Raw genomic sequence first — 57671 nt, forward strand, 5'->3', positions numbered from 1 at the left:
TGTGCCGCCAGTAAGCATGATATTTTTTCTCTCCACCTTTTTCAACAGTTCCATGATCTTATTCGCCATCATTTTGCAAAGCCCGGCTGTCACCTTGGATTTTGGAACCCCCTGGTTGGTCGCATGGGTGCAATCTGATTTGCAGAACACGGAACATCGGCCGGACACATGATGCGGCGATTCTGTGGCGGCCCATTGGGCTGCCTCTTCCAATGACACATTCATCCTCCGCAATTGCTGAAGGAAGAACTCACCGGTTCCGGAAGCGCATTTATTGCCTGTCAGAACGTTGGATATCTGTCCCAGACGGTTCAGAACATATATCATGAACGTTTCTCCGCCTGCGGAGACAACAGCGGGACATGAAATATCCGGCGGTTTGACGAAACGATACGCATATTCCACTGCTTCAGGTTCCGGTATGGATGACAAATTAACGAAATTGCGGAATCTTCGGCCGGTCGCGGCGATTTTGTGAAATGAACTCAGATCAAGACGTTCAATCGCGGAAATCAGCGTTTGTCTGAGATTTCCCTCATGGGGGTGAAGCGAGTATTCAAGCACTTTTGGCTTTAGCGAATCTTTCTCCCCGTTCCTGCCGTCTTTGTTCCGCTCCAATCCTACCTGAACAACAGATATCGTGGATGCTCCGAGGCACAGCCCCAGTATTTTAAAGTGTTCAGGATCATCCCCGATCTGAATCGGGGGCAATTTTTCTTGTTCAATTTCTGGTTTCATAGGTATTTCCTAATCTGATAAAAAGAAAAGGTTTTTTTGGCATCCCTTATTTTCCGCTTAACAGCCTGAAGGAGTGCTGAAATAAAATTTCAGCATACAGTCCTCGGTTCCCGCGCTGAAATTCCATTTCAGCACTCCTTCGGAAACTGTGAACTGCTTTTCGGGTAAAATAAAGGACACTTTTACTGATATCCTTTTAATTGCTCTTTTGTAATGCGGACAGCCTGTTTTTAGCGATTTTGGCATATTCACTTTTAGGATGTTTCTTAATAAGCTCCTGATACAACTGCCTGGCATGTTCCGGGTTGTTCTGCAATTCTTCCAATTTTGCAGTATCATATAATTCTTTGGCGTTATTGCCTGAACAACCTGAAAAGGTCACAGCAGCAATAATTATTAAAATCAGAATGGTATATTTCATAGCCCTCCTTTGGGGGGTGTTAGGTGTTAGGTGTTGGGTGTTAAGTGTTAAGTGTTAGGTGTTAGGTGTTAAGTGTTAGGTGTTAGGTGTTAGGAAAGATAAAGCTGAAAATTTCGAGCATAATATCTGGGCATGTAGCACTTAACACTTAACACTTAACACCTAACACCTAACACCTAACATCTAACACCTGGGGTGATGAAAATGTCACAAACCGGGCTGACAATTGCGATCCCATTTTTATTCCGCAATTTTTTTATAACTTTAAAATCAGCCAGTTAAAAAATGCGGGGAACAAAAACGGGATCAGCTTTTTCAGAGCTTTGGAAACATTTTCATCACCCCACCTAACACCTAACACCTAACACTTAACACCTAACACCTAACACCTAACACCTAACACCTAACACCTAACACTTCTCACAGTTTTTCCAGCAAATCACAAAGCAGCCGGACACCGAAGCCTGTTCCGCCCGGGCCGCAGTATTTGTTTCCTTTTTTATGATATGCGGGTCCGGCAATATCAATATGCGCCCACCGGGTATCTCCGACAAATTCCGAAAGGAACAGCGCCGCGGTGATGGCTCCTGCTCCGCTTACATCGCCTTCGCTGATGTTATTGATATCGGCAATCTCGCTTTTAAGTGATTCCTTATAATCATCGGGCAGCGGGAGTCGCCAGCATCGCTCATGGGTGTTATTACCGGATTGCACAATCTTTTCAGCCAATTTGTCATCAAAAGAAAATGCTCCTGCAAATTTTTCGCCCAGCGCCACAATACAGGCACCGGTCAGCGTGGCAAGATCAATAATGGTCTGGGGCTTATATGTTTTAACAGCATAAGCCAGGGCATCACACAAGATGAGTCTGCCTTCCGCGTCGGTGTTGCCCACTTCAACTGTTTTCCCATGATATGTTTTAATGATATCCCCGGGACGGTAAGAAGTGCCTGAGAGCATATTTTCAACCAGCGGAACAATGCCGATAACATTCATAGCAGGCTTCAGCCTGGCAACGGTAATCAGTGTTGCTGCTACGGCCGCAGCTCCGGCCATGTCCATCTTCATCTCTCTTGATGATCCCCCGGGCTTTAAATTGATGCCGCCCGAATCAAAGGTAATTCCCTTGCCCACAAGAGCTACCGTTTTTTTGGCATTTTTCGCTTTATACTCCAGAACAGCCATGCAGGACTTGTTCGCACTGCCCGCCCCCACTGCGAGTATTGCGCCGAATCCTTTTTTTTTCAGTTCATTTTCCTTTAACACTGTGACGCTGAGTTCTTTTCCGGCAGCTTTTGTTATCACTTGGGCCAGCTGCTCAGGGGTTTTGTCATTGGATGGTATTGAAACCCATTCTCTGGCAAGGATTGTTCCCTCACATACGGCAGATACGGACGATGCTAATCTGCTGAACTTTTTAGCGGTTTCAGAAGTCATAAACAGACTGATATTTTTCAGCGGCTTCTGCTTTTTTTCAGTTTTATATTTGTCAAACAGGTGATTTCCAAGCAAAGCTCCTGATATGATGGCTTCAAGAATAACGGCCATGTCCTGTCCTGTCTTTTTTTCCGAGGGAACGGCAATCAGGACCTCGGCCGGGTCCTTTGCGATACATTTTTTCACACTCTTGCCTGCAAAGGTGCGAAGGACTTCGGCATCTGTTTTTTCGAATTTTCCAAGACCCAGAAAAATAATTCTTTCCGCATTAATCTGAGTTGAATCATGGAAAATGACTTCCTGATCTTTTTCGCCTTTGAATGCTCTGATTTTCTTTGCTTTTTTGACAACAGAAACAATGGTCTGGTTATCGTGTATTTCTTTGTCTTCACAAACAGGGATGACAAGTGTTTCTATTTTATCCTTTATCAGATTGACGGATTTTAATTCCAGCATATACCCCCTCTCCTTTCTGAATGTGTTATTTGTCAAAAGGCAATATCAATAACAAATTTCGTTAAGACCTCAAAGTCGCTGTCAGACGCAGCGGATTTATAAGTATTTCCAGTGCGGATACAATATTGGTAAAAACAATATCCGCGGCTGACAGGGTTTCCACAGCAACGCCCTCTTCCAGTATGACCGCAATACCAAGGGCTGATTCTTTAAGCATTAAACGGTCGTTGCGGCCATTTCCGACAGATATGGTGTGTTCGCACCCGAGATGTTTCACATACTCAAGTTTTCCGATTTCCTGATTTCCCGAGGGAAGAACATAAAGCTCGCAGGGAATATCTTCAAGCTGAGATCGGACACTTCCGAATGTGTCAGCCGTCAGCACATGAATTTGAATTGTATCAGCCAGAGATTTCAGACATTCTCTGACACCGGTAAGCAACTGTCCGTCATACGCAAGCGTGCCGTTGTAATCCAAAACAAGGTGTCTGAGCTGTATGGGCTTATTTTCTTTGTAACCGGGAATTTTTATCTCTATCATTGTATTTTCCTCTTATTTTTGAATATGTTATTAAATTCAAGACTGGAAAAGCTGACAAAATTCATACTTTATATTATATTAATAATATTCTGTAAATACCTTAATGAAATTCCAGACAGAGCGTGGAGAAAAAGGGGATAAACTTTCTATTTGCTGACATAAGCGCCTGGATAAAAATGACGGAAAATTTATGGACAGATACCTAATCAGTGTCTGTCCAAAAAAATTTGAACAATCTGATTTTATTATATTAAAGCTATATTTGTCAGAACGAAGATTTCAACCGCATTGAAATTATTCTGATTATAACGGATTCAGGGGAGGCTCCGATTTCGGGAGGCTGTGCGCGACCTTCCGTTTTCACAGGAAGCCGGACGGACATTCACGGAAAACGTCGGTTTCCGGGAAAACAAATATCCTGAATTTCCGGTTCCCGGAACCCCGTGACGGACAGATTTTCCATTCTGACATATAGTCATTTCAGGATGTTGTGCCCTCCCCTAAATCCGTTATAATCAGAAATTATTCGTACAGAGAATAAATCTCATTCAGCACAGTCAGTGTATTAAAAAACTGAGTATGAGAATTTGATAAAATCCTCGTTTTGAAATATGGCATTATATTGTTAAAATTCAAATAATTAATACTTTTCGGACAGACATTAATTATCCTTTGAGCTGTTTTTCGGAAGTCATAAGCAGAAAAATCCTGCCCGTAAACACTTTTTCCACCCCATTGATTTACGCGGCTGTTTTATGAACAATAGTTCGGACAGTTTTTATAACCTATTGTTTTTACAGAATTTATAAATTTCGAGGCGGAAAATTCAAATCCTTTAATTACAATATGTTACAGCTTTACACGCCTCTGATTTGTGAAAACTGTCCGAACTATTGATGAACTAATGAATACAAAAACAGTTATGTTCTGCCCTGACGTGTGAACCGCTTTTGGGACAAAATAAAATAAGTACAAAATAATATCAATAAGTTACAATCATACCTCCTATGTACCGCTACAAACTACATTGCCATTTGTCATCCGTCAACCGGAATTATGGCACTGTCAGATAATCATCTGGCCTTTTTGTTGGCAAATTAAGCAGTCTGTAAGGGGTTTGATTATACGGGTGTGTCCCGCCTTTTACACAAGGACAGGTTTTATGTGTGAAAGGCGGGATGCATCCGTTTTTTTGCCACGAAGGCGCAAAGGCACAAAGTCTCACGAAGTCTTCTTGCGGTTCCTTTGTGTCTCTGTGGCTGATTTTTTCGGATGTGTGAAAGGCGGGACGCATCCGTTTTTGCCACGAAGGCACAAAGTCTCACGAAGTCTCTTTGTGGTTCCTTTGTGTCTTTGTGTCTTTGCGGCTGATTTTTTCGGATGTGTAAAAGGTGGGACACACCCGATTATACATCGGTATAATGTCCCTTGAAATGGGCATGGTTAAACGCTATTCCCTCGGAGCTGAAAAACTGATACGTTGAAATACAAGACAAAGTCAGGCATTATTTGGAAATGTTTAAATGCACACTTGCGCTTAAAAATATCTCGACTATCAGTCTGTGAACTGATAAATATGTCTGAAAATGGGTGTGTCCCACTTTTTGCACAAAAGCTGTTCGAAATTAAAGATGCCGGGACAGCGATCAATGCTGATTTCATAATATTATCAAGAGGATATGTTCTGTCCCGCCTTTTGCACAAAGGCGGAAATCAGACGGCCGTCTGTCCGTGTGACGGAATTTCGGACAGTTCCGGATGGCAAACGGTTTTATAAATATTTTCAACATGATCTCATCGGTCTGACCGAAAGTGTTTTTATTCTGTCATGCGCCGACAAATGTTTTTGTGCAAAAAGTGGGACACACTCTAAAAAAAGGATTTAATCCTTTCTTATAAATCCTGTTTCTTATATGAAATCCTTGTAGCGAAAACGGCTGTTATGATTTTCTGCGCAAAGAACAAAAAACTTGAATACTGAGTTGCGGTATCCGATCATTTTAAAAAAAATAGCATGAAAAATTTGATAAAATTATTAATCTGTATTTGTTTCTTTTCAAACACCTTGTGGGCAGACAACACAATCAAAAGTCTGAAGACAAAATTGCAAGCGGTTTCGGGCAAAGAAAAAGTGAAAATTTTAAATGCACTGGCTGAGGCTCATTGGGAAATATCACCCAAAAAAAGTATAATATACGGTGAACAGGCTTTGAAATTAGTTAAAGATAAAAAAGAGAAGGCAAACGCCTTACACAATATCGGCGTTGCTTATAAAAATTTAAGTAATTATGACAACGCATTGCAATATCATCTGAACGCGCTGAAAATAAGAGAGGCCGCAGGGGATAAAAAAGCTATTGCCGATTCTTTGCATTATATCGGTGTTGTTTATGATTATTCGAACAACTTTGACAAGGCATTGGAATATCATTTTAGTGCGTTGAAAATAAGAAAAGAAATCGGTTACAGAAAAGGGATTGCCAATTCTCTGCACAATATCGGTGTGATCAATCACCGTTTAAACCATTATACAAAAGCATTGAAATACTATCTGAATGCATTGAAAATACGAGAAGAAATTGGGGATAAAAAGGCCATTGCCGGTTCTTTGAATAATATCGGCGTAATTTATAAGAACATCATTAATTACGTCAGATCGTTGGAATATTATCTGAAGGCATTAAAAATGTTTGAGGAACTGGATGATAAATATGAAACTGCAAATATCTCAAATAACATCGGTGAACTTTATTTAAAGCTGAAAGATTATGACAAGGCATTTTCATATCTTGAGAAGGCATTGAAAATAGCAAGGGAAATCGGAGCAAAAGAATTAATCAGAGAAAATTACGAATTTCATTCTGACCTGTGGGCGGCAAAAGGAAATTATCAGAAAGCCCTTGAATACTATATGCTGTCTTCAAAAGTAAAGGACACTATTTTTACGGAGGAAAGCAGTGCCAAAATTGCTGAAATGCAGACCATATATGAAACTGAAAAAAAGGAAAAAGAAATCGAGTTGTTAAAAAAAGATAATGCCATTAGTCAGTTGGAATTAGCCAGGCAAAAGCTGCTGAGAAATTCCTTTTTAGGCGGATTCGGGTTTGTTTTAATTTTAGCGTTTGTTGTGTATAACCGTTATCGTTTAAAGAAAAAGGCCCACGCGGAACTTGAGGCAGCGCATCATATTATCAAACTTGAAAAAGAAAAATCCGACAAATTGCTCTTAAACATTTTACCCCTGAGAGTTGCCAATGATTTAAAAGAAAAAGGTAAGACCGAGCCTGAGTCTTATGAAAATGTGACAGTTTATTTTTCAGATATTGTCGGTTTTACCAAAAAATCTGCCGAGCTGGACCCCAAATTTCTCATTGATGAGTTAAACGATATTTTTACGGCCTTTGACAATATCATAGAAAAAAATCATTGTGAACGCATTAAAACCATCGGAGATGCCTATCTTTGTGTCTGCGGGATGCCGGAAGAGAATTCGAACCATGCGAAAAATGTTGTGAGATCGGCAATCGAAATCATTGAATATTTGAAAAAACGAAATCATCATACAAAAGCGCAATGGGAGATCAGAGTCGGCATTCATACGGGAAAAGTTGTGGGCGGTGTCGTGGGTGTCAAAAAATATATTTATGATGTTTTCGGCGATACCATCAATACCGCTTCCAGAATGGAATCAAATTCCGAGCCTATGAAAATCAATATTTCAGAAGCAACTTATCATCTTGTAAAACATAAATTCAAGTTTGTTGAAAGGGAAACGATTGTGGTAAAAGGCAAAGGGGATATGAAAATGTATTTTATAGATAACGGATAATCCCGCTGTCACATTGTTGATTTAAAAAATTGTTCCAACCCGATAATTGTAGGGGGAGACGTCCGATTCTGACCGGAAGTGAGCCGCTTGGGCCTGGCAATAAAATCAGATCCAGCAAGATCAGATCCAGCAACGGCATCAGGCTTTCTCTTTACATACCAGGCCGGAACAGCCCTTTCTTTAAAGCATTCGGACCTGGCAAAAACAACGGTTTTCGGCACCTGAAAATCCATGACTGGCTTATTTATATGTATTTTTTTCATGAAACTGAGCCATATGGGAAGCGCGGCTTTTGAACCTGTTTCTTTGTTTCCGAGAGACTGTTCCATATCAAAGCCAACCCATGTTCCGGTAATATACTGAGGCGTATATCCGACAAACCAGGCATCATGAAGATTGCTTGATGTTCCGGTTTTTCCTGCCGCGGGTCTGCCCAGTGCCAGGGCCCTGCGTCCGGTGCCGCGTTTGACCACGCTTTCAAGAAGGTTCGTCATGATATAGGCTGTGCTCGCTTCAATGACCTTTTCAGTCCGCAAATTCGGTTCCTGAATCTCATTTCCGTCCCGGTCAATGATTTTTCTTATGAAAACAGGTGGAACAAGATCGCCGAGGTTTGTAAAAACTGAATAAGCTGTGACAAGTTCAAGCAGTGATACCCCTGAGGCCCCGAGCGCAAGGGAAAGCCCTTTGTTCAAATCAGATGTTATCCCCAGTTTTCTGGCATAGTTTCTGGCATAATCAATGCCCACGGCATTTAATAATTTTACAGCCGGTATGTTGCGGGACAGCGCGAGTGCTCTGCGAAGCCGGATAGGACCGTAATATTTTTTATCATAGTTGCTGGGCCGCCACGCTTTTTTTGTTTCCTTGTTCCAATAGGTGACATCGCTGTCATTTATCATACTGACAGGTGTATATCCCTTGTCAAGCGCGGCCGCATATATGATCGGCTTAAATGCTGACCCGGGTTGCCTTCTTGACTGAGCTACCCTGTTTAACTGGCTTTTTTTAAAATCCCGTCCCCCTGCCATGACTTTCACATGACCCGTTTCCGACTCAATACACACCAATGTGGCCTGGGGTTTTGTTTTCCCTGTATATCTCTGACGCTTCTCAAGTGATTTCAGACCGTTTTCAACTTCAGCCAGTGCCGCCTTTTGCATTTCAATATTCACTGTTGTGTAAATTTTAAGGCCCCCGGTGTATAAAATTTCCGGTCCGAATTTGTCCTCAATATAACGCCGTATGTGTTCAGAATAACAGGGAACTGTTTCCATGTACCAGTTGCGTCTCGGTTTTATATGGATATCTGTCTTCATGGCCTCCCCGGCCTGAGCATCCGTAATATAGCCTTTTATCACCATTTGTCTTAAAACATATCTCTGCCGGGCTTTTGCCTTTTCCATTTCTTTGAAAGGGGAATATTCGCTGGGAGCTTTGGGCAGACCTGCCAATATGGCACATTCTGCAAGATTCATGTCTTTCGCAGATTTTCCAAAATAATTCTCAGCAGCCGCTTCCACTCCATATGCCCCATATCCCAGGTAAATCTGATTCAGATATAAAAAAAGAATGTCTTCTTTGGTAAATGTTTTTTCAATGCGGTATGCAAGCAGGGCTTCTTTCAGCTTTCGTTTGTAACTTCTTCCTGACGCGGATAAAAACGGCTTGACAACTTGCTGGGTAATGGTGCTGCCCCCCTGAACAATTGTTCCTGCCTCGATATTTTTAAAAAATGCTCTGATAATGCCAAGATAGTCCACACCTCTGTGTGTGAAAAATCTTGAATCTTCTGCCGCGATAAATGCCTGAATCAGAATTTTCGGCATTTTGGACAGGGGAATAACAAACCGCCGTTCTTTATAAAATTCGGCAATTTTTCTGTTATCGTCCGAATAAACCATTGTAGCCAAAGGCGGGCGGTAGTCTTTCAGGGAAGACACTTTAGGCAGTTCTTCGCTGATATGAAGGTAAACACCGGTAGCGATAAGTCCGCCCGATATGATTGTCATCATAACAAAGGTCCCTGCAAACCATCGGATAATTTTTGCTGAATTCCACACTTGTTCACGCCTGGCACGATTTTTTAAAATTTTGTTGAAGTGTCCAATTAAAAAACAATATGCTAATTTGCTGTGTACAGGACAAAAAAATTGCGGTGAAGAGAAAAAAACCGGCTTTTTTCCCCGGATGAAGCGCTCTCCCTGCTGGAAAAAGCCGGGTTTTTTTGCTGCTCATCTTTTTTGTCCTGCACACAGGCTGACTTGACAAATACATTGTCAGTATTAATAATTTCAGGATATTATAAAAAATTACGACATATAAATTCTATTTATAATTCACTTTATATGCTTTGGCAATGTTTTTGAAGTTTCAAATCATTTTATTCATCATTCTTTTTAAAACTATAGGATTTTAAGCTTTTGAAAAGAAAAAGAATAAAAATAGATTACCGCTTTTTGTATTATTTTTTGACATTAAAGAATTAAACAGTTAATATTCAGTATTTTTCATTGTCACTTGTCCGTTGACAATTAATAATAAATGATCAGTGACTGATGATTACAAGGATGTGAGATTCTTCGATGGATGATTTTGACCAGACAAAAGATAATATTACTTTGACAAAACATAACGATAATTTGGTAAATGTTTCAACTCATCTGAAAAGGATGGCCGAGATACAGCCCTATAAAAGAGCTGTGATCTGTCCTGTGGGATGGGATGAAAAAGGCCGTGTCGCTTATACTCATCTGACGTTTCTGCAGTTGGACCAGGAATCCGACTACATTGCCCACGGTCTTGAAAATGTCGGTATAACACGTGGTACCAGGACAATTTTAATGGTAAGGCCCTGCCTGGAATTTTTTGCGCTGACATTTGCGCTATTCAAAATCGGAGCGATTCCGGTTGTTGTTGATCCCGGCATGGGAATACGCCGCATGGTCAGATGTCTCAGGGAAAGCAGACCCGAAGCATTTATTGGTATTCCCCTTGCCCATGTCATTCGGAAGATTTATCCTGGATTTTTTAAAACAATAAAGACGTGGGTAACTGTTGGGCGCCGCTGGTTCTGGGGAGGGTTTACGCTGGAAAATATCCGCCAGACCCTTTGGGAAACATATCCCGCGGCACCGACCCGTCAGGATGAGACAGCAGCGATTCTTTTCACGACCGGAAGCACCGGTCCGGCCAAAGGTGTTGTCTATACTCACGGAATGTTTGACACTCAGGTTCGCCGCCTGAAATCTCATTTTGGCATTGCCGAAGGTGAAATTGATCTTCCCACATTTCCGCTGTTTGCCCTTTTTGATCCTGCCCTGGGAATGACAGCCGTCATACCGGACATGGATCCCACAAAACCCGCTCAGGTCAATCCTGAAAAGATCATAGAAGCCATTTTAAACCAGGGGGTGACAAATATGTTTGCCTCACCGGCCCTGCTGAACCGGGTGGGCAGCTATGGCAAAGAAATGGGAATAAAACTTCCGTGTCTGAGACGGATTGTTTCCGCGGGCGCTCCGGTGTCTCCTGAAAATATTGAACAGTTTTCTTCCATGTTATCCGAAGGCACTGAAATTCACACACCTTACGGCGCTACGGAGGCCATGCCTATTATTTCCATCGGAAGCAATGAGATTCTGTCTTCAACCCGGAAATTCACTGACCAGGGATATGGTATGTGTGTGGGCCGTCCCCTTGAGGAGACAGAGGTTCGCATCATAAGGATCACTGATGATCCCATTGAGGAATGGTCCGATGATCTTGTTGTTGAAAGGGGGGATACCGGGGAAATCACTGTAAAGAGCGGTCTGGTAAGCAGACACTATTTTGACAGGCCCAAGGCAGATTCCCTCGCAAAAATCAGGGACGGGAATGATGTCTGGCACAGAATGGGCGATCTGGCCTGGGAGGATAACAAAGGGAGAATATGGTTCTGCGGCCGTAAAGGCCACCGTGTGGTTACGGAAAACGGAACCCTTTTTACCATCCCCTGTGAGGCTGTTTTTAACAATCATGACGCGGTGCTTCGCAGTGCCCTTGTGGGCGTGGGTGATCCTCCGGAACAAAAACCAATTATATGTATTGAACTGAAAAATGGCGGAAAAAATATTGATAAACACGCACTTAAAAAAGAGCTGCTTAATCTTGCAGCCCGTAATCCCATGACAGAAGAAATAAAAACCATATTGTTTCATAAGGGGTTCCCTGTGGATATTCGTCACAATTCAAAAATTTTCAGAGAAAAACTGGCAAAATGGGCGACGTGAGCGGAAACTTGAAACTTGAAATTTGAAACTTGAAACTTGAAACTTGAAACTTGAAACTTGAAACTTGAAATTTGAAACTTGAAATTTGAAATTTGAAACTTGAAACTTGAAACTTGAAACTGGAAAGCTGAAGCGTTGATGAAAAGATGAGCAAAATAAGACCTCGAAATACACAAAAAATTCTGGTGACCGGGGGCGGTGGTTTCCTGGGAGGGGCAATTGTCAGGCAGCTTGTGCAAAGGGGAGATGCTGTCCGAAGTTTGTCCCGGGGCTTCTATCCTGAGTTGGCATCTCTTGGCGTTCAACAGATTCAGGGGGATATCAGCGATAGAGAGATTGTGGCTCAGGCTTGTGAAGGTATTGATCTTGTTTTTCATGTAGCTGCAAAACCCGGGGTGTGGGGGCCGTATGCTGATTATTTCAGAACCAATGTCACGGGAACCCGAAATATTATTGCCGCCTGCCATAAACATGGGGTTTCAAGGCTTGTTTATACAAGTTCCCCCAGTGTCGTGTTTGACAGCAGCCATATGGAAGGGGTGAATGAATCTGTGCCTTATCCTGAAAAATTTCATGCCCATTATCCGAAAACAAAGGCGATGGCAGAACAGCATGTTCTCAGGGCTGCAACTGAGGGATTAAGGACAATTATATTACGACCGCATCTGATATGGGGGCCGGGAGATAATCATCTTGTTCCCAGGATTCTTGCAAAGGGAAAACGTCTGGTAAGAGTGGGCAATGGCAGGAATCTTGTGGATACCATTTATATAGATAATGCCGCGGATGCCCATATTCTGGCCGGGGATAAGCTAAAAGAAAGTCCTGATCTTTCGGGAAATATCTATTTTATCAGCCAGGGCGAGCCTGTTTCTTTATGGGATATGATCAATGCGATTCTGAAAGCAGGGGGACTTGACCCTGTGAGGCGATCCATGCCTCAGAAGATGGCGCGGATGATCGGCGCTGTGCTTGAGTTCGTTTATGAGATGTTTCATATAAAGAGTGAGCCGCCCATGACACGGTTTGTGGCTGAGGAACTTGCAACAAGTCACTGGTTTGATATTAGCGCTGCCAGGAGGGATTTGGGGTATGTGCCTGCTGTTTCTGCGGAAGAGGGGCTTCAAAGGCTTGAAGCATGGCTGAAAAAAATATAGAAGTGTCAGGTGTTAAGTGTTAAGTGTTAAGTGTTAGGTATTGGGAAAAAATGTAAAACATTTTTTTTATTCCGGTGATAAAAAGAAACTAAGTCTTTTTGAAAAAACTTAGTTTCTTAGAAAATATATTTTTTTAATCAAAAGCCTTTCCGGGCTTTATTCCCAATGGCTTGAGAATTTTAACCAGGGGGCAGAAACCGGTAAATGCGGATTGGAGCAGATTTGCCCCGACAAATGCTGTAAACCAGAGCCAGTTCTGACTGTGAACCACAGACAGCAATAAAGAGATCAGAATAAAGCTGCCTGCAACTGCCAATATCACGCGGTCAATTGTCATAGCAATCCTCCTTGTTCTTCTATTTTTCAATTATTTTTATCTGAATTCTCTGTTTTGCGGTGCTATCCATTTTTTTACCTCCTCTTTTTCCGAATCTGTCACAATAAGTCTCATGGGAAGTTCATGTATTACGGGTTCGCCGACAGGTTCGCTGAATATTTCATCATAAACAGTATCGGTTATCGCCAGATATATTCCCTGTTCCGGATCAGCTTTATTCAGAAGCAGACGATAAAGCACATACTGACCCACGGTCTGTTCCGGATCAAGATTTGTCCGGTGAAGAAACCCGGCTTTTTTTACCGGAACGATCCGCCGCACATGATGAAAAAAGCCGGGTTTCTCCGCTGTTCACGGAAAAAAAGATGTATAAAAAAGTGTATGCGGCGATGAGTTCTTTGGTGCTTCTTGGCAGTGCATGTGTTTCGATCATCAGGCGGTTGACATATTGAACGATTGTCTCCAACAGGTCAGGGCGAATGCTTTGCGCCACAAAGACCTTTGCTTGGTTTCATATTGCGCTGATCTGATAAATATGAACTTCTTTGTCAAGCCTGTTTTTCAGACGGTCTTCAGCTAATTCCAGATCGTATCGGGTCTGAAGGTTCAGCCAGAACTGGGGAGACATACCGAAAAAATTACCCAGCCGCAGGGCGGTATCGGCTGTCACCGATCTTTTGCAGTGTACGATCTCATTTATCCGTCTCGCCGGAACACTAATGTCTTTTGCTATACGATACTGACTGATACCCATCGGCTGAAGAAATTCCTCCGACAGTATCTTACCCGGGTGAACGGGAGGCATTTTTTTTTCCATGATTATACCAATTCACTATTGAAATCAAGCATTGAAAAAGTACAATTATCTGCAACAGAACAAAATAAAGCTTTTGTATAGTATGATTTCAAAACTCAAATGGTATCATACCAATAAAACCCTAACCAGTGATTATACGACTTTTTTTCCGGCCAACATGCAATTTGGGATATTAGCTTGACAGTTCGTAATTTACGAAAAAATTATAATAGGAGCAGAATAAAAAAACAAGAATTTTTCCAGGCATCCTTCATTTAGTAGTTTACACTTTCAGCTAAAATGAATTTTTTATGTTTTTTTTAATTCATGATAATTTTGATTATTTTTATAATATAAACAACCTATTACAAAAAAAACTACAAATTTTGTAGTTAATTTTAGCTAATCATGTTTGAAGTGTGTAAAAAACTACAAAATTTGTAGATTTTACAATATCTATTTGTAAATATTACTTTTATTTAGCTACAAAATTTGTAGATTGAAAAAAAATGGACTTTTTTTCAAATCACCAAAAGTGTAAAGTACTTTTGGGCAAATATGAAGGATGCCTTTTTCCACAATAAAAAAATGATGTGTTGCTATTCTGAAGTCACCATCTTCTTCTGGCAGTCTCAGAAGTTTTTCAGTCGCACCACCAATGAAAGCCCGGTCATTTTTGTTTGTTATTATTCCTGTCTCTTTCGGAGCCGGTTTTGGGGGGGTTGGGGTCGGTTTTTGAGGTTCAGTTTTTTGAGATGTTTTTTGAGGAAGCCATAACTATACTATTGTTATTTCAGAATAAAAATTATATGTTTCGACAGTCGCAAGTTCTCGTAACGTATTGAAATCATTCTCATCAATATTTCCTGAACCCAATTGGGGCAGTCAATGATTTCAAGATGTTGCAGATTTATTTTCAACTTTTTACTTTCAACTTTTCACTGTCGGGATATGTCTGAGCAGCTGAAATTTCTTTGTTTACTTTGAAAGCATTTTGCTATCATAAGCAGCCGCCAGAGGCAAATTCACCTGCTTTAACAGCCTCATCCGATGTGTTCTTAATATGCTGTCATCCGGTCTGGTGTCAATCAGACGGGAAAGATTGTCAATGGCATCATACCAGTATCCTTTTTCAGCATATACAGTATATAATTTATTTTTCGGCGTACTGCTCAGACGCTCTGATAATTCATCCGAAGGCGCAAGATATCTGATGGTGGCGCTTCCCAAGAAGTCAGCGGACCGTTCCTCCGGATCGGGGACAATGGCTAAAAACCATTCATACTCAACATCCGCTTTAAGTGTGATATTATAATCCGCAAGACTGATCTGATATACCCCCTCGTTGGTCGGTCCGTCAATATATGTTTCTAACACAGGCTCTTCAACTCTGGTTTCGTTCAGGGTAAATTCGATCTTGCCCGGCCAGGAATCAGAAATATACCATCGTAATGTCGGCTGACGATCAGATGTAAAACCAGTATGCTCAGATGCAAATGGGGACATTCGTGCTGGTATGGGAACCGATATTATCTCTGTTTCGGCTCCCCGGGTCAGTCCGCGACTCAGTCCGCGACTCAGTCCGCGGGTCAGTCCGCGACTCAGTCCGCGACTCAGTCCGCGGGTCAGTCCGCGACTCAGTCCGCGGGTCAGTCCGCGACTCAGTCCGCGACTCAGTCCGCGAGTCGTGCCACGACTTTCACCACCTTCTCTTCTTCTTATTTCCGCGTTTTTTGTCGGAAGCTTGTAAATCGGAGCATTCTCTACAGAAATACTTTGCCGTTCCTGTTGGTTCGTAGCAACTACCGAAGATGGCAGACAGATTGTAAATAAAAAACATGAAGCCAAAATCATTGTTACAAAGGTTACGCTACGGTTCTTTGAAAAAAAATTAAATTCCATAACCCCCTCCTTTTTTTAATAAGTTGGAATAAAAAGTCTGAGATATATCGCAAAAACTGCATTTATTTCATTACCTATTTTAACAAATTATATTATATTATATTTTATATATACACCTGATTTCTTAAAAACTTCCAAAATTATTGTTTGTAAACGTTCCGGAAGTCGTAATATCAATATAACATATTAAATAAAAAGAAAAAAATAAAAACAAAGAAGAATAAGCCTGTGGGGATTTGGTTGGCAAAGATCAGATCATTTTCGATAGGCCATTTATTGAAGTCGCTTATTTCAGACGGCAGGCAGAATATTTCCCAATATTTCCGAAAAACTTTGATTATGGCAGGATGACTTCAGGACTCTCAGTTTTTCTTCAGGAAAGCCTTAACAAGATGTATAATCTCATCCGCGGCATCCTCAAGAACATAATGGCCTGCGTCTGAGAATGTATGGACTTCCGCATGAGGAAACCGGCGCTGCCACTCTGCAAGATAGTCAGCGTCGAAAACAAAATCATGTTTTCCCCAGCATATGAGCATGGGAATGTTTGCGAGTTTATGCAGATTTTCATCCACAGACCTTACCAGCTTGTAACTCACATCCTTTTTATTTACGGGAATATCCTGAACAAATTTAAGCGTTGCAATCCTGTTTTTCCAAGAGTTGTAAGGCAATATCAGACCTGCTTTGACATCTCTGGGCAGTCCTTTGCAGGATGCCATAAACAATGCCCCATATGCAAAAAGATTAAACCCAAGCACCCCCAGTATTGCAAAAAGCTTCAAATTTCGGATAAGCCACAACCTTGCGGGAAGTCTTTTTCTCCCGGGCGGAAGAAAAGCGGCTGTGTTCATTATGATGATGCGGCTGATTCTTTCCGGATACCTCAGCGCATAAGCCATACCGATCATCCCCCCCCAGTCGTGGACAATCAGGTTGATTTTTTCTTTTAAATCAAGGTGGTCTAAAAGACTTTCAATATCATCCACACGGTTTTTCAGCTTGTAATCGTATTTTCCGACATCCGGCTTATCAGAAAAGCCGCATCCGATATGATCCGGTACAACAGTCCGAAATTGAGGTGAAAGTTTCTTTACCAGATTCCGAAAATAGAAAGACCATGTAGGATTCCCGTGAATCATCACCACCGGGTCTCCGGTGCCTTCATCCAGAAAATGATATTCAAAACCGTTTAAATCCATGAAATGGGATTTAAACGGATAAATACGGCGAAAAGCAAAAATATCCATTAGAAATCAGAAAAGTTTCGAGTTTCAAGTTTCAAGTTTCAAGTTTCAAGTTTCGAGTTTCAAGTTTCGAGTTTCAAGTTTCAAGTTTCAAGTTTCAAGTTTCGAGTTTCAAGTTTCAAGTTTCAAGTTTCGAGTTTCAAGTTTCAAATTTCAAGTTCCGAGTTTCAAGTTCCGAGTTTCAAGTTTCAAGTTTCGAGTTTCAAATTTCAAGTTCCGAGTTTCAAGTTTCAAGTTTCAAGTTCCGAGTTTCGAGTTTCAAGTTTCAAGTTCCGAGTTTCAAGTTTCAAGTTCCGAGTTTCAAGTTTCAAGTTTCGAGTTTCAAGTTCCGAGTTTCAAGTTTCAAGTTTCAAGTTTCAAGCCTCAAGCTACCATCTTACACCCAGCATCATACAGTTCAGGCCGCTGCCGATGCCAAAAAATCCGACCAGATCGTTTTTTGCAAGAAATTCACGTTCAGATGCAATGGCTGCCGTGATGGGAAGGGAGACAGTTCCGATATTTCCAAGATACTGGAATGTTGTAAAATCTTTTTCTTTTGGGATACCCACGGACTCAAGTATGGTTTTCTGATGGGCTGCTCCCACCTGGTGGCAGATAACTTTATCTGGCTTATCATCCGGTAATGAGAATTCTTTTTTAAATGCCCTGAATGTTTCTGTTCCAAGGGCCACACCATTTTGAAGCACACCAATGGAATCAGTTTGCATGACTTCAATGCCCTCAGCCGTTCTTCCCGCATCAGGCCCCCACATACAGAGTTTATGATGTTCTGCCGCACTCCTTGCAATACCGCCCATAAGCTGATGGCCCTGGCTGGAAACTGAGGCATCTGTCAGAAGGACCGCCACAGCCCCGGACCCGCCGGTCATGGTTGCAATGGTTTTTTTGAACAACTCCATGTCAGGATGCTTAAGGAGCCGCTCAATGGTGATATCAACGATCTGGCGCGAAGATTCACAGGAAACCACAAGACCGGCCCTGATCTGTCCGAGTTCAATGGCATTTGCGATATGGACCATTCCGTTTAAAATTCCCAGACAGGCATTTGAAATATCATAAACCTGAGTTTCAGGCACAAGTCCCAGTCCGTGCGACACGGCACAGGCAGTCGCAGGCTCCAAATTATCCCTGCAAACACCTCCGTAGATCAGCATACCAATATCCTGAACTGAAATATCTGAGGCTTCTATGGCTTTTTGACCTGCTGCCACTGCCCCCTCATACATTTTATAACCCGGATCCCAGAATCTGCGTTCATATATTCCGGTGATTGCTTCCAGTTGCCCTTTTTGCAGATGGAGTTTTTTATAAAGCGGTTCAAGACGCTCTTCAAGGTCTTCTGATGTGACAACATTGGGCGGAAGTTCATAGCCAAATGCGTTTATATAAACTTTTGAGTAATTCATATGACGTAATATGACAGGATGTATTTTATATTTTAAATAGTCATATCAAAAAGATACATCCGTTATTCTTCAAACAGAAAAACAAAAACCCCTTATCTCAGTAAAGAGAAAAGGGGTTAAAGGTTTGATTTATTATGGTGGAGGCGGCGGGAGTCGAACCCGCGTCCGGAAACATTCCACAATGGCATCTACATACTTAGCCCGAATTCTAAGATTCGCTTATGCAGGTCTCCTCCAGGCACGATACCTGATAAGCTATCCCGCAAAATTTTCACTTGTGCTGATGCAGGACTGTCAGAACAAGCTATCCTGCAAGTCGACGCCCTTGTCGAATCCGCAGGCTGGAAACGACAGGACGCTAGCCTTAAGCGGCTAGAGCGTATTCATAATCATCTGCGATTATGTTAATTCCCCCCGTTTTTACGAGCCGGAAGGAACTCGGTATGCAACCAAAGCTTCTTTGCCCCCGTCGAAGCCGTTTCGCCCCCTTTAAAAAAAAGATAAACTCAATGAAAAAGAACACATTTTGTATGACATAAAAATAAGTAATTTTTATTAAGTTGTCAAGCTTTTCCTCAGAAAAAAATAAGCCCCGCCTTTTAACTGAAAAATTTGCTTTGACATCAAATCCTCAGTGTTTATTTTTCAAATAAGCGACAACATACTCTCTATCATCTCGAATTTCTTATTTTTTTTGTATAATGGCAAATCCCAAGATAAACATCAAAACAAAAAAAGGAGAAAAAACATTGATTTGTTTGGGTGTGTCCCACCTTTTACATATCCGAAAAAATCAGCCACAAAGACACAAAGGAACCACGGAGAGACTTCGTGAAACTTTGTGTCTTCGTGCCTTCGTGGCAAAAAAAACGGCCGGTTCCGCTTTTCACATATCCGAAAAAATCAGCCGCAAAGACACAGAGACACAAAAGAATCACAGAGAGACTTCGTGAAACTTTGTGTCTTCGTGCCTTCGTGGCAAAAAAAACGGATGTGTCCCGCCTTTCACACATAAAACCTGTTCTTGTGTAAAAGGTGGGACATACCCGTTTATACCCGAAATAATTACGAACCATGTCCATTCAGTCATAAAAACACATAAAAAAATAAAAGTTTCAGAGTGTCACTAACACCTGACACCTGACACCTAACACGATCATAATACAGGAGGCAATGATGCGTTTTGACAAATTTACCATAAAATCACAGGAGCTTATCCAAAATGCCCAGGCCTCGGCCTCACAGCATAACAACCAGCAGATTGAGCCGGAGCATTTTCTCGGAGCCATGCTGGATGAGCCGGAAGGCATTGCCGGGGCCATGCTCCGTAAACTCGGTGTTTCCCCCAAAGGTGTGGCCCAGGACACGGCCATAGCCATTGACAAATTACCAAAAGTGAGCGGGGCAGGGGATAATTATCTTTCCAGCAGAGGCAAAAATGTTTTGGACGCGGCGTTTGCCGAAGCTGCAAAGATGAAAGATGAATATGTCAGCACCGAACATATTTTTCTGGCGATTTCAGATGAAAAAGAAGGGGAGGCTGCAAAAATTCTCAGACGCTACGGCGTGACACGGGAATCCATTTTAAAGGTCCTTATGGACATTCGCGGATGCCAGCGCATCACCGACCCCAACCCCGAAGAAAAATATCAGGCACTTGACAAATTCAGCCGTGATCTCACCGATCTTGCTCGTCTGGGCAAGCTTGATCCGGTCATCGGCCGGGATGATGAAATCCGGCGTATTGTCCAAGTGCTTTCCAGAAGAACCAAAAACAATCCTGTTCTTATCGGAGAGCCCGGAGTGGGAAAAACCGCCATTGTTGAGGGGCTTGCCCAGCGCATTATTGAGGGGGATGTCTCTGAGACCCTGAAAAACAGGCGTCTGGTTGCCCTTGATATGGGTGCGCTGATCGCGGGCGCAAAATATCGGGGAGAATTTGAAGACCGCCTGAAAGCGGTTTTAAAAGAAGTGGAGCGTGCCGAAGGGGAAGTCATTCTTTTTATTGATGAATTACACACTCTCGTCGGCGCGGGGGCAAGCGAGGGGGCAATGGACGCCTCCAACATGCTGAAGCCGGCCCTTGCCAGGGGAACCCTTCGCTGTGTGGGTGCGACAACGTTAAACGAGTATCGCAAATACATTGAAAAAGACGCGGCCCTTGAAAGGCGATTTCAGCCGGTTCTGGTCCGTGAGCCTACTGTGGAGGATACCATCTCCATTCTCCGGGGGCTGAAAGAAAAATACGAAGTTCATCATGGGGTGAAAATTAAGGATTCGGCTATTGTTGCGGCTGCGACCCTTTCCAACCGCTACATTTCAGACCGGTTCCTTCCTGACAAAGCCATTGATCTCATAGATGAATGCGCGTCCAAGCTCAGGATTGAAATTGACAGCATGCCTGTGGAAATTGACGAAGTTCAGCGAAAAATCACCCAGGGTGAAATTGAACGGGAAGCCTTGAAGAAAGAGTCTGATCCCGCGTCAAAAGAGCGTCTTGAAAAGCTTGAACAGGACATGGGGGCCATGAAGGATGAGCTTCTGAAAATGAAGGCCAGGTGGCAGAATGAAAAAGATATGATTGAAAACATCCGGCGGATTAAGGAAGAGCTTGAGCAGATTGGCATTGAAGAACAGCAGGCTGAAAGGGAAGGGAATTACGGAAGAGCAGCCGAACTGAAATACGGAAAGGTCATGGAACTGAACAAGCGTCTGGATGAGGCCAACAGAAACCTTGCCGAACTTCAGGAAACCAGCAAGATGCTCAAGGAAGAAGTGGATAATGAAGACATCGCCGAAGTCATATCCAGGTGGACGGGAATTCCGGTGAGCAAAATGCTTGAAGGGGAAAGAGAAAAACTGGTTTATATGGAAGACCGTCTCGGGGAAAGGGTTATCGGACAGAATGAGGCAATTGTGGCCGTGTCCAATGCTGTCCGCCGGGCGCGTTCCGGCCTGCAGGATCCAAACCGTCCCATTGGCTCTTTTATTTTCATGGGACCTACGGGCGTGGGAAAGACAGAGCTTGCCAAGGCCCTGGCTGAATTTATTTTTGACAGTGATCAGGCAATGGTCAGGGTGGATATGTCAGAATATATGGAAAAACATTCTGTGGCACGGCTTATTGGCGCGCCCCCGGGTTACGTGGGATATGAAGAAGGGGGATATCTGACAGAGGCGGTGCGGCGCCGGCCTTATTCCGTAGTTTTGTTTGATGAGATCGAAAAAGCCCATCCCGAAGTCTTTAATGTGCTGCTTCAGATTCTGGATGACGGACGCATGACCGACGGGCATGGACGAACCGTTGATTTTAAGAATACCATTATTATTATGACATCCAATGTGGGCAGCCAATGGATACAGGAACTCGGGGCATCCGCGCGTGAGGAGATGATAAAAAGGGTGACAGACGCTCTCCGGGCAAGTTTCAAGCCCGAATTCCTGAACCGGATAGATGAGACGATTATTTTTGAAAATCTTACCCAGGATCAGATCGGTGCCATCGTTGAAATTCAGATGAAGCGGCTCCGGAAGAGACTTGATGAAATGAAGATTGACCTTGTTCTTTCAGATGGGGCAACGTGTTTGCTTTCGGAAAAAGGATATGATCAGATATACGGCGCACGTCCTTTAAAACGCGCCATTCAGAAATATATTGAAAATCCGCTGTCTATGGAAATTCTCAAGGGAAATATTGCAGAAGGAGCGACCATAAGAGCCGATGCTGAGGGAGATGAAATTGTTTTTAAATGCGAATGATTAGTACCTGACCCAGTTCCGGAGTGCAAAAATTAAGCGTAGCGATTTTTTGCACCGGATATTTGAAGAATTCCGGCAGGATGCAAAAAACCGCTCCGCTTAATTTTTCAGGATGCAAAAAACCGCTCCGCTTAATTTTTGCACTCCGGATGATGGATAAGATGAGACCTGCGAGGTGAGTTCAATGGTCCCTTTCATTTCCCGTCGTCAGTCAGACCTTGTTTTGCCAACATCTCGCGCAGACGTTTAAGCTCGGCTTCGGCAGCTTCGGCACGCTGTGTTTCCGCTTCAGTCGAGGTCGGAAGCAACTGCCCTTCATCCGTGTAAAAGCGTAGCCAGAGCGTGTCAAGACGCTGATGCTCGCCCTCCCATGTTCCGAGCCATACACTGAGTTCCTTGCTCCGTAATCTTCCCCGGTCATCAGGTGTCAGTTCAACATATCCGCTCGGGGTCAGTTTCCAGCCATACAGCCGGTCTTCATCGGGATCATAACAGAAATATTCCCGGGTGCGAAAGATGCGCTCGTACAGGTTCTTTTTGAGTCCGAGGTCCGTTTTTATTGTTGACGCTGAAGCCAATTCCACGATCACATCGGGATATTGTCCGCCTTCTTCCCACAACACCCAGGCATCACGCTTACGGGTTCCGTCCGTATCTTTTACAACGAAAAAATCCGGTCCGCGGTAATCACGGTTTCTGACCTGTTGTACGCTGAAATAGATAAACATATTTCCGCCGACAAAATAATTCTGACGGTCACGCCACAACTGGTGAACCAGGTCGATCAGAAGATTCATTTGGATGCGATGCCAGTTTGTTTCCAATGGAATACCATCCTCCGTAGGCAGATCAAGCTCCTCAAGTCTTTTCAGAGCAGCTTCGATTCCGGTCTGCTCGCTGTGGCCGGAGATATCATCTTCATAAACTGCCGCGTGCTGAAGAGCCGACATAAGACCTCCTTGTTTTAATTTTAAAGAATAAATATTGCATTTACCATATTGGAAATATAATAAAAATAGGAGGATGTGTCAAGTCTGTTTCCAAGGATCGTTTTTTTGCCTGCCTCTGAATCATTCAGATTCAGAACTCGGCAGCAGGAGAACCGACTGGCAATTTATTGGTGGATCAGGCTTTTTTCACAAAAATGATAAATTCTTTGTTCCCCTTGGGCCCGAGTATCGGAGAGGGGATGACAGATTTGCAGGAAAGGCCCACGTCGGTAAAGAAATCCCAAAGCGAACGGATGACCTCATCATGCAGCGAGGTGTCACGTACCACGCCGCCTTTTCCTACTTTGCCCTTTCCCACTTCAAACTGAGGCTTGATCAGAGCGAGAATTTCTGCCTCCGGTGTCATAAATTTGAGAACCGCGGGAACAACAATTTTAAGCGAAATAAAGGAAGTATCTATGGTAACAAGATCAGCAGGCCCGGGAAGGGTTTCAGCAGGCATATAGCGGATGTTTGTCCGTTCGATAACAACAACCCGCGGATCCTGCCTCAGTTTCCATGCCAGTTGCCCATATCCCACATCCACGGCAAATACGCGCTCCGCGCCATGCTGAAGCAGACAATCTGTAAAACCGCCTGTGGACGCGCCCACATCAAGACAGACAAGCCCGTTTACCTTTATATCAAACGCGTGCAGGGCCGCTTCAAGTTTAAGACCGCCTCTGCTGACATAAGGAATATCCTCTCCCTTAATCGTTATCGCACCATCTCCCGAAACCAGCGACCCGGGCTTATCCACTGGCTGATGATTTACCAGAACCTTCCCTGCCATGATCAACGCTTTGGCCCGTTGTCGGCTTTGCGCCAGTCCTTTTTCCACGATGACCAGATCAAGCCTTTTTTTCTTTGGGTGAGTTGTCATTTGTGATTTGTGATTTGTGATTTGTGATTTGTGATTCGTGATTTGTGATTCGTGATTTGTGATTTGTGACTTTGTCATTGTTACAATGAACCATTCAACAAGCTGAAAATTAAATAAAAATCATATCCTCACCTCTCACTTCTCATTTCTCACTTCCCAACAGTTTTCTGGCCGCGTCTGCGATGGCGGGTGCGTCAATGCCGTATTTTGATCTGAGGAATTTCTGGGGACCGTGTTCGACAAATGTATCTGGTATGCCGATACGTTCAAGCTGAAAATTGGTTACGCCTTGGTCACACAGACATTCCAGGACTGCGCTTCCGAATCCGCCGTCGCGTACATTTTCTTCTACGGTGATCATCCGGGGTATTTTTCTGGCAAGGGAACAAATCAGTTCCGAGTCAAGTGGCTTTACAAAGCGGCTGTTGACCACTGTGGCGGATATTCCCTGTTCTGTCAGTTGTGAGTGCGCGTCAAGGGCATCGTTGACAGAACTTCCTACGGCCAAAATAAGAATATCGTCTCCATGTCTGAGAATTTCCCCTTTTCCCACAGGGACAGGAACAATATTTTCTTCTATATCAACGCCTGTTCCGATTCCTCTCGGATAGCGGAACGCAATGGGGCCGTCATGCCCAAGGGCCGTGACAAGCATTTTGCACAGTTCGTTTTCATCTTTCGGAGCCATAATCACCATGTTAGGAAGGCTTCTGAGATAAGACAAATCAAACAGCCCCTGATGGGTAGGCCCATCTTCTCCCACAATGCCGCCTCTGTCAAGTGCAAATACCACCGGAAGGCGCTCTATGCACACATCGTGCAATATCTGATCATAAGCACGCTGTAAAAAGGTGGAATATATGGCAACAACGGGCCGAAATCCTTCAGCGGCCATTCCTGCTGCAAAGGTGACACCATGCTGTTCGGCAATTCCCACGTCAAAAAAGCGATCCGGATAGGTCTCTGCAAAATTTGTAAGCCCTGTGCCTTCCGGCATTGCCGCGGTAATGGCAACAAGCTTTTTGTTTTCCTCAGCCAGTCTGACCATAGCTTCGCCAAAAACCTTGGTGTAAGTGGGAACCGTGCTGCTGTCCGGGCATTCACCTGTTTCGATATTGAAACATCCGACACCGTGAAAATGAACAGGATTTCTTTCAGCAGGCAGATACCCCTTTCCTTTTTTAGTGGTAACATGAAGCAGCACCGGCTCTCTGAGTTCTTTGATATTATTCAGTATGTTGATAAGATGGCTCAGACGGTGTCCGTTTATGGGGCCGAAGTATTCAAAATTAAAAGCTTCAAACAGCATCCCCGGTGTCACAAAGGTCATGAAAGATTCTTCCGAACGTTTTGCAAGCTGATAAATATCATCACCGATTTTAGGCAAAGATTTAAGAAAATCCCCGATTTCCTTTCTCAGACTCTGCATTTTTTTTGCTGAAAACGTGCGGCTTAAAAAAGAGGACAACGCTCCCACATTGGGAGAAATGGACATATCATTATCATTTAATATTACAATAAGATCCTTGCCGCGGTCTCCGGCCTGGTTCAGCCCCTCATAAGCCAGCCCCGCTGTCATGGAACCATCCCCGATCACGGCAATCACTTTGGATTTCTCTTTTTTCAGACATCTCGCGCAGGCAATCCCGACACCGGCTGATATGGAAGTACTGCTATGCCCCACTGTGAAAGCGTCATAAGGGCTTTCACTCATGCGGGTAAACCCGGAAATTCCCCCGTGCCTGCGAAGGGTGTCAAATCGGTCTCTGCGTCCGGTCAGAAGCTTATGCGTGTAGGCCTGATGCCCCACATCCCAGATAATTTTATCTTCAGGGCTATTAAAAACATAGTGGAGAGCAATTGACAGTTCAACAGTACCAAGACTTGGAGCCAGGTGTCCCCCGTTTTTGGATACCACCTCAACAATAAATTTGCGTATCTCCGCGGCAAGCATCGGAAGCTCTGAAGGAGAAAGACGCTTCAGATCTGCGGGGGAATTAATTTTTTCTAAAAAACTCAAAATGATAACTCCTATTTTGATTGAAAATTGACGATGTTACAGCTTTTTTAAAAATGTTTTTAAGAGAAGCAGAATTGTACTTCCCGCAACACTCTTGTTAAACGACCATGAAATTTTTTTCATCGGTGTATTTTTATGACAAAGATTATAAAAAATTTTATCCGGCCTAATGAAGAAGGTTCATGCCATGGTTGAAACTGAACTTCTTTTTATCCTGTTTTTTTATAAAAACAAAGGAAAAAGTCAATGGGGCGGAGAAGGTATTTCAGGGGTGGCAATGACCTGCTTTTAAGATACGCCGTTTTCGTATCATAACAATAGTTCTAACAGGTTATAAAAAGAATTACACATAAAAAATTAATCTGATTATAAACAATACCGTTCGGCACGATTTTTGCATACATTTGTAACTAACTGAATTCATATATCCGGAAAACTGAAATCCCGAAATGTCCGCCGGGCGTTTTTCGGAAACAATTTCTCCAAAATGCGGAAATGCCGGGCATTTCCGTCCGGCTATGCAAAAATCATGCCGAACGATATTGGATTATAAAATAAAAATATTCAGCAGATCGAAAAATTTTTATTACGGCTGTAAAACCACACCTATCTCATTTTATCATAATTGATTCGTAGTTAATAACTAAGGATAACAGCTATATATCCTGACGAATAAAAATCAGTCCTTATTAAATTTTATCTGTGTGGCGCATGACCGCAACGATTATGACGGGCCGGAGCGTCAGACCTGCGAGGTTTTGAAAACCTCTTTTTAGCGTTTCCTCGTAATAATATAAGTTGCGAGGGCGCGAAGCGGATCAGATTTGCTATCAAAAATATCAAGCGATTGCAACGCATTGTTTATCATATTTTTTGCCGCTTGTTTGGATTTTTCAATTCCCATGACAGAAGGATAGGTACTTTTTTCCCGGATTTTATCCGTTCCGACAGCTTTGCCCAGCACCGCGGGATCCCCTTCAATATTCAGAATATCATCCATGACCTGAAAAGCCAGTCCGATATTTTTTGCATAAATTCTGAGATGTTCAATCTCTCTGGCCGTTCCCCGGCCTAATATGGCCCCGGAAGTTACAGACGCTTCAATCAGCGCGCCAGTTTTCAAGGCATGTATTTTTTCGAGCGCGGCTGAATCAAGTTCAACACCTTCCGAAGCAACATCTCTCATTTGCCCTTCTATCATCCCCTTGTATCCCACAGCGCGTGTAAGGATATTTATCACTTTAAGTAATTTTGATGCGTGATGCCCTGTGCTGTCTGACGAAAGGACCTGAAAGGCCAGCGTGAGCAGGGCATCCCCGGTAAGAATCCCTGTGGCTTCGTCATAAGCAATATGACACGTGGGTTTCCCCCTTCGCAGATCATCATCATCCATGGCAGGCAGATCATCATGAATTAAGGAATAGGTGTGAATCATTTCAATGGCACAGGCCGCTGTCAGAACATCTTCAGCCTTTCCCCCGACAGCCTCGGCCCCGGCAATGCACAGAACAGGTCTGATGCGCTTTCCGCCTGCCATGAGAGAATATCTCATGGCCGCTGATATCCGGGTTGAATCCTGTTTCAGAATTTCATTCAGAGCGTTGTTAATCTGTTTATTTTTTGAAGTAAGATATGAATTCAGGTCAAACATATTTAAAATCCGGTTGATAATTGATAATTGATAACTGATAATTGATAATTATCAAATTTTGGTCTTACTTTTATGCTTCGTTGCAAGACTTGGGCATGACTGTTTGTGGCAAATGATTCGGTTTTGCCAAGGATTTGCGATGGTTCGGAAATCCCGATTTTTTAATCCTTTTCTGATGTGAAAGGCTGTTCAGAAACATTTCCCTCCAGATCCTCCAACAGAATGGTGACCTTTTTTTCTGTTTCATCCAATTTTTCAGAACAAAACTTTGAAAGCTGCATCCCCTCTTCAAATTTTTTCATGGCTTTTTCAAGAGGCAAATCTCCGCTTTCAAGCTCCTGTACGATTTTTTCCAGTTGTTTCATTGCTTTTTCAAATGTCTGTTTTGTCTGTCTGGCCATTATTTGATTTTCCTTCCACGCTGCACGTTAAAATTCCCTTTGCAAGTATCACTTCAAGATTCTGTCCCTTGTTTACCGTTTCCGAATTCGTGACAACCCGGGCATCCGGAATGGTTCTCGTGATGCTGTATCCCCTGGACAGAATTGCGACAGGGCTTAAAGCGTGTAATCTGTCAGCCCGCCAGGAAAGGCGTTCACGTTTTTGGCGTATGCTGTTTATAAACGCTCTGACAAGGCGGGTGCCAAGATCATCTGTTTTCAATCTCAAATCCTGTATTTTTCGGCTGGGATGGGTCAGTTTTTCTGAAATTTCGTTTAAAAGTGAACGCTGGCGCTCAATATATCTGTAAAACCTCATTTTTAAACTCATTGAAAGCCTTATGCATTCCCGTGCAAGATCATCCTTTAACGGAATAACCAGCTCGGCCGCGGCCGAAGGGGTTGAAGCACGAATATCCGCAACAAAATCACAGATGGTAAAATCTGTTTCATGCCCCACAGCCGAAATAATAGGAATTTTTGACGCGAACACAGCTCTTGCCACAATTTCCGAATTAAAAGCATGGAGGTCTTCTAAAGATCCACCGCCTCTGCCAAGGATTGCCACATCCGAATCTTCCCGGCGATTTAAAAGCTCAATACCCGCGACAATTTCCATGTCCGCTCCCTGGCCCTGGACCTTAACTGGTACGATTTCAATATGAACATTTGGAAATCGTCTGTTCACAATCTTTAAAACATCATGAACAACCGCACCGGTAGGTGAGGTGATCACGCTGATTTTTTTAGGTAAAAAAGGTAAATACTTTTTATGTTCTTTATCAAAAAGCCCTTCAGCGGAAAGGCGGGCTTTGAGCTGCTCAAAAGCCACTTGCAGTGCGCCGACTCCCGCAGGTTCCAAATATTCAAGGATAATCTGATAGTTGCCCCGGGGAGCATAGACACTTAGCCTGCCGAGGCCCGTCACATTCATTCCGTCTTCAAGGTCAAATTTTAAATTTCGGTTCTGACCGCGAAACATTACAGCACTTATCTGAGCATTTTCATCCTTTAATGTAAAATAGAAATGCCTGGAAGCCGGCATACGAAAATTGGAAATTTCCCCGAAAATCCAGATAAAAGAAAAATTTTCCTCAAGTAAGGATTTAATATCAGCGGTAAGCTCTGAAACAGTGTAAATTCTTTGTTGCATATTCATATGAAAAGGTGCTAAGTGTTAAATGTCAGCTGTTAAGTGTCAGGTATTAAGCGTCAAGTGTTAAGAAACAATAGAAATTTTTCATACTTTGTTGTGACCCTGGGGTATGACCATTATGAAAAGATTATCATGGTTAAAAATTTCATTCAATCTTTTTTGATTTACATCACCAATTCATTGACTTTTTTTTATGATTATGTGAAAGAGGTATATCATAATAATAGAAAATTGAATATGCCAAATTAGGGTTGAATCCAGTGAAGCTATTTGAAATACGAAATATTTTAAAAGCAGAGATTCTGACAGGAGAGGATCAGCTAAATAAAACATTATTTGCAGGCGGGGGAGCAGACCTGATGGGAGATGTGCTGGCCGCAGTCGCAAAGGAAGCTGTTTTGCTTACAGGACTCACGACTGAGAATGTCATCCAAACTGCTAAAATTGCAGAAGTTGGCGCAATTGTTTTTGTAAGAGGTAAAAGACCAGGCAAAGACGTTATGAGGCTGGCAAGGTCCTATGGCCTGCCCATTCTGCTGACCCGCTATTCATTGTTTGTGGCAAGCGGACGTCTTTATATGAACGGGTTAAGAGGAATTGACGGGTCGTGGTAGTTGGAAACTGGAAACTTGAGACTGGAAATTTGAAACTGGAAATTTGAGACTGGAAATTTGAAACTGGAAATTTGAAACTGGAAACTTGAGACTGGAAATTTGAGACTGGAAATTTGAGACTGGAAACTGGAGACTGGAAACTGGAAATTAAGAATTGAGAACCGGATTCGAGTTTTCGGATTCCGGTTTTCAGTTTTCGGATACCAGTTTTGGCAGCCCTGCACAGATAATTATGAATCAGATTCAGTGTCTTGGCATTCTGAGAACTGAACGGGATTTATCACTATCTTTGCAGCACTATCCCAAATTTCAAATTTCAAATTTCAAATTTCAAGTTTCCAGTTTCCAGTCTCAAGTTTCAAATTTCAAGTTTCAAGTTTCAAATTTCAAATTTCAAATTTTTTATAAATTTTAGGAGTGTCAAGTATGATAGAAGCAATTTGTATGATGGGAGGTTTGGGAATTGTCGTGGGGGTTGGTCTGGCCGCGGCATCAAAAATCTTTTACGTATATGTTGACCCTAAAATAGAGGCGGTCGAAGGAGCGCTTCCGGGGGCCAACTGCGGCGGTTGCGGCTTTCCGGGTTGCAGTGCCAATGCGGAAGCAATTGTGGCTGGCAAAGCTTCCCCGAATTCCTGTGTTGCCGCAGGGCCGGAGGTTGCCGAGGCGATTGCCGCCATACTGGGCGTGGCGATTGAAGCAAAAGAGCCTGACATTGCAAAACCCGGTTGTACTTTTGGGGTGCAGGATGCCGATATAAAATATATTTATAATGGTCTGAGCGACTGCAGGGCAGCTGCTCTCCTCAGCGGCGGCATGAAAGTCTGTTCCGTGGGATGCCTCGGACTTGGCAGTTGTGCAAAAGCATGTCCGTTTGACGCAATTACAATGGGGCCGGAAGGTCTTCCTGTGGTTGATGAAGAAAAATGCACAGGCTGCGGGACTTGCGAGCGGGTGTGTCCGAAACATATTATCAATCTTTCATCCGTCACAAGGCGCATTTTGCGTGAATACACCACAGAAGAATGCACCACCCCCTGTCAGAGAGCCTGTCCTGCGGGAATTAATATACGGGAATATATCCGGCAGATTACGCTGGGGGATTATCACCGTTCTGTTCAGGTGATCAAGGAGCGGAATCCTTTTCCCACAGTTATTGGCAGAATTTGTCCCCGGCCCTGTGAAACAGAATGCAGACGTCAGTTTGTGGATGAACCTGTTGCCATAAACTTCCTGAAACGGTTTGCCGCGGATTTTGAAAAGGAAAGCGGGAAGAGAATCCTGCCTTATAAAGCCCCGGACACAGGTCGAAAACTCGCTGTGATCGGCGGCGGTGTGGAAGGACTGTCGGCTGCTTATTTCACAGCCCGTCTGGGCCATGAACCGACCGTGTTTGAAGCAACTTCAAAACTGGGAGGACTGCTTCGAAGCGCCATTGCAAAAAACCGGCTTTCTGATGAGATCCTGGACTGGGATATCGAGGGTATCCTTGAAATGGGGGTGACAGTTGAAAGTGAAAATACCTTGGGAAAGGATTTCACCATTGATTCGCTTTTGGAACAGGGATTTGAAACCGTTCTTCTGGCCTCGGGGGGATGGGACAGCCGTCTGACCCGCGGGGGAGCGAATATCGTGGAACAAACTGTTCCGGGTACGTTTCTGCTGCTGGACCTTATCAAATCTGATGATAAAATTCCGTACAGAGCTGAATTTGTCATTGTCGGCGGGGAAAAACTTGCCCTTGATGCGGCCGAAAAAATCCGCAAAGACCTTGGTGTGACGAATATAACCATCCTGTTCCGGGAAACACGGGAATACAGTCCTGTGGAAGAGACTGAAATTAAAGCCTTTGAAGAAAAGGGCGGTAAGATTATTTTTAATGTCGGAATCAATCGTCTTTTTGGTGAAGGGGACTGTCTGACCGAACTGGAATATATTGAACTTGATACTTCCGAAAAGAAGATAATTCCTGCGAAAAACCTGTTTATGGCATCCGGACGATTTCCCGAAATGATCTTCACTCGTGATTCAAGACTGGCTGAAACAGAAACCCCTGAGGCTTCTGAAGCGGATAAAACCCCTTCAGGACCTGTCCTTTGGGAAGGCAGACCTCCTTACAAACAGCCTGCGTGCAGTGATGAAATCGGCCTGTTTTCCGAAGGGGATGTGCTGACCGATTACAGTGCCGCTATAAGAGCCATTGCCGCAGGACGACGGGCAGCCGCTTCCATGCATCAGATTATGTACGGACTTCCTTTGGATTTGTCTGAAAATGTGATCAAACCCGGATCCGTTATACAAAATATTGATCATGTTGAAAATGTTCTCCCAAATCCGCGTCAGATCATGCCATTAAGCAGCACAAAAGAACTGGCAGCAGGCGGGGAACTTGAAAAAGGATTTACAGAAGAAATGGCACGGGCCGAAGCCTCAAGGTGTCTCCAATGCGGACTGATCTGTTATGAACGTTCGGAAAACGTAGCAGAAAAAAAAGAAGCAGTGACCGCTTAATCTCGGTAATCATACCTCGGACTTCCGGAGTTTTTTAAGCTTCGGAAGTCTTGATAGTAGGGTGACCCACCGACAAATGATGGGTCTCCGTAAAGGAAAAAGCCGGGTTTCTTTCCGATAATGTTTCATATCTGTCAGGGGAAGAAACCCGGCTTTTTTTCCCGGAATGATGCGTCTCGGAAAAGGAAAAAAGCCGGCTTTCTTTCCGATAATGTCTAATATCTGTCAGGGGAAGAAACCCGGCTTTTTTCCCGAAATGATGCGTCTCGGAAGAAGGAAAAAGCCGGGTTTCTTTCCGATAATGTCTAATATCTGTCAGGGGAAGAAACCCGGCTTTTTTTCCGGAATGATGCGTCTCGGAAAAGGGAAAAAGCCGGGTTTCTTTCCGATAATGTCTAATATCTGTCAGGGGAAGAAACCCGGCTTTTTTCCCGAAATGATGCGTCTCGGAAGAAGGAAAAAGCCGGGTTTCTTTCCGATAATGTTTCATATCTGTCAGGGGAAGAAACCCGGCTTTTTTTTTCGGATGATACTTAATCCTCGTAATTTTGTTCTCTCCTGCCGGACGGCAGAGTACTGTCACAACCCACTTAATTTATGAGAAGTTTGCTCAGAAAAGGTTATAAAGCCTGTCCTTGGCGTATTGCTTACCGCACAGGTTCTGCTGTTTCCCGGAACAAGCCGCTCAATATTCTCCATGATTTTTATATCCCCGTGCTGGAGCGTTCCGTGTGCTATGACCGTATGGGCGGATATTTCGGTCCTGCCTCTTTGGCAGCCGCGTCACAAGGATTTTCCGCTTTTTTCGCCAACAAGGGAAAGGCACGGTTTGTTGTGTATGCAGATAAGAAACCGGAAACTGGAAACCGGAAAATCGAAGACGAACTGAACGCTGAATTGGATCACCCCGGGAGCTGGTCCGAAAATGTCCGAAATGGTGTTCAGCTTTTAGGGAGTCTTGTTCGCGAAGGCATTTTGGACATCCGGGTGGCGTTCCGTATCCATGTCCAAAGCGGAGAATGCCTGTCTGCTGACACTGTCGCGGACGGCTATATCCGTGAAAAGCTGGGTATCTTCACCGATGTTCTCGGAAACCGCATTTATATTTCAGGCGCTCTGAATGAATCCCGGACAGCCCTCGCTGTAAATACCGAAAGTATTGATGTCCACTGTGACTGGAAAGAGGAAACGGAATATCTTCGGGTGCAGGAAGCAGCACAATCGTTTGAGATTCTCTGGAATGACAGAAACCCCGCATTCCGGGTGCGGATACTTCCTGAAGCGGTCCGTAAGCGGCTGGTTAAGATCGCAGACACGGCCAAACATCCCAGGGAGATTGACGGTTCCCGCCCCGTGTTTTCGGAGGTCGCCTCGCCCTCTCCCACGGAACTTTTAGGTTTTGCCTTCATTAAAGACGGTCCGAGGCTTCCCGGTGGACGATTTACAGGAATGGAAACATCACTGGTCGCGCCCTGGCCGCATCAGGAAATTGTGGCAAAGCGTCTGATTTCCACCTGGCCCTTCAGTTATCTGCTTTGCGACGAGGTAGGACTTGGAAAAACCATCGAGGCAGGTCTGGTGATTCGTTCTTTATATCTTTCCGGCCTTGTCAGGCGGGTACTTATCGCAGCACCTGCAAGCCTTACGAAACAATGGCAAAGGGAGATGTCAGGGAAGTTTCTGATGCCCTTCGCATGTGCGCTGGGAGGCATGCCGCCCCGGCATGAAGTTCTCCTGCCGTTTAAATCTCAGGCATCATCAGCATCCCTGTATTCTCCGAACCTCAGCATTATTTCAACGGGGCTGCTTGTGAGACCCGGACACAAAAAAGCGCTTAAACTTGCGGAAAATTTTGACCTGGTTCTTGTGGATGAAGCGCATTACGCGCGGCAGACAAATTCGACCCGGGGATACAGAGCAGCACCCCGGTTTAACAGACTGTATAAAATCATTTCCGAACAACTGCGTGCCAAAACAAAATGCCTGCTTCTGGCGACCGCAACACCTATGCAACTGCATTCCTCAGAAGTCTTTAATCTTATTCGTCTGACTTGGCGGGCAGGGGCGTTTCAGGAGAGTCCGGGACTGGCAAATTTCTATTATGATATTTTAGGCCGACTCATCCGGGGGATGCCCTTGTCTGAAGAAGAATGGTCTTTTTTTCGCAAGGCAATGTCAGATGTGGAAAGGCATGATCCCAATTATTATGCATATCTCCGGGACACGGTGACAGATGGCCGTATTCGCACTTCCGTGCGGCGATGGCTTGAACATCGCCGCACCCCTCGTGACAGAGAACTGAAAGGTATTCAACGGCTTATATTTTCAGGTGCTCCCCTTTCCAGAGTGATGCTCCGGCACAGCCGCTCCCTCTTGGAAATCTATCAGGGAAAGCATCGGCTGAACGCCAATCTCGCGGAGCGGATTATCCTTCCGCTTCCCAAAATAACATTCACAGATCAGGAACAGATCTGTTATGATCAGTTGGAAGCATATTGTCGAAAACTCAGCCATGAGATTATTCACAACGGAGATAAAAAACAACAAATTTCATTGGGATTTTATCTCAGTTTTTTGCGGCTTCGCTTTGCCTCGGGTTTGTTCGCGATCAGGCGGACTCTGGAACGCCGTCAGGACCGGGTTCAGTCCACATTGGAATTTTTATCGGGAAAAAATTTCTTTTTTCGTTCCCGGACATTGGCATGTAAACGAGGAGACCAAGGACAACAGCCAGATATGGAAGATATTCCGGAAGAAAGTGATGATGGCGCGGAAATCGTGGGAAAGCTTCTTCAGCATCGGAATAAAGAAGATCTGATATGGGAATATGAGCATTTATCGTTTATGCTGGATACCTTGTCCGACCTTTCAGGCAGGTCTTCCAAAATGACCGCACTTTTGGGTATTTTGGATAAAAGGAGACTTTCCGGGCCCGGACGCATCCGGCAGACGGTTATTTTCACGCGGTTTTATGATACGCTTACGGATATTGTTGAGAGACTCCGGCGTATTGATCCGAATATGCGTATCAGCACATTTTCAGGACAAGGGGGGCAGATTTCAGACTTTCAAAATTTCAAAGACTCAGGATATCCGGAACTGATTTCCACTGACCGGGAAGAAGTCAGACGCGGGTTTTTAAACAAAGAGACGGATATTCTGGTGTGTACGGACGCGGCCGCCGAGGGACTGAACCTTCAGACCGCGGACCTGCTGATTAATTTTGATCTTCCGTGGAACCCTATGAAGGTTGAACAGCGTATCGGGCGAATTGACCGTATCGGCCAGACCCATGAAAAGGTATATGTTTGTAATTTATGTTATGCAGGTTCTGCCGAAGAAATCGTCTATGGCCGGCTTCTCAGCCGACTTGCCCGGGCAGGTGATATTGTAGGAATCCAACAGATGTCCTTATTACCTGTCACCCGGGATGATTTCAAAAATCTGGCTGAGGGAAAACTCAGCGAGGCTGAATTGGAAAAAAAAGCCAGAAAAGAGGCAAATTTGGTACAAAAGCAGTCTGCACGCAGAGAAATTTCCCCTGAGGAACTTTACCATATTTATCTTCGGCTCAGAAGAAAGAGTACGGAGGACAGAAACACATCCCCCCTCACGCCTGATACGATCTGGAAGGTTCTGTCCGGTTCATCATATTTGCGCGATATCGGGTGTACGGTGTTCTCTGATAAAAGTAAAAAAGCCATAAGTCTCAGAAATATTCCCGGTATTTCGGACGGAACCATTCTGACAACCTCCCGCAGAACCTTTGAATACGGACTGAAAGGCATTAATGGAAAACTTCATTTTGGTTCTTACGGGGATCCTGTGTTTGACGCTGTTCTGAATTATATGTCAGAATCCCACATGCCAGGATGTATCCGACGGCTGGAAACTGAGGTTTCGGAATGCAATGGGCGAATGGCGGCTTATGCGGTCGCGTGTTCTGATTCGGACGGACATGCAAAAACAAAGCTTGTGACAGCTTATGATGATCTTGAGGGCTTGAAAATCAATGAATCAGCCATATTAACGAAAGCAGATATTGGTCCTTTGCAAAAAAAATTAAAAGCACTGGCTCAGGCGGAATTCAGACACATCCGTATTTCAGGACACATTGAATCCCTGAACAAAAAGGCAGCTATCTCACAAACTGTTTTACATTACATGATTATCCGTTCACTGATGCAACTGAGGCAGAAATTCGGAACAGGGGAAGAATTTTTTCAGGCCGAGGTCAGAAGTATTGAGGAGAGATATAAAAACGAAGATTTTCAGCAGATAGCGGACCTTGAAAAGGAAAAAGTTCAGAAACTTCAGGGAGTGCTTTTTGATATTCAGATACCTTATTCGGGAAACAAAGCCATCATAAAAGCGCCTGTATTTTTGATAATGACCGCTTTGGATACTGTGTGCCAGTTGGCGAACCGGATGCGCAGAAAGAAATCTGATCTGCTGACGATTGAAGTATTAAGCCGGATAAATCGTGAAATGAATAAATTGTTAAGCATATTGAGCTGATTTGTGACCGACCAGACATCCGGAGTGCCAAACTGCAAGTTCGGCACTCCCTGTTTCCGGTTTTGACCGCCGATTCTTAGGCTAATGTCAGCACATCGAAAATTACCTTATTGCAATTCCGGCTTTCTGTAATTATATTGTATCTACAATGTCTAAACAATATAAACGGAGGATTGAACAATGCAGACTAAAATTCAGAAATGGGGAAACAGCCTTGCCCTGCGAATACCCAAAGCTTTTGCCCTGAATGTGAATATTGAAAAAGAAACAGTGGTCGAGTTGTCTCTGGACAGCGGGAGAATTGTTATCACACCTGTTTCCGCACCCGGCTATACACTTGAGGAACTCCTGAATGGGGTTTCCGAAAACAGTCTGCACGGAGAGACAGATACCGGTGACGCGGTGGGAGAGGAGGTCTGGTAATGAATTATGTGCCTGACAGGGGGGATGTCGTTTGGATTAACATGAATCCGAGGGCAGGGCATGAGCAGGGAGGAAAACGCCCGGCTCTGGTATTATCGCCAAAAGCGTATAACGGAAAGGTGAGGCTCGCCCTGTTTTGTCCGATAACAACACGGGTGAAGGGCTATCCGTTTGAGGTTGTGATTCCCGAGGGATGTGGTGTGTCCGGCGTAATTCTGTCAGATCAGATAAAAAGTCTTGACTGGCGGGCAAGAAACGCAGACTTGGCCTGCAAACTTCCGGATGAGGTGACGACAGATGTGATGAAAAAGCTGGGTACACTTCTGATTGGGCTGACATGAGGAGAAAATTTTTTATGATGATAACGAATTTAGGGGTGAGGCCGAGACTGGCAAGCCCCGTAGGGGCAGCATGTACAGGGGCTACAAACATGCCGCCCCTACAGGGCTTTACCGGCCTCCCCTAAATCCGTTATCATCAGAAGATTTTTATCATACCAAGGCAAATTAATGGCTTATGTGATAGCATAATACTGGCAAAAAACAAAAAAGGGGATACAGCCTGAACTGTAACCCCCTTGGTTTTTATGGTAGGCACGATTGGATTTGAACCAACGACTTCTACCGTGTCAAGGTAGCGCTCTCCCCCTGAGCTACGCGCCTGTATTTATATAAAATAAAAAACAGCTTTCACAAAAGCCATTCCTCATTTCCTAAAAATAAATTAATATCATCTTTCTTTTTTATTGTCAAGAAAAAAATAACAGCAAATTTGTTCATGGCCGCGCCTTATAGGATATCATCTGAAAACTCATGCAACATTCGTTCTTTTTCAATGAAATCTCATAAACATATCATCAGGATATATCATATCTTCAAAAAATTCCAGTTGGTCATTCTGATCACTCGCTATGGTGCAGCGTAAGCTTAAAGCGCAATATTTTTTACAAACCGGATCATTTATGCTGAAATCACCAAAACATCCTACATGATCATCAAAAACGACTTTGCTTACTGATTTTTTTTTCATTCTGAATCCTTTTTTGCTTCCAATAACGAAAGCATTTCTTTATGAATTTTACCGTTAGTTGCCAGGATTTCCTTTTTGTCAACCGTAAACGGCTTGTTTGAAAAATCCGTTACCATTGCTCCGGCTTCCTTTGCAATCAGCATCCCCGCCGCAGTGTCCCAAGGGTTCAGATTTTGTTCCCAAAACCCGTCAAACCGTCCGCATGCCATAAAACAAAGGTCAAGTGCGGCAGAACCGAGCCTTCGGACTCCCTGAGACGCTTTCAGGCAATTGGAAAAGCGGGCCAGCAAGGAAGGAAATATCTCTTTTAAATTATAAGGGAAACCTGTTACCAGCAAGCTTTCTGAAATTGTTGCTGTGTCTGACACGCTTATGGGTCGGCCATTTAATTCAGCCCCCTTCCCTGTGACGGCGGTAAAAAGTTCTTCGCTCACGGGGTTCAGGACAATACCCGCAACAATGTCTGAATTTAAGGCAAACCCTATGGAAACAGAGAACAGACCGAGTTGATGTGCAAAGTTTGTTGTACCGTCAAGCGGATCAATAATCCACTGATAATCACCTGCACCTTCTTTCAGACCACTTTCCTCAGCCAGGATGGAATGATTTGGAAATGTTGCTCGAATGGTTTCAATGATTAATTTTTCCGAGCCGATATCCGCCTGAGTAACAAGATCAATAGCCCCTTTTTTGTTTACTTCAAGGGAACCGCCAAAATAAGAGCGAAGTACTCCCCCTCCTCTGTAAGCAGCAGCGATACCGACTCTTTTTACAAGTTCCAGATCCATAATTTCAAAATACTATATCTATTTTATTGGGGATGTCAACCCAAATAATTATTTTATGATGGGAGGATCGTGTGAGTATTCGTTTTCATCCTTAATAAAATCAACGGATTTATGCTGACAGTTCAGGACGCTGTTTTGCCATTTAAATTACAGCGGTTTTCCTGCATTTTTTGTTTTGGTATGATAAAATTTCTTCGGCTTAAAGATAAACCATCTAAAAATTCCAGTTTTTTCTACTCTTTTTTCGTCCGATGTTATTCCTTCCCTCCCCCCTTCGACAAGCTCAGGGAACAGCGTGTCCTTCGAATTGCCGGGCTGTTTTCTTCAAGCATCCCTGCGGGACTGAATAAATCGTGTATGCTCGGACCTGCCTCGGAAGACAAAGGGAGAGAATGCTGGCACTGAATCGCTGATACTCGATAATCAAATTTTCTGACCCGGTTCGAACAAAAAATTTGTCATTCCGTTCCACTGAGTTCACGTCGAAGCCTGCGAAAGCAGGAATCTGTTTTTGGCTGATGCGGCACTTCCGGGAACGGTGGATTCCTGCTTTCGCAGGAATGACAAAAAAAACTTGATTATCGAGTGATAGGAAGATCAGAGAATCTGACTCAGAAAGAGTTTGGTTCTGTCATGGACAGGACTGGTGAAGAAATGTTCGGGGGTTCCCTCTTCCACAATAGAACCATGATCCATGAAGATCACCCGGTCTGCCACTTCTTTGGCAAATCCCATCTCATGGGTTACCACCACCATGGTCATCCCCTCTCTGGCAAGGGTTTTCATCACATCAAGCACCTCGCCGATCATTTCAGGATCCAGGGCGGATGTGGGTTCGTCAAAGAGCATCACCTCGGGATCCATGGCCAGGGCACGGGCAATTGCCACCCGCTGCTGCTGTCCCCCGGACAGCTGATCCGGATACGCATTGGCTTTGTCCCTTATTCCCACCTTGTCCAGCAGCGTCATTGCCTTCTGAGCAGCGTCTTCCTGACTTCGTTTGCGCACAACCCGCTGCGCCAGCGTTACGTTGTCAAAAACGGTCTTATGAGGAAAAAGGTTGAAGGACTGAAACACCATGCCCACCTCAGCCCGCACTTTGTTGATATCTGTCTTGGGACTCAGGATATCAACACCTTTTATATAGATATGTCCTCTGTCCGCCATTTCCAGGCGGTTCAGACAGCGGAGAAATGTGCTTTTGCCGGACCCTGAGGGTCCGATAACCACAACAACTTCTCCGGCTTTGATTTTGCTTGAGACATCCACAATGGCCTGAATCTCATGAGGAACGAAAAACGTCTTGTAAATATTACGCACATCAATCACTTGGCTAAATCCTCTGCTTCAGATTAGGAATTTATGACAATTCTTTTCGCTACATGGATTTCCTATAAGGAATTTTCCAAAAAATAGTCTGCCCGAAATGTAGGGTGGGTTTCGCTTCGCTGCACCCACCCTACATGCTACTTTCATATAAACGGCCATGAGCTGACGGTCACAAAGAGGCATGAAAGTTTCTGCAAAAAACCGCTTCGCTTAATTTTTGCACTCCGGACTTTCATATAAACGGCCATGAGCTGACGGTCACAAAGAGGCATGAAAGTTTCTGCAAAAAACCGCTTCGCTTAATTTTTGCACTCCGGACTTTCATATAAACGGCCATGAACTGCCGGTCACAACGAACGATGAAAGTTTTACAGTTTTTCCTAACACTTAACACTTAACACCTGACACTTTCATATAAACTCCCATGTCCTGACGGTCACAACAAAGTATGAAAGTTTTGCAGTTTTTCCTAACACTTAACACTTAACACCTAACACCTGACACTTTCATATAAACGGCCATGATCTGCCGGTCACAACGAAACATGAAAGTCTCTGCAAAAAAACCGCTTCGCTCTGTTTTTGCACTCCGGACTTTCATATAAACGGCCATGATCTGCCGGTCACAACGAATGATGAAAGTTTTGAAGTTTTTCCTAACACTTAACACTTAACACCTGACACTTTCATATAAACGGCCATGAGCTGACGGTCACAACGAATGATGAAAGTCTCTGCAAAAAACCGCTTCGCTCTGTTTTTGCACTCCGGACTTTCATATAAACGGCCATGAACAGTCCGCTCACAACGAAACATGAAAGAACTTTTAACTTCAGTCACTTTATTAACTTCAGTCACTTCGGACACTTTCATATAAAATACAAGAAGCCAGATTTTTTCATAAAATCTGGCTTCTTTCCGTCACGGGCCGGGACACTGGTCAGATGGCTATGGGCTAATCAGAAGTAATCTCTAAAAACTGAGCTAAAATATCTTAGTGAAATTCAGGCACATGAAGTTGCCTTCGGAACGATCCTCAGCACCAAACTCCCATTGGTTCTTTAATGAGATAAAAAGTTTGGCTGAGGGAATGAAAACACTGACTTCGGGACCAATGGCATAAACACTGTCTTTTTCACCATATGCGGCACCTGACTCATCCTCGTCATCGCTCACCTGCCACTGACAATAGCCGGTCAGTCCGATATCCCAAAATTTCTCAAGTGTCTTACCTATGCCCCATTCAAAATGAAAATCATCCCCGGGGGTGACTTCCAGTTCATCTTTCTCCCCATGAATCTCATACCGGGCGAGAATGGAAGCGGACCAGGTCTTTGCAGTATCAAAATAGTAAGTGCCTCCCACTGTTCCCATCCATGTCCACATATCTTTTCCGGGAGAGGCGGGTTCGTCTTTATCATATTGTCCCGTCGGTGCCCATACCCCCATAGCAAAAACAGTGTCATACTGTGAACCATGCCAGGCCAGAACAAATGGTTCAATAAAAATATCGCCAAGGCCGAACTGACTGTCATCAACTCCCAATGCGCCTATCTCAAGATCAATATTGAAAATTGGAACGATAATATTTGACGCAAAATCAGCACCCAAAAACTTCCAATCTGAAACCCATATAAATCTGTGCGCATTGGCAAAGAGCGTCAAATCAAAATCTATGTCTAATTCATCTCCGTCTTTATCCGTGTTCGTGTCAGCGGTGTACAAGACATTATACATTCTGTAGTAAAAACCCGGGGGCGGCAAAGATGCCGCTTTGATTCCTTCGATACCATTGGGATATTCGTTTTCCGCTCCGGCAAAGGCCATGCCAAAGCATATGCCTACAAGACCTAAGGCAATAAGTGTCATACCAATAATTTTTTTCATCTTTTCTCCTCTTTGTTAATTAAAAGCATAGCCCATCACTCTGACCTGCAAAATGAAACTCGGTTTGATACAGCCTCCCCTTAATGCCAATGCTGCTGACTTAAGAAGTTTCAGGCGGATCCGGAGTGCAAAAATTTTATTTTTGCAATTGCGAAAAAGCATTTTTCGCACTCCGGAGAATTTCGCCTGCTCTTAAGTCAGCAGTATTGCCCCTTAATGCTGACCAATGCCAATGCTGCTGACTTAAGAAGTTTCAGGCGGATCCGGAGTGCAAAAATTTTATTTTTGCAATTGCGAAAAAGCATTTTTCGCACTCCGGAGAATTTCGCCTGCTCTTAAGTCAGCAGTATTGCCCCGGTAGTGTTCTAAAACTGGACTTAAACTTTTTAACCCATTGAATCAATTTGGCAAATATCGGGGCAAGTCCAGTTTTAGAACACCACCTATTGCCCCTTAATGCTGACCAATGCCAATGCTGCTGACTTAAGAAGTTTCAGGCGGATCCGGAGTGCAAAAATTTTATTTTTGCAATTGCGAAAAAGCATTTTTCGCACTCCGGAGAATTTCGCCTGCTCTTAAGTCAGCAGTATTGCCCCTTAATGCTGACCAATGCCAATGCTGCTGACTTAAGAAGTTTCAGGCGGATCCGGTGTGCAAAAATTTTATTTTTGCAATTGCGAAAAAGCATTTTTCGCACTCCGGAGAATTTCGCCTGCTCTTAAGTCAGCAGTATTGCCCCTTAATGCTGACCAATGCCAATGCTGCTGACTTAAGAAGTTTCAGGCGGATCCGGAGTGCAAAAATTTTATTTTTGCAATTGCGAAAAAGCATTTTTCGCACTCCGGAGAATTTCGCCTGCTCTTAAGTCAGCAGTATTGCCCCTTAATGCTGACCAATGCCAATGCTGCTGACTTAAGAAGTTTCAGGCGGATCCGGTGTGCAAAAATTTTATTTTTGCAATTGCGAAAAAGCATTTTTCGCACTCCGGAGAATTTCGCCTGCTCTTAAGTCAGCAGTATTGCCCCTTAATGCTGACCAATGCCAATGCTGCTGACTTAAGAAGTTTCAGGCGGATCCGGTGTGCAAAAATTTTATTTTTGCAATTGCGAAAAAGCATTTTTCGCACTCCGGAGAATTTCGCCTGCTCTTAAGTCAGCAGTATCGCCCCTTAATGCTGACAAATGCCAATGCTGCTGACTTAAGAAATTTCGGGCGGATCCGGAGTGCAAAAATTTTATTTTTGCAATTGCGAAAAAGCATTTTTCGCACTCCGGAGAATTTCGCCTGCTCTTAAGTCAGCAGTATTGCCCCTTAATACTGACTTCCGCAATTACGAAGCAGATTTATGGGCGTGTGCCAAACTCAGTAGATCGAAAAGTTTTCGGGCTGTCGCGGGACAGACACGGCGAACGGGGAAGAAACCCGGCTTTTTCCGGCGGGGGGAGCCTTCTGTCCGGGGGAAAAAAAGCCGGGTTTCTCTGCCATGCCGCACACAGTCCGGAAACTTTTCGATCTACTGAAACTGTAAGTTTAGCACTCCTCCTTATATATTTCCCCTGCGAAGGGCGGAAAAACCCGGCTTTTTCCTGCGAGGGAGAGAGAGCATCATCCCGGGAAAAAACCCGGGTTTATTTTCCGGTATGCCAAACTGTAAGTTTGGCACTCCTCCTTAATATTAAGGCTGCCAATCATCATATGGGAGATCAATAGTTCCCATTATCTTCTGATATCTGCCGCTTTTCCGTAATTTGTTTATGGCTGATGTCAGAATTTTATCTGTTTCGCCCCCTCTTCCTCCTTTTGGCAGCACAATTTTGACTTCAAACCTTTTATATAACTTTCTTCTGATATTTTTAAAATTATATTTTTTTATGAGCGGGTCACAGGCTGTATCAGCAAAAATAAAACCATCTGTTCTTCCCATATCAGCCTTTATCAGACTGTTCTTAATCTTTGAAGACGGATGAACAGGAAAATCAAAATATCGCACATGGGCCAGATCCGTCTCTATGTAATAATTTTTAAGATGCGCTTTATTAATTGCTTTGTTTTTATTTGAATACAGAACAAAATTGACATGGAAAATCGTTTCAGTAGAATAGTCATAATCCAGGGTTTCTTCTCTGAGAGCAGGGTTTTTTATCAGCGGCAGATGAAAATCCGCCTTACCGCTTGTGACATAATATACAGACCTTTTGAAGGGAACCACCCTGATATCTGTTTTGTGACCGGATACCTCAGCTATGGCTTTCACCAAATCTACTAAAACGCCTTTGTCCTTACTTTCAGCATGTATCGGCATCTGTGCAATGCTCGCTTTGAGATCTTTTGCCGATGCTGTCACTCCGATAATCATACATAGTATTGCAGGCAACAAAATTATTATTCTGATAAAAATAAGCATATAAACCCCCTCTGATTTCATCCTTTGTTGATTTTAGACGTTTCAAGTTCAGCAGACGTATTTTTGATTCGCTGATATGGTAAATTCAGGGGAACCCTGCCTGGCCTCATGTTTTGTTGTCTGCTCCCGATCAGACTTGCCAATTTTTCAACAATGCCCTGCATCTGAGCAGCCTGCGCTTTCATTTCCTCAGAAGTGCCGGCCGATTCTTCCGCATTTGCCGCATTCTGCTGGGTTATTTTATCTATGTCAAGAACGGCGATGTTAATTTGTCCGACTTCTTCGGCCTGATCATCAGAGGCCAGAGATATTTCCCCGACCAACGCTTTTATCTTTGAAACGCCCTCCGCAGACCGGGTAAAAGCGCTCTGGGTCTTTTTCAGACGCCCTAATGCATTATTGATTTCTCCTCTTGTTTCTTCGATCCTGCCGGCAGTATTCTCCGCTGATGTCGCAGCTCTTATAGCCAGATTTCTCACCTCATCTGCCACAATTGCAAATCCGGCTCCGGCTTCACCAGCCCTGACAGCTTCAACCCCTGCGTTCAGGGCCAGCAAATTGGTCTGAAATGAAATATCCTCAATTATACTGAGGATTTTATGAGCCTCCTCGCTCTTATCTGATATTTGTTTCATGGAGAATGTAAGTTCGGACATGGCTCGGTTAGCGTCATCCATATCCTTTTTCAGACCGCTGACAATATGATTTGCCTGGTTTGCGTTTTCAGCATTTGTCCTGGTTTTGGCTGATATTTCCTCCAATGAGGCGGAGGTCTCTTCAAGGGAGGATGCCTGTTTCGATGATTCATCAGCCAGAGACTGACTATCTGAAGAAAGTGCTTCCGATACAAAAACCATTTGCCTGCTCACTTCTTCAAGATCAGTGACAGCCCGATTGATCACCTTAAAAACATTATTTGTTATCAGCCAGGGAACGAGAGAAAGCAGCATAATACCCGACAGTCCCAGTAAAAAAGATATGTTCCTCATATGTTTTACCGCTTCGAGAACTTCATTTGCCGGAGTAGCTGCAACCAAAAGCCATCCTTTTTTATCGTAAGTCGCCAAATAGGCGATTTTGTGGGTTCCTTGAAAATCATAAACAAACTGACCTGTTTTTTGCGCCAGCATTTTCTCCCCAAAGTCGTAATTATAAATGCTGTTTTTCAGGATAAATTTTTTGTTCGGGTGTGCCACAATATTTCCCTTCGAATCTGTCAGATATAAGTAACCTGTTTTGCCAATAGTGACTTTGCTGAGGAAAATATCGGAGAACACGGCCAGATCAACGGATATTCCGATAATCCCGACAAATCCTCCTTCAGAGATTACGGGAGCAGTGGTCAGGAATATGGATTTGTCCGTGACAGGCGATATGATGACATCACTCGTCCAGACCTCACCTTGTCTGGCTTTTTCCACATTTAGCTGAATACCGGAAATTTCGAGCATATCAACACCGATCTGCTCACCCTTTATGGTATCCATGAACAGTTTTCCATTGGTGTCAGCTAAGAAAAGATTTTCATAAAACGGAGAAATTTTATGGTATTTCATCAGCCTGGTCAGGGCTTCCTGCATACGCTGTCCTTTGCATGCAGCCTGAAATATGCCGTTTTCACTAAAAAAAATTGCTCTTCTTTCATGCTCATTTATCCAAATTTCCAATTCGTCAACAGCCATATGGGTAATGGTCTTCATGTTTTTATTTTGCCAAAAAATGATGCCATCTGATGCTATCAGGTAAGACACAATTGCCGAGGTACTGACGAAAATAATCGCTATGGGAATAATCGTAACCAGTAGTTTATTTTGAAAATTCATTTTTTTCCCCTAACTTTTCTCTGACGGAATATTTAAAGCAGCAGACTCTGTTTAAAGGGTCGCCCTCTTTCTCGCCTGCAGCATTTGGTAATACTCATAGGTCTTTCGTATTCCGTCCACAAATGGCGTGTATTCAAATTTTAAAATACGTTGAATCTTATCGCCGGAATATACAAGATGGCTGTCCGGGGGAAAAGGCAGGGGGATAGCATTCTCATTCATCTCAGCAATGCTCATCCTCATGGTCTTCAGCTTTTTTCCGCTGAGTTCTTCAAGCAGCTCAATCCATCTTTCATATGAAATCAGTTCTTTGCCGGAGATGTTAAATGCCTCGTTAAAAACATTCTCATTTCCAAGACATCTGAGAATAATTTTTGCCACATCCTCCACCCATGTGAAACTGAAAAGAGCGAGCGCATTATTCGGTATGATGATCGGTTTGTTATTTCTTAAAAGATCAAAAAAATAGGATTCTCTGGGAGCATAATTGTATTTTCCGTAGATAATTGCAGGGCGCAGACATGTCCAAGTGATGCCCTTAGCTTTGCATTCTTTCTCAAGTTTGCATTCCGCAAGCCACTTGTTCATCCCGTAATCTGCATACGGGCCTAATTCCGGATGAAGCGTCAGAACCTTCGGCGCGTCTTCTTTAATGGGCAGATCAAAACGGTTCTCATAAATCGAGGTGGTGCTGATAAAGATATAATGGGACAAAGTTCCCGGAAGGGATCGGAGCATTTTTTCGATATGATCAGGCGTATATCCGCAAAAATCAATCAGGGCGTGCCATTCTTTCTCCGGTATTGTTTTTCTTATCTGATCTTCGTCTTCCCTGTCTCCGACAAGTTCTGTAACCTCTTTCCATCCCAGAGGAATATTTCCCCGATTATAAACAAACACATTATAGTCTTTTGTTTTTAAGAGTTCTTCAACAAAAACTCTTCCTGCGAAATAGCTTCCCCCGATAATCAATATATTTTTCAACGTCCGGTCTCCCTCATTTCACAAATCACAAATTACAAATTACAAATTACAAATTACCCAATCCAGACATCCCGCTGTCGTAAATTTTTATCCCTGATTTTTGCATGAACAACCGGCCCGTGATCAAGGAGAAAATCGCTGGCTGAGTCACTCAGCCTTTCCTGATGAAGCATTCTTATGACGGCTGCGCTTATCTCTTCGATAATGTCATTTTTTGTTTCATAGTTATGAGAAGCTGCCATATCGTCAATTTTCTGATGCAGAAATTTTCCGAGGAGGGGAAGCTCACAGAGGGCATGATGGCTCCATTTATAATAAGGCATATATTGCCTGTTCAGGAGAAAGACCAGAGACATGATATCTGTGCAGAACTGGGTTTCCGCATATTGGGCCGCATAATATGCTTTTCGTCGGACAGACCGCATATAATTATACTGACCGGACTGGGCAGCCGTCATACATCTCGCGGCAATCTTTACCAGTCTGATATCTTCAGGATAGAAACCGAGCAATTCCTTTCTGATTTGGGAGAACTGTCCCGGGGGATCATAAAACACCCTGCCGTTGGTACATGATGAAAGGTAAGCTTCAGGAAGGCAAAGCCATTGTTCCGGGGTTTTTGGCGCATGCGGAAGCCCGATGAATTTTCTGTAAAACGTGCCGATTTCAAACACACCGACTCTTCCTTTGCCCCACGGACTGGCGATTCGCTCACATCCGTTAAAATATTTGGGGAGTCGCTGATATTCAAGGTGAAGCGCGTGGCCTATGATTTCAAAATCCGCCTTATTGAGCCAGAGACAGAAGCAAGGTCCCCAGTCGTGATCTCTTGAAATCCCGTCGTCAAATCCGTAGCACTCGGACCCGTCTCCCACAAGGCCCGCTGCAATACGATCCTGATATTGAGGGAACTTCTCTTTTATCATCCTCGCGCCGTATTTTCTGTAATAGCTTTCAGCCAGTTCCAATCCTTTCATCACCACGCATCCTCAGATTTATTCGTATTCCAGCACATAAACACTGTCTGTTCCCAAATAGTTCCCCGCATCAATCTGCTCATTTATCTTTCTTCCTGTGTCCGCACTCACCTATTTTTCACCGCATTGCAGGCACAGTCCCGCAGGAACATTTTTTATCACATAGAGTTGCCCTTTAAGCCGGTAATCAAAATTCCCAACCGTTATTTCCTTTATTTCTCCGCCACAGAAAAAGCATTTTCCGAATCTGTCAACCATGTCCTTACCTTTTAATTTGCTTCTGTTTTCGGGATCTTCCCACATCGGAGGAGATGGGACGTAGGCAAAAAGTATGATGAGCCAGTCATTTTTTCCACGAGCGCACATAACATGGATTAGTTTTTCTCCGGAATATCCCAGGATAAGAAAACTGTCACCCCTCATAGGATTCTGATGGATTTCAATGATCTTACCATTAGAAATGGCATCCTCTGTCTCCTGAATAGTGAGTTTTCTTGCCATGAGAAATCTGATGACGTGTTCAGATATATGATATTGTCGGTTTTCTGCCTTGTTTCTGATCCAGGCTATGGTCGGCGATTTTTTTGTGTCCGTCATGATGTGGCATTTATGGTGATATTTTCAATATCAGGAATAAAGGGTCTGATCGCCTGAATTTCGTTTGAGATGGCAGGCCGCCACTGAACAGAATAAATATCGTCGCCAAAAAGCGGCTTTAGCTGGAACTTTGCGACACGCATAGGCTCAGGCGTATTAGGGAAATGCTCGATCCAGAGGAGATGCTCAATATCCAGTTTCAATTCTTTACAAACCCATTTTCCCAGGCTTTCAGCACAGTTTGTTTTAAGAATTCTGCCTTTTGACCGAACAGCAAAAAGAATAACAGGTCTGAAATGAATCATATCGGGCTGGCTTACAGAAAGGTCTATGACTCTCACCCGCCATGCGTGCGCCCACCTGCCAACACCCGGCAAACGATATGTTTTGTCGTGAAGAATCAATGTTTTTCAAGCTCCCAAAGTTCTCGTTCCCAGGCTCTGCCTGGGAATACATACCCGAGGCTCCGCCTCGTGTGTCGTCGTTCGAACTGTCCGAGCGATAATTCACATAAAATGCCATATGAGGCAGAGCCTCGGGCGTCACATCCGGCCAATGTTTTACATAAAATGCTATCGAGGCGGAGCCTCGGGTATGCGTTCCCAGGCGGAGCCTGGGAACGAGGGATACTTATGCTTTGTTTCTTCATCTGCTCAGATAAGTTTCAGCATGATCCAAATCCCTATATCCGCCTTCTGTTACCATTCGCCGGAGCATCAGCAACGCGAGATTTTCACCCTTATCCGCGGCAGTTTTCACATTTTTATAGTATAATTGAATGGTCTGGTCACTGTAAGTTTCCAATTCGCTTCTGAGATATACGGAAAAATTGCTTCCGTCGCCGCTGGGGTCAGTGCTTCGGCAGGTGTGATAATAAATTGCAGGATATTTATTTCTTATTTCTTCCTGCCAAGTTGTTTCGATCTCAACGATGTGATCCATGAGCGGATGAGATTTTAACGGGGGGATCAGATTATCCATTCTGGCATATTTTTCAGTGAGGAGGTTCCGCCCTCTTTCCTGGGCGATTTTCAGATCATTCAGATAGGATTCAAGCATCTCCTTTGTCCAGGCGTCATAAATGCTGGCGCGAATCTTTCGAAAGGTGTCCGGAGAATTCTGGCACGATGCGGGCGAGGCACTCTGCACCCGGGAAAACATATCCCACTCAATATCAAGTATATATTGTATAAGATTCTGATTATCCATAATTATCAGTCCCATTTGCTATGATTAAGGAGGGTTCGGAACACGCCCGGCAGTGTGTCAGGATTGTCCACAAACTGCACAAGCTTCCCATATTCCTTTCGGAGGGATGCTTTGTTGGACTCACTGCACCCCATCCCCAGTGTCAGGAGGTTAATTCTTTTCTTTTTGCAGAATTCAATGGCATTGTCAACACCGCATCCCCAGTTTGAGGCTCCGTCGGTCAGATGGATGATAAACGGTTTTTTGTGTCCGGTTTTCAGGGCCATGGCCGTGGCGATAATGGCCTCGCCTGACGCGGTCTTTCCGTGAGGCAGCACAGTGAAAAATCTGTCATTGAGATAAATCTCTGTTAATCGGCACACGCTTTTTACTTCATTGTAGGCAAACACTCTGGCGTTTTTATTGTACATTTTAATTGCTGAAAACAATGACTGATATACTTTTTCAATCTGCTCCCATCGGCTCGGAGCAGACATGGACCCGGTCGCGTCCACAAGAAGTATGATATCGTTGACCAAATCAAAATCATCTTTTTTCAACTGAAAGATAGTGCCTGTGGTGGGCGCTCTGAACAGCCGTCTCCGGTCAATCTTACCAGTTTTCAACCCTCTGTTGTGAGCCGTTTTTCGCTGCGCGGCCGTCTTAATAACGAATTGAAGATTGTGCAGGAGTTTCTTGTCAATTCGGTTTTTCGCATGCATAACAATGTCATTGCCCTGAACACGGACAACATCATCAGCATTCTGAACAGCGTCCTTTACCCGGTCTGTAAAAACCGGTGTGTTTTTTCTGAGAGACTGCTCTATTTCATTGGCAAAAATAAGACTGGTCGGCTTTTCAGATTCTTGGTCCTCATCTTCGAGTTTTAATAAGTTTTCGCCGATTTTAACCTTTTTGAGAAATGGGTCTGTTGAATCTGTGGGCCAGAATTTGATATATTCAAAAAGCCTGGGCCATATAGAGAGATAAAGGTTCAGACGAAAATTTCCCCGTTCGGTAACCCCATGAATTTTCGGGCATTCATAGATGAGCAGGTCAACAATGGAATTCAGTAAAGCGAGTGGTTCCTTATAAAACCGCTCCAAGCTTGTTCTTTTTGAGAAACCTCTTACAGAGGTATCAGTATATTCTTCTTTGTACTTTGTCCCGCTTCGGTCCGCTGCCATGCCCCACCATATATAAAAAAGTTCATTCACTGTGGGGGGATGCGATGCCACATCATGCCTCTCACGAATCTCCGATATCCGCGTTTTTTCCGTATAACAGGCCAGAACACTGCGGTTTGAGAGGCAGTCCAAATATATATTTTCGCATATATCAAAGTATAAATCGAATTTGTAGGCGTAATGCGGCGGCAGTTCCATCTGTGCCTGAGCCAGTTCCTTGAAGCGCTCGCTCCACTCCACTTTTTCATATGCCTTTCGGATGGTAAGCCCGATAATTCTGTCGGTCTTGGAAGGCGGAACCGGATATTTTCCCATGACAGAAGACGGATCAAGGGCAATGCCATGTTTGAAATCCATGCCGGACCACACAATGGTCCCCACATTTCTGCCCACATAAGACGCTACTTTTCTCAGCGATAACAGCAACCTGGCAAGCTCAAGTTTTTCAACCGGAGATTTGTTTCTTCTCCAGAATTCCGAATATCCGTCCTGGCCCGGGATATGGAATCTCTCTATAACCTTAGTTTTAGCTTTTATTTTATGGGACATCTGATTCGCTCCTGTGCGCTCCTGTCCGTGAATACGGACAGAATATTTATAATCTGCCCCCTCGTTCCCAGGCTCCGCCTGGGAACGCATATCCCAAGGCTCTGCCTTGCGTGAACTGTTCATGAGAAATATCAGCCGAACGGTGACGTACGAGGCGGAGCCTCGGGTATGCATTCCCAGGCAGAGCCTGGGAACGAGTAACGAGGGGAGGCAGGTTTTCACTTCTCATTCAGCATAACCTGTTTGGTAAATAACCTTGGTCTGGGTATCTATTTCATGGGACATCTGATCCGCTCCTGTGCGCTCCTGTCCGTGAATACGGACAGAATATTTATAATCTGCCCCCTCGTTCCCAGGCTCCGCCTGGGAACGCATATCCCAAGGCTCTGCCTTGCGTGAACTGTTCATGAGAAATATCAGCCGAACGGTGACGTACGAGGCGGAGCCTCGGGTATGCATTCCCAGGCAGAGCCTGGGAACGAGTAACGAGGGGAGGCAGGTTTTCACTTCTCATTCAGCATAACCTGTTTGGTAAACAAGAGATATTCCAATTCCCCTTTTTCCAGATATCCTTTTTCCATCTGAAGGGAGAGAAGGATAGATTCAAGGGTCTCTTTGTTTGTCTGAAGGCTGGTTACAATAGCTTCTCTTAATGTCCCTCCGGCTGCCATCATCTCTCCGATCATCAGTGTTGTCCGGGTGGAAACCTCAATGGACAAATCAGAATTGCTTCTGAGAATGTTTATGGCATCTATGACATCATCGCTCTGTTTTTCTGAGATTCCGGTTTTTTTTATCAGAATTTCTTTTTCAACTTCGTTGGGGAGGTAATCCATGAGGAGAATATAAAAGCGGTCACGAAGGGCAGGGTCAAGCAGTTCGGTGCCGATGAATTCTTCACCTTCATTGAGTGTGGCAAAAAAAACCACGCCGTCAGCAACTTTTAATGTGCCCAGTTCATCCATCCATACCTGACGATCATCAGACAGAATGGAAAACAGCATGTTCAGAGCTTTGGGATGTTCAGGTCGATTGATTTCTTCCAGGTGGACAACACAGTTGGGGGTCTGTATGGCCTGAGGGAATAAAAATTCTTTATATCTGGTTTCGCCGTTTTCCAGGGTATATTCACCAAAAAGCTGCCCCGGCTCCGAAAGAATACCCACCTGAAAGGTCGCCATTGGCTGCTGGTAAACGGCTGCGTACTGATTGACAAGCGAAGATTTTCCACAGCCCTGTCTGCCGGCCACAAGGACATTAACAGGGTGTTTCCGGGATATTTTATGGATTTTTTCCAAAATCCCCACGGTTTCATTATTAATATAGTAATACGGGTCTTCCTCAGGCACTAACAAGTTGCTGCTGTTCGCTGTTGCATTCAAAATTTCACCTCACCTTGGTATGCTTTGCCTTAATTTGATTATTGTTTTACACTTAGGAACACCCAACAAATAACTTACCTGCGGAGTTTAAGAAAAAGGATTATCCGGAGTGCCAAACTTATAGTTTGGCACTCCGGAAGTTGGGTGATTCTGCCAACCTGTCAAACTTCAAGTTTGGCGCTTTGGAAGGACAAATATTTTCTTAAACGCTCCATTTTGGGTATGCTATCTTTGGGACCTCCTTATTGAGTCTGGGAACGTTTTAAAATTACATAAATGTCATCTGGTATGTTGATGGCACGAATCTTTTCAGGATCAGCGACATTCATGCAAATTCGTTTTTCAAGTCCTCTTACCATCAGTTTGTCAGTTTCCGAACAGATAATATCGTGTTTCAGCGTGAGTGTTTTTTTCTCTAACGCGTCAATCTCCGTAACAATTTTTATCTTCTGATGATATCTTCCAGGGCTGGAATAACGGCATGATGTTTCCACAAGTCCGAACTGAATATTTCTTTCCTGCCATAATGTTAATATATTAAGATGAATAGCTTCAAAAAAAAGATGACCGCATGCATCAATCCATTCGTAATATCTGGGGTAAAAAACAATTCCGAGAGAATCCAGATCCCCCCACATGATTCTGCGTTCAACAATATTTTGTTTCATAATGCGCCTTTCATGATTTAAAAAGTTTCAATCTGTTAAAAATAATGAACAGGCATTACAAACTTTTCTAAAACCGAAGTCAATAATAAAATATTTTCTGATTGAGCGATAAAACTTTAAAGGGAGGAATTCTCTTTCAGGAATCCTCCCTTTAAATATTCTGAAACACTGTCTCACCAAACTGATTCTGACGGATGAAATACTGGCGGGTATGTCCTTGTCAGAACTGCACAAATTGCATTTGGCAGAGCTTGCCTTGTCTCTGCGTTCTATGCCGTCTTATTTTCTGCTTCTTCATTGGGAATCCACGCCATCCACAAGGAGACATTCAGCCCATATGATTCGAGAATTTCCTTAATGTTATTTGCTTTTTCTTCCGGATAGCTGTCTCCGATGGGAAAAGGGTAATCCATGCCAATGAGTCTGTAAGACTGCCCCGCAAAGGGATGAAAGGGTAGCAGATATACATCTTTCAGACCTAATGACTGAACAAATTCCCCTGTTTTTCGTACATTTTCCTCAGAATCATTGACATTTGGCAAAACTGGCAGACGAACATAAGTGGTAACATCATCCCGTGTGATAATTTTTTTTAAGTTTTCAAGAATGATTTTATTTGAAACCCCGGTCTGGCGAATATGAGCCTCTTCATCCATATTTTTGATATCATATAATACATAATCCGTATAATCCAATAAACTGCTTAATTTATCATAGGACTGATATCCGCAGGTATCCAGGGCCGTATTGATCCCCCTCTCTTTGGCTGCTCTGAGTAAGGCCAGGGCAAACTCGGGCTGTGCAGAAGGTTCGCCCCCTGACAGGGTCATGCCGCCTCCGGATTCAGCAAAAAAAGATTTATCCCGGGCCACCTCGTCAACGATTTCATCAGCGCTTCTGATCTCTCCGCTGGCAACAAGGGCACCGTATTCACAGACTTCCGCACACTGAAAGCAGTTCAGACATTTATCCTTATGAATCTTTATGATTTTTGAACCCAGTTTACCTCTGAATCCTTTTTCTTCCGGATATAAAGGTTCCCTGGAGATGCTTTCCATTGCCCCTTCTACAGGACATGCCCGGATGCATTTGCCGCAGTCAACGCAGTTGGGCCAAAAATGAAAAATTTCCGGAAAATGTTTTTTCCCCTCAGGATTGTGACACCATTCACAATTCATCCGGCATCCTTTAAGAAAGACAACAGTCCGGATACCTGGTCCGTCATTTAGCGCAAATTTTTGGATATGTGTGACAATACCAATATCATGCTGCATCTTGTTCAACTCCGATCATCCCGCCGACAGTCGTCTTCCATGTGTTTCCTTCTGTGATAATCTTTTCATACGCTTCTATATCTTCCTGGAAGAGATTTGGAAAACCTTTAAACACATTTTTCCTTCCCAACTGATCATATTTTCCTTCTGCGAAATTATGGAACGGCAGGATATCAACCCCTTTGACACTCTCTCCCAGCGATTTGGCAAACGCCATCACGCCCTTGGCGTGCCCGGGGTCCCAGTAATTGACATTGTGGACAACCAGGGACCGGATTCTCATGTTTGTGCCCCGCTTCGCCATTTTCCTCGCATTTTCAAGAATCAGTTTGTTGGACACGCCGGTCCATTTCTTATGTTTTTCTTCGTCAATGATTTTGATGTCATAAAGCACAATGTCCACATAATCCAGAATGCCCTCTATGATTTCCCACTTTGCGAACCCCGTGGTATCCAACGCGGTATGTATGCCGTCTGCTTTCGCTCGTTTGAACAATTCAAGTGTCACCTCGGGATTCATCAGAGGCTCACCGCCGGAAAGCGTCATTCCTCCGCCGGATGATTGGTAAAACATCTCATCCCGTTTCACTTCTTCATACACCTCATCCACGGTCATAAGCGTACTCACCAAGGTCAGGGCTTCATATTTACAGGCCTCCACGCATTTCATACAATGGGTGCATTTTTCCCGGTCTATCTGGGGCGGCTCTGTTTCTGATATCTCTTCTGGCACTGCCCTTGCCGCGGAACTTTCCGGAGTTGTGCAACACGCAACAGCCATTTCCGGTTCCTTTTTTGTCTCTCTTTTAACAGGCGGTGTTATGGCACCTTCAGGACAGACATCAGCACACGCGCCGCATCTCACGCATTTTTCCGTATTATGATAAAATTCCTGATAGGGATTGATGTTTTCAGGATTATGACACCACGCGCAACTTAAAGGACATCCTTTTAAAAAAACGGTACTCCTTATGCCGGGCCCGTCATTGACAGAAAAACGCTGAATATTCGTCACAAGAAACTTCCCATTGTCTTTGGCTACCTGTTGGCTGTGGTTCATGACAGTCTTTCTCCTTTTGAATGAAAGAAGGTTTAATTACTCGTACTTATGGTCGTCGTCTCGGTTACTGGTTCCTGTCTGTCCCCGACAGCTTACAACCAGTACCGAGCAGACTCAGAGATTAAAGCAGTTCGCTTATATCTTTCCAAGATTCGCCTTTCTCAAATTTTTCGCAGGCCTCCTGATCTTTTTTGACCAGTTTTCCTCTGATTGCGACATTTGTTTTCTGAGTTTCAGCGAGCTGCATTCTTTCAACAAGACATACGCCCTTACGCGGGTCTCCGGTGGGAGACGGTGTTATGAATTTGCATTCCTTGCATGTTGGCATAATAAAATTTCTCCTTCTTTGATAGTAAAAGGATCAGGGGGTTTTGGGAAATATCGGTTGAACAGCATCCCGCGTTGAAGGTTTGAAAGAAGAGAACAGCCCTTATCATTCAGTAAAAACGCCCTGACCCTCCGAGATAAAATTAATTATCAGATATCTCAGCATGGTGGCTGGGAAATCCGGTAATTAAGCGCCTGCCACACTTTCTTCATGTTGTGTTCGGGCTATGATCGTATCCTGGGAGTACCTTGCCAAATCAATGAACCTGGCGCTGTAGCCCGCGACCCTGACGATCATATCTGTATATTTTTCAGGCTCTTTCTGAGCAGATTTCATGTCCTCCGTAGAGATGACATTGAACTGCACATGATCAAGCCCCTTGTCATGCCATGCTTTCATATATGCATGCCAGAGATCAAATCCCACATCGCTGTTCATCAGTACCGGAGAGAGTCGCTGATTCAGCAGAATTCCCTTGTGCCGTGACGCGTCAATTTTGGCAACAGAATTCAGCACAGCCGTAGGACCTTTTTTGTCACATCCCATATAAGGCGAACATCCGCCGTCGTCCAATGCTTCCCCGCCTTTTCTGCCGTTTGCCGAAGCCGCTGTTTTGGGGCCGTTGACAATATAACCCGCGACAGACTGGGCCAGGGGCAGCGGATAGGTGCCGGAATATGTTATGTTTCGCTTCCATTCATCCGCGACCAGAT

46 protein-coding genes, 1 tRNA gene and 1 other RNA gene (2 of these 48 running past the window's edge) are annotated in these 57671 nt (G+C 43.9%); 9 read left to right on the forward strand and 39 right to left on the reverse strand.

What is annotated here, in order from left to right:
* From dnm_RS27170 to dnm_RS27185, 4 genes are all read right to left on the reverse strand, one after another.
* Positions 1-738, reverse strand: partial view of an acyl-CoA dehydratase activase gene (locus dnm_RS27170; protein ID WP_207680020.1) — the beginning only. 3771 nt of this gene lie to the left of the window's left edge; the window shows 738 of its 4509 coding nt (coding positions 1-738); the start codon lies at positions 736-738; the stop codon falls past the left edge of the window.
* 196 nt (positions 739-934) lie between these two features.
* Positions 935-1159 (reverse strand): tetratricopeptide repeat protein, encoded by a 225-nt coding sequence (locus tag dnm_RS27175; RefSeq protein WP_207680021.1) that lies wholly within the window; start codon positions 1157-1159, stop codon positions 935-937.
* 420 nt (positions 1160-1579) lie between these two features.
* Complete coding sequence (locus tag dnm_RS27180) at positions 1580-3052, reverse strand: leucyl aminopeptidase (protein WP_207680022.1); 1473 nt, start codon at positions 3050-3052, stop codon at positions 1580-1582.
* A 61-nt stretch (positions 3053-3113) separates the two neighbouring features.
* Positions 3114-3593: an HAD family hydrolase gene (locus dnm_RS27185; protein ID WP_207680023.1), complete on the reverse strand. Its 480-nt coding sequence runs from the start codon at positions 3591-3593 to the stop codon at positions 3114-3116.
* A 2209-nt stretch (positions 3594-5802) separates the two neighbouring features.
* Between dnm_RS27185 and dnm_RS27190 the strand changes: the two genes are divergently transcribed.
* The gene (locus dnm_RS27190; protein ID WP_207680024.1) at positions 5803-7422 is read left to right on the forward strand and encodes an adenylate/guanylate cyclase domain-containing protein; all 1620 of its coding nucleotides are present in this window, start codon (positions 5803-5805) and stop codon (positions 7420-7422) included.
* Between the two features lie 8 nt (positions 7423-7430).
* Here the strand turns inward: dnm_RS27190 and dnm_RS27195 are convergent, their stop codons facing one another.
* The gene (locus dnm_RS27195) at positions 7431-9437 is read right to left on the reverse strand and encodes a penicillin-binding protein 1A (RefSeq protein ID WP_207680025.1); all 2007 of its coding nucleotides are present in this window, start codon (positions 9435-9437) and stop codon (positions 7431-7433) included.
* 570 nt (positions 9438-10007) lie between these two features.
* Here dnm_RS27195 and dnm_RS27200 point away from each other — a divergent pair.
* Positions 10008-11693 carry a fatty acid CoA ligase family protein gene (locus dnm_RS27200; RefSeq protein WP_207680026.1) on the forward strand — a complete coding sequence of 562 codons (1686 nt, stop codon included), beginning with the start codon at positions 10008-10010 and terminating at the stop codon, positions 11691-11693.
* Here the strand turns inward: dnm_RS27200 and dnm_RS27205 are convergent.
* Complete coding sequence (locus dnm_RS27205) at positions 11662-11847, reverse strand: hypothetical protein (RefSeq protein WP_207680027.1); 186 nt, start codon at positions 11845-11847, stop codon at positions 11662-11664. The two genes, dnm_RS27200 and dnm_RS27205, sit on opposite strands and share 32 nt — an antisense overlap.
* Between dnm_RS27205 and dnm_RS27210 the strand changes: the two genes are divergently transcribed.
* Positions 11840-12850, forward strand: coding sequence for an NAD-dependent epimerase/dehydratase family protein (locus dnm_RS27210; RefSeq protein WP_207680028.1), 1011 nt, complete (start codon positions 11840-11842; stop codon positions 12848-12850). The two genes, dnm_RS27205 and dnm_RS27210, sit on opposite strands and share 8 nt — an antisense overlap.
* 133 nt (positions 12851-12983) lie before the next feature.
* Here dnm_RS27210 and dnm_RS27215 read toward each other — a convergent pair whose 3' ends face one another.
* From dnm_RS27215 to ssrA, 7 genes are all read right to left on the reverse strand, one after another.
* Positions 12984-13187, reverse strand: a complete 204-nt coding sequence (locus dnm_RS27215; protein WP_207680029.1) for a YgaP family membrane protein — start codon at positions 13185-13187, stop codon at positions 12984-12986.
* A 36-nt stretch (positions 13188-13223) separates the two neighbouring features.
* Positions 13224-13508 carry an element excision factor XisH family protein gene (locus dnm_RS27220; protein WP_207680030.1) on the reverse strand — a complete coding sequence of 95 codons (285 nt, stop codon included), beginning with the start codon at positions 13506-13508 and terminating at the stop codon, positions 13224-13226.
* Positions 13509-13698: 190 nt separating this feature from the next.
* The gene (locus tag dnm_RS27225) at positions 13699-14004 is read right to left on the reverse strand and encodes a HigA family addiction module antitoxin (RefSeq protein WP_207680031.1); all 306 of its coding nucleotides are present in this window, start codon (positions 14002-14004) and stop codon (positions 13699-13701) included.
* A gap of 957 nt (positions 14005-14961) precedes the next feature.
* Positions 14962-15885, reverse strand: a complete 924-nt coding sequence (locus tag dnm_RS27230) for a DUF928 domain-containing protein (protein ID WP_207680032.1) — start codon at positions 15883-15885, stop codon at positions 14962-14964.
* Between the two features lie 362 nt (positions 15886-16247).
* The gene (locus dnm_RS27235) at positions 16248-17135 is read right to left on the reverse strand and encodes an alpha/beta fold hydrolase (protein ID WP_207680033.1); all 888 of its coding nucleotides are present in this window, start codon (positions 17133-17135) and stop codon (positions 16248-16250) included.
* 365 nt (positions 17136-17500) lie between these two features.
* Positions 17501-18541 carry a 3-oxoacyl-ACP synthase III gene (locus dnm_RS27240; protein ID WP_207680034.1) on the reverse strand — a complete coding sequence of 347 codons (1041 nt, stop codon included), beginning with the start codon at positions 18539-18541 and terminating at the stop codon, positions 17501-17503.
* Between the two features lie 135 nt (positions 18542-18676).
* Positions 18677-19029, reverse strand: a transfer-messenger RNA (tmRNA) gene (ssrA, locus tag dnm_RS27245).
* 688 nt (positions 19030-19717) lie between these two features.
* Here ssrA and clpB point away from each other — a divergent pair.
* Positions 19718-22300 (forward strand): ATP-dependent chaperone ClpB, encoded by a 2583-nt coding sequence (gene clpB / locus dnm_RS27250; RefSeq protein ID WP_207683769.1) that lies wholly within the window; start codon positions 19718-19720, stop codon positions 22298-22300.
* Between the two features lie 194 nt (positions 22301-22494).
* On the opposite strand, the gene dnm_RS27255 is transcribed toward clpB, so the two are convergent.
* The 6 genes from dnm_RS27255 to xseA form a co-directional block, all read right to left on the reverse strand.
* Positions 22495-23250 carry a Uma2 family endonuclease gene (locus dnm_RS27255; protein ID WP_207680035.1) on the reverse strand — a complete coding sequence of 252 codons (756 nt, stop codon included), beginning with the start codon at positions 23248-23250 and terminating at the stop codon, positions 22495-22497.
* Between the two features lie 175 nt (positions 23251-23425).
* Positions 23426-24172: a TlyA family RNA methyltransferase gene (locus dnm_RS27260; protein WP_207680036.1), complete on the reverse strand. Its 747-nt coding sequence runs from the start codon at positions 24170-24172 to the stop codon at positions 23426-23428.
* 142 nt (positions 24173-24314) lie between these two features.
* Complete coding sequence (gene dxs / locus dnm_RS27265; protein ID WP_207680037.1) at positions 24315-26192, reverse strand: 1-deoxy-D-xylulose-5-phosphate synthase; 1878 nt, start codon at positions 26190-26192, stop codon at positions 24315-24317.
* Positions 26193-26964: 772 nt separating this feature from the next.
* The gene (locus tag dnm_RS27270; protein ID WP_207680038.1) at positions 26965-27843 is read right to left on the reverse strand and encodes a polyprenyl synthetase family protein; all 879 of its coding nucleotides are present in this window, start codon (positions 27841-27843) and stop codon (positions 26965-26967) included.
* A gap of 161 nt (positions 27844-28004) precedes the next feature.
* Positions 28005-28244, reverse strand: a complete 240-nt coding sequence (xseB, locus tag dnm_RS27275) for an exodeoxyribonuclease VII small subunit (protein WP_207680039.1) — start codon at positions 28242-28244, stop codon at positions 28005-28007.
* Positions 28216-29442, reverse strand: coding sequence for an exodeoxyribonuclease VII large subunit (xseA, locus tag dnm_RS27280; protein ID WP_207680040.1), 1227 nt, complete (start codon positions 29440-29442; stop codon positions 28216-28218). Before xseA ends, xseB begins: the two co-directional genes overlap by 29 nt.
* Positions 29443-29699: 257 nt before the next feature.
* Between xseA and dnm_RS27285 the strand changes: the two genes are divergently transcribed.
* From dnm_RS27285 to mazF, 5 genes are all read left to right on the forward strand, one after another.
* Positions 29700-30053 carry a DRTGG domain-containing protein gene (locus tag dnm_RS27285; protein WP_207680041.1) on the forward strand — a complete coding sequence of 118 codons (354 nt, stop codon included), beginning with the start codon at positions 29700-29702 and terminating at the stop codon, positions 30051-30053.
* A 426-nt stretch (positions 30054-30479) separates the two neighbouring features.
* Positions 30480-32564: an FAD-dependent oxidoreductase gene (locus dnm_RS27290; RefSeq protein WP_207680042.1), complete on the forward strand. Its 2085-nt coding sequence runs from the start codon at positions 30480-30482 to the stop codon at positions 32562-32564.
* A 606-nt stretch (positions 32565-33170) separates the two neighbouring features.
* The gene (locus dnm_RS27295) at positions 33171-37082 is read left to right on the forward strand and encodes a helicase-related protein (protein ID WP_207680043.1); all 3912 of its coding nucleotides are present in this window, start codon (positions 33171-33173) and stop codon (positions 37080-37082) included.
* A 180-nt stretch (positions 37083-37262) separates the two neighbouring features.
* On the forward strand, positions 37263-37505 hold the full coding sequence (locus tag dnm_RS27300; RefSeq protein ID WP_207680044.1) for an AbrB/MazE/SpoVT family DNA-binding domain-containing protein: 243 nt from the start codon (positions 37263-37265) through the stop codon (positions 37503-37505).
* A complete protein-coding gene (gene mazF / locus dnm_RS27305) occupies positions 37505-37846 on the forward strand; it encodes an endoribonuclease MazF (RefSeq protein WP_207680045.1) in 342 nt (113 codons plus the stop codon). Before dnm_RS27300 ends, mazF begins: the two co-directional genes overlap by 1 nt.
* Positions 37847-38092: 246 nt before the next feature.
* Here the strand turns inward: mazF and dnm_RS27310 are convergent.
* The 20 genes from dnm_RS27310 to dnm_RS27405 all read right to left on the reverse strand — a co-directional run.
* Positions 38093-38167 (reverse strand) — tRNA-Val (locus tag dnm_RS27310).
* 169 nt (positions 38168-38336) lie between these two features.
* The gene (locus tag dnm_RS27315) at positions 38337-38534 is read right to left on the reverse strand and encodes a hypothetical protein (protein WP_207680046.1); all 198 of its coding nucleotides are present in this window, start codon (positions 38532-38534) and stop codon (positions 38337-38339) included.
* Entirely contained in the window at positions 38531-39322 is a 792-nt protein-coding gene (locus tag dnm_RS27320; RefSeq protein WP_207680047.1) for an inositol monophosphatase family protein, read from the reverse strand. Before dnm_RS27320 ends, dnm_RS27315 begins: the two co-directional genes overlap by 4 nt.
* A gap of 597 nt (positions 39323-39919) precedes the next feature.
* Positions 39920-40651: an amino acid ABC transporter ATP-binding protein gene (locus dnm_RS27325; RefSeq protein WP_207680048.1), complete on the reverse strand. Its 732-nt coding sequence runs from the start codon at positions 40649-40651 to the stop codon at positions 39920-39922.
* 983 nt (positions 40652-41634) lie between these two features.
* Positions 41635-42537, reverse strand: a complete 903-nt coding sequence (locus tag dnm_RS27330; RefSeq protein WP_207680049.1) for a SphA family protein — start codon at positions 42535-42537, stop codon at positions 41635-41637.
* Positions 42538-44212: 1675 nt separating this feature from the next.
* Positions 44213-44941: a substrate-binding periplasmic protein gene (locus tag dnm_RS27335; RefSeq protein ID WP_207680050.1), complete on the reverse strand. Its 729-nt coding sequence runs from the start codon at positions 44939-44941 to the stop codon at positions 44213-44215.
* 17 nt (positions 44942-44958) lie between these two features.
* A complete protein-coding gene (locus tag dnm_RS27340; protein ID WP_207680051.1) occupies positions 44959-46764 on the reverse strand; it encodes a methyl-accepting chemotaxis protein in 1806 nt (601 codons plus the stop codon).
* Between the two features lie 51 nt (positions 46765-46815).
* Positions 46816-47748: an NAD-dependent epimerase/dehydratase family protein gene (locus dnm_RS27345; protein WP_207680052.1), complete on the reverse strand. Its 933-nt coding sequence runs from the start codon at positions 47746-47748 to the stop codon at positions 46816-46818.
* 53 nt (positions 47749-47801) lie between these two features.
* Positions 47802-48725, reverse strand: coding sequence for a DUF4037 domain-containing protein (locus tag dnm_RS27350; RefSeq protein ID WP_207680053.1), 924 nt, complete (start codon positions 48723-48725; stop codon positions 47802-47804).
* A gap of 111 nt (positions 48726-48836) precedes the next feature.
* The gene (locus tag dnm_RS27355) at positions 48837-49322 is read right to left on the reverse strand and encodes a DUF4258 domain-containing protein (protein ID WP_207680054.1); all 486 of its coding nucleotides are present in this window, start codon (positions 49320-49322) and stop codon (positions 48837-48839) included.
* Positions 49319-49726 carry a hypothetical protein gene (locus tag dnm_RS27360; RefSeq protein ID WP_207680055.1) on the reverse strand — a complete coding sequence of 136 codons (408 nt, stop codon included), beginning with the start codon at positions 49724-49726 and terminating at the stop codon, positions 49319-49321. The genes dnm_RS27355 and dnm_RS27360 overlap by 4 nt, the downstream gene beginning before the upstream one ends.
* Before the next feature lie 241 nt (positions 49727-49967).
* Positions 49968-50546, reverse strand: coding sequence for a DUF4125 family protein (locus tag dnm_RS27365; RefSeq protein ID WP_207680056.1), 579 nt, complete (start codon positions 50544-50546; stop codon positions 49968-49970).
* Positions 50537-52369: a vWA domain-containing protein gene (locus dnm_RS27370; RefSeq protein WP_246556111.1), complete on the reverse strand. Its 1833-nt coding sequence runs from the start codon at positions 52367-52369 to the stop codon at positions 50537-50539. Before dnm_RS27370 ends, dnm_RS27365 begins: the two co-directional genes overlap by 10 nt.
* 102 nt (positions 52370-52471) lie before the next feature.
* Complete coding sequence (locus dnm_RS27375) at positions 52472-52654, reverse strand: hypothetical protein (RefSeq protein ID WP_207680057.1); 183 nt, start codon at positions 52652-52654, stop codon at positions 52472-52474.
* A 95-nt stretch (positions 52655-52749) separates the two neighbouring features.
* Complete coding sequence (locus dnm_RS27380) at positions 52750-53628, reverse strand: AAA family ATPase (protein WP_207680058.1); 879 nt, start codon at positions 53626-53628, stop codon at positions 52750-52752.
* A gap of 242 nt (positions 53629-53870) precedes the next feature.
* On the reverse strand, positions 53871-54296 hold the full coding sequence (locus dnm_RS27385) for an acyl-CoA thioesterase (protein WP_207680059.1): 426 nt from the start codon (positions 54294-54296) through the stop codon (positions 53871-53873).
* Between the two features lie 269 nt (positions 54297-54565).
* Positions 54566-55570 carry a glycyl-radical enzyme activating protein gene (locus dnm_RS27390; RefSeq protein ID WP_207680060.1) on the reverse strand — a complete coding sequence of 335 codons (1005 nt, stop codon included), beginning with the start codon at positions 55568-55570 and terminating at the stop codon, positions 54566-54568.
* Positions 55560-56630, reverse strand: a complete 1071-nt coding sequence (locus tag dnm_RS27395) for a glycyl-radical enzyme activating protein (protein WP_207680061.1) — start codon at positions 56628-56630, stop codon at positions 55560-55562. The genes dnm_RS27390 and dnm_RS27395 overlap by 11 nt, the downstream gene beginning before the upstream one ends.
* A 121-nt stretch (positions 56631-56751) precedes the next feature.
* Positions 56752-56958 carry a hydrogenase gene (locus dnm_RS27400; RefSeq protein ID WP_207680062.1) on the reverse strand — a complete coding sequence of 69 codons (207 nt, stop codon included), beginning with the start codon at positions 56956-56958 and terminating at the stop codon, positions 56752-56754.
* A 186-nt stretch (positions 56959-57144) separates the two neighbouring features.
* Positions 57145-57671, reverse strand: partial view of a glycyl radical protein gene (locus dnm_RS27405; RefSeq protein WP_207680063.1) — the 3' end only. The gene runs 1909 nt beyond the window's last position; only the last 527 of its 2436 coding nucleotides appear in the window; its start codon lies off the right edge, out of view — the gene reads right to left on this strand; it ends in the stop codon at positions 57145-57147.

It is taken from the genome of Desulfonema magnum (assembly GCF_017377395.1).
Lineage (GTDB): Bacteria > Desulfobacterota > Desulfobacteria > Desulfobacterales > 4be13 > Desulfonema_C > Desulfonema_C magnum.

Excerpts from the sequence above, each read along its gene's own strand:
- dnm_RS27175 (WP_207680021.1), bottom strand. The coding sequence starts at position 1,159 with ATGAAATATACCATTCTGATTTTAATAATTATTGCTGCTGTGACCTTT.
- dnm_RS27180 (WP_207680022.1), bottom strand. The coding sequence starts at position 3,052 with ATGCTGGAATTAAAATCCGTCAATCTGATAAAGGATAAAATAGAAACA.
- dnm_RS27185 (WP_207680023.1), bottom strand. The coding sequence starts at position 3,593 with ATGATAGAGATAAAAATTCCCGGTTACAAAGAAAATAAGCCCATACAG.
- dnm_RS27195 (WP_207680025.1), bottom strand. The coding sequence starts at position 9,437 with ATGATGACAATCATATCGGGCGGACTTATCGCTACCGGTGTTTACCTT.
- dnm_RS27200 (WP_207680026.1), top strand. The coding sequence starts at position 10,008 with ATGGATGATTTTGACCAGACAAAAGATAATATTACTTTGACAAAACAT.
- dnm_RS27210 (WP_207680028.1), top strand. The coding sequence starts at position 11,840 with ATGAGCAAAATAAGACCTCGAAATACACAAAAAATTCTGGTGACCGGG.
- dnm_RS27215 (WP_207680029.1), bottom strand. The coding sequence starts at position 13,187 with ATGACAATTGACCGCGTGATATTGGCAGTTGCAGGCAGCTTTATTCTG.
- dnm_RS27225 (WP_207680031.1), bottom strand. The coding sequence starts at position 14,004 with ATGGAAAAAAAAATGCCTCCCGTTCACCCGGGTAAGATACTGTCGGAG.
- dnm_RS27230 (WP_207680032.1), bottom strand. The coding sequence starts at position 15,885 with ATGGAATTTAATTTTTTTTCAAAGAACCGTAGCGTAACCTTTGTAACA.
- dnm_RS27235 (WP_207680033.1), bottom strand. The coding sequence starts at position 17,135 with ATGGATATTTTTGCTTTTCGCCGTATTTATCCGTTTAAATCCCATTTC.
- dnm_RS27240 (WP_207680034.1), bottom strand. The coding sequence starts at position 18,541 with ATGAATTACTCAAAAGTTTATATAAACGCATTTGGCTATGAACTTCCG.
- clpB (WP_207683769.1), top strand. The coding sequence starts at position 19,718 with ATGCGTTTTGACAAATTTACCATAAAATCACAGGAGCTTATCCAAAAT.
- dnm_RS27255 (WP_207680035.1), bottom strand. The coding sequence starts at position 23,250 with ATGTCGGCTCTTCAGCACGCGGCAGTTTATGAAGATGATATCTCCGGC.
- dnm_RS27260 (WP_207680036.1), bottom strand. The coding sequence starts at position 24,172 with ATGACAACTCACCCAAAGAAAAAAAGGCTTGATCTGGTCATCGTGGAA.
- dnm_RS27270 (WP_207680038.1), bottom strand. The coding sequence starts at position 27,843 with ATGTTTGACCTGAATTCATATCTTACTTCAAAAAATAAACAGATTAAC.
- xseB (WP_207680039.1), bottom strand. The coding sequence starts at position 28,244 with ATGGCCAGACAGACAAAACAGACATTTGAAAAAGCAATGAAACAACTG.
- xseA (WP_207680040.1), bottom strand. The coding sequence starts at position 29,442 with ATGAATATGCAACAAAGAATTTACACTGTTTCAGAGCTTACCGCTGAT.
- dnm_RS27290 (WP_207680042.1), top strand. The coding sequence starts at position 30,480 with ATGATAGAAGCAATTTGTATGATGGGAGGTTTGGGAATTGTCGTGGGG.
- dnm_RS27300 (WP_207680044.1), top strand. The coding sequence starts at position 37,263 with ATGCAGACTAAAATTCAGAAATGGGGAAACAGCCTTGCCCTGCGAATA.
- mazF (WP_207680045.1), top strand. The coding sequence starts at position 37,505 with ATGAATTATGTGCCTGACAGGGGGGATGTCGTTTGGATTAACATGAAT.
- dnm_RS27315 (WP_207680046.1), bottom strand. The coding sequence starts at position 38,534 with ATGAAAAAAAAATCAGTAAGCAAAGTCGTTTTTGATGATCATGTAGGA.
- dnm_RS27320 (WP_207680047.1), bottom strand. The coding sequence starts at position 39,322 with ATGGATCTGGAACTTGTAAAAAGAGTCGGTATCGCTGCTGCTTACAGA.
- dnm_RS27330 (WP_207680049.1), bottom strand. The coding sequence starts at position 42,537 with ATGAAAAAAATTATTGGTATGACACTTATTGCCTTAGGTCTTGTAGGC.
- dnm_RS27335 (WP_207680050.1), bottom strand. The coding sequence starts at position 44,941 with ATGCTTATTTTTATCAGAATAATAATTTTGTTGCCTGCAATACTATGT.
- dnm_RS27340 (WP_207680051.1), bottom strand. The coding sequence starts at position 46,764 with ATGAATTTTCAAAATAAACTACTGGTTACGATTATTCCCATAGCGATT.
- dnm_RS27350 (WP_207680053.1), bottom strand. The coding sequence starts at position 48,725 with ATGAAAGGATTGGAACTGGCTGAAAGCTATTACAGAAAATACGGCGCG.
- dnm_RS27355 (WP_207680054.1), bottom strand. The coding sequence starts at position 49,322 with ATGACGGACACAAAAAAATCGCCGACCATAGCCTGGATCAGAAACAAG.
- dnm_RS27365 (WP_207680056.1), bottom strand. The coding sequence starts at position 50,546 with ATGGGACTGATAATTATGGATAATCAGAATCTTATACAATATATACTT.
- dnm_RS27370 (WP_246556111.1), bottom strand. The coding sequence starts at position 52,369 with ATGAACAGTTCACGCAAGGCAGAGCCTTGGGATATGCGTTCCCAGGCG.
- dnm_RS27375 (WP_207680057.1), bottom strand. The coding sequence starts at position 52,654 with ATGAACAGTTCACGCAAGGCAGAGCCTTGGGATATGCGTTCCCAGGCG.
- dnm_RS27385 (WP_207680059.1), bottom strand. The coding sequence starts at position 54,296 with ATGAAACAAAATATTGTTGAACGCAGAATCATGTGGGGGGATCTGGAT.
- dnm_RS27390 (WP_207680060.1), bottom strand. The coding sequence starts at position 55,570 with ATGCAGCATGATATTGGTATTGTCACACATATCCAAAAATTTGCGCTA.
- dnm_RS27395 (WP_207680061.1), bottom strand. The coding sequence starts at position 56,630 with ATGAACCACAGCCAACAGGTAGCCAAAGACAATGGGAAGTTTCTTGTG.
- dnm_RS27400 (WP_207680062.1), bottom strand. The coding sequence starts at position 56,958 with ATGCCAACATGCAAGGAATGCAAATTCATAACACCGTCTCCCACCGGA.